This is a genomic window from Aggregatibacter sp. oral taxon 513, assembly GCF_018128305.1.
Taxonomy (GTDB): domain Bacteria; phylum Pseudomonadota; class Gammaproteobacteria; order Enterobacterales; family Pasteurellaceae; genus Aggregatibacter; species Aggregatibacter segnis_A.
In genome coordinates this window covers 401,452-459,122 of sequence record NZ_CP072381.1, presented here as the reverse complement: position 1 = coordinate 459,122, position 57,671 = coordinate 401,452, and the positions used below count along the sequence as shown (strand labels likewise).

General features: G+C 43.0%; 50 protein-coding genes, 1 tRNA gene, 3 rRNA genes, 1 pseudogene and 1 other annotated feature (2 of these 56 only partly in view). Of the genes and pseudogenes, 26 read left to right on the top strand and 29 right to left on the bottom strand.

Annotated features, from left to right (window positions below; all coding sequences use genetic code 11):
• The 13 genes from artP to gmk form a co-directional block, all read right to left on the bottom strand.
• A protein-coding gene (artP, locus tag J5A60_RS02390; protein WP_212510457.1) for an arginine ABC transporter ATP-binding protein ArtP crosses the window boundary here: on the bottom strand, positions 1-79 show its beginning. The gene continues 656 nt to the left of window position 1, outside the view; the window shows 79 of its 735 coding nt (coding positions 1-79); it begins with the start codon at positions 77-79; its stop codon lies beyond the left edge, outside the window.
• Positions 80-223: 144 nt separating this feature from the next.
• Positions 224-991, bottom strand: a complete 768-nt coding sequence (locus tag J5A60_RS02385) for a hypothetical protein (RefSeq protein ID WP_249113883.1) — start codon at positions 989-991, stop codon at positions 224-226.
• A 185-nt stretch (positions 992-1,176) separates the two neighbouring features.
• Entirely contained in the window at positions 1,177-1,761 is a 585-nt protein-coding gene (lpcA, locus tag J5A60_RS02380) for a D-sedoheptulose 7-phosphate isomerase (RefSeq protein WP_212510456.1), read from the bottom strand.
• A gap of 162 nt (positions 1,762-1,923) precedes the next feature.
• Positions 1,924-2,039, bottom strand: a 5S ribosomal RNA gene (rrf, locus tag J5A60_RS02375).
• Between the two features lie 150 nt (positions 2,040-2,189).
• A 23S ribosomal RNA gene (locus J5A60_RS02370) occupies positions 2,190-5,086 on the bottom strand.
• 200 nt (positions 5,087-5,286) lie between these two features.
• Positions 5,287-5,362 (bottom strand) — tRNA-Glu (locus J5A60_RS02365).
• A 101-nt stretch (positions 5,363-5,463) separates the two neighbouring features.
• Positions 5,464-7,003 (bottom strand): 16S ribosomal RNA (locus J5A60_RS02360).
• The 16S, 23S and 5S rRNA genes sit together here with 1 tRNA gene alongside, the layout of an rRNA operon.
• Positions 7,004-7,278: 275 nt before the next feature.
• Positions 7,279-8,115, bottom strand: a complete 837-nt coding sequence (gene murI, locus J5A60_RS02355; protein WP_212510455.1) for a glutamate racemase — start codon at positions 8,113-8,115, stop codon at positions 7,279-7,281.
• 30 nt (positions 8,116-8,145) lie between these two features.
• A complete protein-coding gene (locus J5A60_RS02350) occupies positions 8,146-8,643 on the bottom strand; it encodes a chorismate lyase (protein ID WP_212510454.1) in 498 nt (165 codons plus the stop codon).
• Positions 8,636-10,717, bottom strand: coding sequence for an ATP-dependent DNA helicase RecG (recG, locus tag J5A60_RS02345; RefSeq protein WP_212510453.1), 2,082 nt, complete (start codon positions 10,715-10,717; stop codon positions 8,636-8,638). The genes J5A60_RS02350 and recG overlap by 8 nt, the downstream gene beginning before the upstream one ends.
• Positions 10,718-12,841, bottom strand: a complete 2,124-nt coding sequence (spoT, locus tag J5A60_RS02340) for a bifunctional GTP diphosphokinase/guanosine-3',5'-bis pyrophosphate 3'-pyrophosphohydrolase (protein ID WP_212510452.1) — start codon at positions 12,839-12,841, stop codon at positions 10,718-10,720.
• Between the two features lie 46 nt (positions 12,842-12,887).
• Positions 12,888-13,154, bottom strand: coding sequence for a DNA-directed RNA polymerase subunit omega (gene rpoZ, locus J5A60_RS02335; protein ID WP_048748994.1), 267 nt, complete (start codon positions 13,152-13,154; stop codon positions 12,888-12,890).
• 64 nt (positions 13,155-13,218) lie between these two features.
• Positions 13,219-13,845, bottom strand: coding sequence for a guanylate kinase (gene gmk, locus J5A60_RS02330; RefSeq protein ID WP_212510451.1), 627 nt, complete (start codon positions 13,843-13,845; stop codon positions 13,219-13,221).
• A 236-nt stretch (positions 13,846-14,081) separates the two neighbouring features.
• Between gmk and gap the strand changes: the two genes are divergently transcribed.
• Positions 14,082-15,086: a type I glyceraldehyde-3-phosphate dehydrogenase gene (gap, locus tag J5A60_RS02325; RefSeq protein WP_006717279.1), complete on the top strand. Its 1,005-nt coding sequence runs from the start codon at positions 14,082-14,084 to the stop codon at positions 15,084-15,086.
• Between the two features lie 87 nt (positions 15,087-15,173).
• Here the strand turns inward: gap and J5A60_RS02320 are convergent, their stop codons facing one another.
• Complete coding sequence (locus J5A60_RS02320) at positions 15,174-15,590, bottom strand: EamA family transporter (protein WP_048748987.1); 417 nt, start codon at positions 15,588-15,590, stop codon at positions 15,174-15,176.
• Between the two features lie 467 nt (positions 15,591-16,057).
• Here J5A60_RS02320 and J5A60_RS02315 point away from each other — a divergent pair, with 467 nt between their 5' ends.
• The 3 genes from J5A60_RS02315 to xseA are packed head-to-tail and all read left to right on the top strand — an operon-like array spanning position 16,058 to position 18,915.
• Positions 16,058-16,351, top strand: coding sequence for an RnfH family protein (locus tag J5A60_RS02315; RefSeq protein ID WP_006717277.1), 294 nt, complete (start codon positions 16,058-16,060; stop codon positions 16,349-16,351).
• Between the two features lie 23 nt (positions 16,352-16,374).
• Positions 16,375-17,565: a cupin domain-containing protein gene (locus J5A60_RS02310; RefSeq protein WP_212510450.1), complete on the top strand. Its 1,191-nt coding sequence runs from the start codon at positions 16,375-16,377 to the stop codon at positions 17,563-17,565.
• 15 nt (positions 17,566-17,580) lie between these two features.
• Entirely contained in the window at positions 17,581-18,915 is a 1,335-nt protein-coding gene (gene xseA, locus J5A60_RS02305) for an exodeoxyribonuclease VII large subunit (protein WP_212510449.1), read from the top strand.
• A gap of 1 nt (position 18,916) precedes the next feature.
• Here the strand turns inward: xseA and rapZ are convergent, their stop codons facing one another.
• Genes rapZ through lptC form a run of 5 tightly spaced genes read right to left on the bottom strand, consistent with a single transcriptional unit; the run spans position 18,917 to position 22,157 of the window.
• Positions 18,917-19,774 carry an RNase adapter RapZ gene (rapZ, locus tag J5A60_RS02300; RefSeq protein WP_212510448.1) on the bottom strand — a complete coding sequence of 286 codons (858 nt, stop codon included), beginning with the start codon at positions 19,772-19,774 and terminating at the stop codon, positions 18,917-18,919.
• A gap of 25 nt (positions 19,775-19,799) precedes the next feature.
• On the bottom strand, positions 19,800-20,330 hold the full coding sequence (gene ptsN / locus J5A60_RS02295) for a PTS IIA-like nitrogen regulatory protein PtsN (RefSeq protein WP_212510447.1): 531 nt from the start codon (positions 20,328-20,330) through the stop codon (positions 19,800-19,802).
• A 3-nt stretch (positions 20,331-20,333) separates the two neighbouring features.
• Entirely contained in the window at positions 20,334-21,059 is a 726-nt protein-coding gene (gene lptB / locus J5A60_RS02290; protein WP_212510446.1) for an LPS export ABC transporter ATP-binding protein, read from the bottom strand.
• An 8-nt stretch (positions 21,060-21,067) separates the two neighbouring features.
• On the bottom strand, positions 21,068-21,586 hold the full coding sequence (gene lptA, locus J5A60_RS02285) for a lipopolysaccharide transport periplasmic protein LptA (RefSeq protein WP_212510445.1): 519 nt from the start codon (positions 21,584-21,586) through the stop codon (positions 21,068-21,070).
• A complete protein-coding gene (gene lptC, locus J5A60_RS02280) occupies positions 21,567-22,157 on the bottom strand; it encodes an LPS export ABC transporter periplasmic protein LptC (protein ID WP_212510444.1) in 591 nt (196 codons plus the stop codon). The genes lptA and lptC overlap by 20 nt, the downstream gene beginning before the upstream one ends.
• A 242-nt stretch (positions 22,158-22,399) precedes the next feature.
• Here lptC and mlaF point away from each other — a divergent pair, with 242 nt between their 5' ends.
• Genes mlaF through murA form a run of 7 tightly spaced genes read left to right on the top strand, consistent with a single transcriptional unit; the run spans position 22,400 to position 27,080 of the window.
• Complete coding sequence (gene mlaF, locus J5A60_RS02275) at positions 22,400-23,197, top strand: phospholipid ABC transporter ATP-binding protein MlaF (RefSeq protein WP_006717262.1); 798 nt, start codon at positions 22,400-22,402, stop codon at positions 23,195-23,197.
• On the top strand, positions 23,191-23,976 hold the full coding sequence (gene mlaE, locus J5A60_RS02270) for a lipid asymmetry maintenance ABC transporter permease subunit MlaE (RefSeq protein ID WP_109128519.1): 786 nt from the start codon (positions 23,191-23,193) through the stop codon (positions 23,974-23,976). The genes mlaF and mlaE overlap by 7 nt, the downstream gene beginning before the upstream one ends.
• A gap of 22 nt (positions 23,977-23,998) precedes the next feature.
• Positions 23,999-24,505 carry an outer membrane lipid asymmetry maintenance protein MlaD gene (gene mlaD / locus J5A60_RS02265; RefSeq protein WP_109128518.1) on the top strand — a complete coding sequence of 169 codons (507 nt, stop codon included), beginning with the start codon at positions 23,999-24,001 and terminating at the stop codon, positions 24,503-24,505.
• 20 nt (positions 24,506-24,525) lie between these two features.
• Entirely contained in the window at positions 24,526-25,164 is a 639-nt protein-coding gene (gene mlaC, locus J5A60_RS02260) for a phospholipid-binding protein MlaC (protein ID WP_212510443.1), read from the top strand.
• A gap of 3 nt (positions 25,165-25,167) precedes the next feature.
• Positions 25,168-25,527 carry a lipid asymmetry maintenance protein MlaB gene (locus J5A60_RS02255; RefSeq protein WP_212510442.1) on the top strand — a complete coding sequence of 120 codons (360 nt, stop codon included), beginning with the start codon at positions 25,168-25,170 and terminating at the stop codon, positions 25,525-25,527.
• Positions 25,527-25,784 (top strand): BolA family protein, encoded by a 258-nt coding sequence (locus J5A60_RS02250; protein ID WP_212510441.1) that lies wholly within the window; start codon positions 25,527-25,529, stop codon positions 25,782-25,784. The genes J5A60_RS02255 and J5A60_RS02250 overlap by 1 nt, the downstream gene beginning before the upstream one ends.
• 18 nt (positions 25,785-25,802) lie before the next feature.
• Positions 25,803-27,080, top strand: coding sequence for a UDP-N-acetylglucosamine 1-carboxyvinyltransferase (murA, locus tag J5A60_RS02245; protein ID WP_212510440.1), 1,278 nt, complete (start codon positions 25,803-25,805; stop codon positions 27,078-27,080).
• Between the two features lie 64 nt (positions 27,081-27,144).
• Here murA and J5A60_RS02240 read toward each other — a convergent pair whose 3' ends face one another.
• Positions 27,145-27,435 carry a YfcZ/YiiS family protein gene (locus tag J5A60_RS02240; protein WP_109860052.1) on the bottom strand — a complete coding sequence of 97 codons (291 nt, stop codon included), beginning with the start codon at positions 27,433-27,435 and terminating at the stop codon, positions 27,145-27,147.
• 230 nt (positions 27,436-27,665) lie between these two features.
• Here J5A60_RS02240 and J5A60_RS02235 point away from each other — a divergent pair, with 230 nt between their 5' ends.
• The 4 genes from J5A60_RS02235 (at position 27,666) to J5A60_RS02220 (ending at position 31,164) form a co-directional block, all read left to right on the top strand.
• Entirely contained in the window at positions 27,666-29,099 is a 1,434-nt protein-coding gene (locus J5A60_RS02235) for an outer membrane protein transport protein (protein WP_212510439.1), read from the top strand.
• A 70-nt stretch (positions 29,100-29,169) separates the two neighbouring features.
• Positions 29,170-29,709 (top strand): methylated-DNA--[protein]-cysteine S-methyltransferase, encoded by a 540-nt coding sequence (locus J5A60_RS02230; RefSeq protein ID WP_212510438.1) that lies wholly within the window; start codon positions 29,170-29,172, stop codon positions 29,707-29,709.
• Positions 29,706-30,374, top strand: a complete 669-nt coding sequence (mutH, locus tag J5A60_RS02225) for a DNA mismatch repair endonuclease MutH (RefSeq protein ID WP_212510437.1) — start codon at positions 29,706-29,708, stop codon at positions 30,372-30,374. Before J5A60_RS02230 ends, mutH begins: the two co-directional genes overlap by 4 nt.
• Positions 30,375-30,438: 64 nt before the next feature.
• A complete protein-coding gene (locus J5A60_RS02220; protein WP_212510436.1) occupies positions 30,439-31,164 on the top strand; it encodes a TerC family protein in 726 nt (241 codons plus the stop codon).
• Positions 31,165-31,262: 98 nt separating this feature from the next.
• Here J5A60_RS02220 and glnA read toward each other — a convergent pair whose 3' ends face one another.
• Positions 31,263-32,672: a glutamate--ammonia ligase gene (gene glnA / locus J5A60_RS02215; RefSeq protein WP_212510435.1), complete on the bottom strand. Its 1,410-nt coding sequence runs from the start codon at positions 32,670-32,672 to the stop codon at positions 31,263-31,265.
• 304 nt (positions 32,673-32,976) lie between these two features.
• Between glnA and typA the strand changes: the two genes are divergently transcribed.
• On the top strand, positions 32,977-34,827 hold the full coding sequence (gene typA, locus J5A60_RS02210; RefSeq protein ID WP_212510434.1) for a translational GTPase TypA: 1,851 nt from the start codon (positions 32,977-32,979) through the stop codon (positions 34,825-34,827).
• Between the two features lie 137 nt (positions 34,828-34,964).
• Positions 34,965-39,506 (top strand): S6 family peptidase, encoded by a 4,542-nt coding sequence (locus J5A60_RS02205; RefSeq protein ID WP_212510433.1) that lies wholly within the window; start codon positions 34,965-34,967, stop codon positions 39,504-39,506.
• A 59-nt stretch (positions 39,507-39,565) separates the two neighbouring features.
• Here J5A60_RS02205 and bcp read toward each other — a convergent pair whose 3' ends face one another.
• Entirely contained in the window at positions 39,566-40,030 is a 465-nt protein-coding gene (gene bcp, locus J5A60_RS02200) for a thioredoxin-dependent thiol peroxidase (protein ID WP_212510432.1), read from the bottom strand.
• Positions 40,031-40,183: 153 nt separating this feature from the next.
• Between bcp and dapA the strand changes: the two genes are divergently transcribed.
• Positions 40,184-41,077: a 4-hydroxy-tetrahydrodipicolinate synthase gene (gene dapA / locus J5A60_RS02195; RefSeq protein ID WP_212510431.1), complete on the top strand. Its 894-nt coding sequence runs from the start codon at positions 40,184-40,186 to the stop codon at positions 41,075-41,077.
• Between the two features lie 99 nt (positions 41,078-41,176).
• A complete protein-coding gene (gene bamC / locus J5A60_RS02190; protein ID WP_212510430.1) occupies positions 41,177-42,181 on the top strand; it encodes an outer membrane protein assembly factor BamC in 1,005 nt (334 codons plus the stop codon).
• Between the two features lie 106 nt (positions 42,182-42,287).
• On the opposite strand, the gene J5A60_RS02185 is transcribed toward bamC, so the two are convergent.
• Positions 42,288-42,974 carry a YggS family pyridoxal phosphate-dependent enzyme gene (locus tag J5A60_RS02185; RefSeq protein WP_212510429.1) on the bottom strand — a complete coding sequence of 229 codons (687 nt, stop codon included), beginning with the start codon at positions 42,972-42,974 and terminating at the stop codon, positions 42,288-42,290.
• Between the two features lie 155 nt (positions 42,975-43,129).
• Positions 43,130-43,250 (top strand) — a sequence feature (Thr leader region).
• 34 nt (positions 43,251-43,284) lie between these two features.
• Here J5A60_RS02185 and thrA point away from each other — a divergent pair.
• The 6 genes from thrA to hflC all read left to right on the top strand — a co-directional run bounded on the left by thrA (position 43,285) and on the right by hflC (position 51,050).
• Positions 43,285-45,732: a bifunctional aspartate kinase/homoserine dehydrogenase I gene (thrA, locus tag J5A60_RS02180; protein ID WP_212510428.1), complete on the top strand. Its 2,448-nt coding sequence runs from the start codon at positions 43,285-43,287 to the stop codon at positions 45,730-45,732.
• Positions 45,733-45,744: 12 nt separating this feature from the next.
• Complete coding sequence (thrB, locus tag J5A60_RS02175) at positions 45,745-46,689, top strand: homoserine kinase (protein ID WP_212510427.1); 945 nt, start codon at positions 45,745-45,747, stop codon at positions 46,687-46,689.
• 62 nt (positions 46,690-46,751) lie between these two features.
• Positions 46,752-48,026 (top strand): threonine synthase, encoded by a 1,275-nt coding sequence (gene thrC / locus J5A60_RS02170; RefSeq protein ID WP_212510426.1) that lies wholly within the window; start codon positions 46,752-46,754, stop codon positions 48,024-48,026.
• Between the two features lie 57 nt (positions 48,027-48,083).
• On the top strand, positions 48,084-48,803 hold the full coding sequence (locus tag J5A60_RS02165; protein WP_212510425.1) for a 4'-phosphopantetheinyl transferase superfamily protein: 720 nt from the start codon (positions 48,084-48,086) through the stop codon (positions 48,801-48,803).
• Between the two features lie 94 nt (positions 48,804-48,897).
• On the top strand, positions 48,898-50,163 hold the full coding sequence (hflK, locus tag J5A60_RS02160) for an FtsH protease activity modulator HflK (protein ID WP_212510424.1): 1,266 nt from the start codon (positions 48,898-48,900) through the stop codon (positions 50,161-50,163).
• Entirely contained in the window at positions 50,163-51,050 is an 888-nt protein-coding gene (gene hflC, locus J5A60_RS02155; RefSeq protein ID WP_006717199.1) for a protease modulator HflC, read from the top strand. Before hflK ends, hflC begins: the two co-directional genes overlap by 1 nt.
• Before the next feature lie 155 nt (positions 51,051-51,205).
• On the opposite strand, the gene tig is transcribed toward hflC, so the two are convergent.
• From tig to proC, 4 genes are all read right to left on the bottom strand, one after another.
• Positions 51,206-52,504 (bottom strand): trigger factor, encoded by a 1,299-nt coding sequence (tig, locus tag J5A60_RS02150; protein WP_212510423.1) that lies wholly within the window; start codon positions 52,502-52,504, stop codon positions 51,206-51,208.
• Positions 52,505-52,668: 164 nt separating this feature from the next.
• Positions 52,669-53,562, bottom strand: coding sequence for a site-specific tyrosine recombinase XerD (gene xerD / locus J5A60_RS02145; RefSeq protein WP_109859198.1), 894 nt, complete (start codon positions 53,560-53,562; stop codon positions 52,669-52,671).
• Positions 53,563-53,564: 2 nt separating this feature from the next.
• Positions 53,565-54,725, bottom strand: a complete 1,161-nt coding sequence (locus J5A60_RS02140; RefSeq protein ID WP_212510422.1) for a 3-phenylpropionate MFS transporter — start codon at positions 54,723-54,725, stop codon at positions 53,565-53,567.
• Entirely contained in the window at positions 54,725-55,540 is an 816-nt protein-coding gene (proC, locus tag J5A60_RS02135) for a pyrroline-5-carboxylate reductase (RefSeq protein WP_212510421.1), read from the bottom strand. The genes J5A60_RS02140 and proC overlap by 1 nt, the downstream gene beginning before the upstream one ends.
• 62 nt (positions 55,541-55,602) lie before the next feature.
• Between proC and rdgC the strand changes: the two genes are divergently transcribed.
• Positions 55,603-56,508 carry a recombination-associated protein RdgC gene (gene rdgC, locus J5A60_RS02130; RefSeq protein WP_212510420.1) on the top strand — a complete coding sequence of 302 codons (906 nt, stop codon included), beginning with the start codon at positions 55,603-55,605 and terminating at the stop codon, positions 56,506-56,508.
• Positions 56,509-56,619: 111 nt separating this feature from the next.
• On the opposite strand, the pseudogene J5A60_RS02125 reads toward rdgC, so the two are convergent.
• Together J5A60_RS02125 and J5A60_RS02120 are read right to left on the bottom strand one after the other, a co-directional pair.
• A pseudogene (locus J5A60_RS02125) lies at positions 56,620-57,019 on the bottom strand (transglutaminase family protein); the annotation flags it as partial.
• 243 nt (positions 57,020-57,262) lie between these two features.
• Positions 57,263-57,671, bottom strand: the 3' end of a protein-coding gene (locus J5A60_RS02120) for an NAD(P)/FAD-dependent oxidoreductase (protein WP_212510419.1). It continues 794 nt past the right edge of the window; only the last 409 of its 1,203 coding nucleotides appear in the window; its start codon lies off the right edge, out of view; it ends in the stop codon at positions 57,263-57,265.

The following is a 57,671-nucleotide window of genomic DNA, read 5'->3' as shown; positions in this document are numbered from 1 at the left end:
CATCAGCAACTAAATTAATATCAAACAAGGCCTGGCTTGAGCCATAAAAAAAATTTAAATTTTTAACACTAATTGTCATTGTTACTTATACTCTTACATCAAATTACGGTTAAGATGAAAATATATTATGCTTTTATGAATAATTATGCAACTCAAAGTATTAAAAAATCCCAAATAACATTGGGATTTTAAAAAACATATAAAAAAATGACCGCGCGTTAAGTTAATAATACTCATATTTATAGGTCGTCTTGGTTACCCACTCACCTTTCTCATTATACATGACACTTTCAATCACATTGCCCTGTTCATCGAATCGGTGTTTAGTCTTGTAGCTCTCATTAGACACACGACCATCCTTATCAATAAACTGACGCTTGATTTCATGATGATTTTTATCATAGGTGATTTCTACCCTAAGATCATTAAATGAACCATTTTTAACAAAAGAATCATCATCAAAATAACGATACGTCTCGCAATCTTCAATTTTCTCTTTCTCACTTATGTCGCAAACTTTGCTTAATCGCGCATCATCATAAAAATAGGTCAAAACCTGATTGGCATTATTGGTTTTAGGATAATACATTTGATCTTTCAACAAATTGCCTTTCGCATCATAAATCATTTGATGATGTCCATCTTCCCAATCCGGTAACGTCGGTTTTTTATAAACATAAACCAGCTCTTTCTGTATCCCCGTCCCATCGTCATTTTCCTGATATTGATAGAGCGCTACAAAATAAGATGGAGCAGTATCATCTTTGTTCTCGGTAGAGAGCACCACCTCTTCGCTATTCCGCTCTATCAAACGATTTTTATCATCATAGTGATACGTATGAAACCGCGTACTTTGGTTATAACTCTCTTCAGTATCCCGCTCTTCCTCTTTGACTAAAAACCCCTGCGCATTATAAAAAGACTTTTTATAATTCGTAAGCGGATCGCCTTCTTCTATGGCTTCGGGATTATCTTCCGAATAAGACTCCACCGATTTTACCTTACCCTATAAATGATTTTGCTCCCAATCTGTCAGTATCGGAAACAATGCTAATGCCGAACCGGCAAAAGAACATAACAAGACAACCAACAATAATCTACGCATAATACCCCTTTAAGAAAAAAGTGCAGTCAAAAATCCTCTTGTTTTTTGACCGCACTTTATACGTGAATACCTTATTCCGCTTTTGCCATTTCAAATTCAATTAACATCATCAAAATATGAATAACTTTAATGTGAATTTCCTGAATGCGATCTGCATAACCAAAATGAGGCACTCGAATTTCTACATCTGCAATTCCTGCCATTTTACCGCCATCCTTACCAGTCATGGCAATGACTTTCATTCCTTTCACTTTTGCTGCTTCAATAGCATTAAGCACGTTTTTGGAATTTCCAGAGGTGGATAAACCAAACAATACATCACCTTTTTGCCCTACTGCCTCTACATAACGAGAAAACACATAATCATAACCAAAATCATTACTCACACAGCTTAAATGGCTAACATCGGAAATAGCAATTGCCGGGTAACCAGGGCGATTTTCACGATAACGCCCTGTTAATTCTTCAGCAAAATGCATCGCATCACAATGAGAACCGCCATTACCACAAGACAGCACTTTACCACCTTGTTTAAAACTCTCTGAAATCAATAACGCTGCTTTTTGGATTAATTTGATATTATTCTCATCAGATAAAAATTTATTTAATACATCAGCCGCTTCAGTAAGTTCAGCTTTAATTTTATCAAAGTACATCTGCTTCTCCTTTAAAGTAAAATTCGCTAGATTGTATGAAAAAACACAAGATCTCTCAACGTAAATTAGGTTCTAATTTAAAATATTCCGCTTTACTTTCTATTTTCCAATACCCCCAAAAGCAAAAACCCCCGATGCACTCACATCAGGGGTTCGTATCAGGCTTGGCGGTGACCTACTCTCACATGGGGATGCCCCACACTACCATCGGCATTACGGCGTTTCACTTCTGAGTTCGGTATGGAATCAGGTGGGCCCACCGCACTATCGCCGCCAATATTCTTTATGATTTCTATCTCTTCTTATTCGCGTCTTCTTAATCTAAAAACAAGCCTTCTCTCAACTCTCTCTTCTACGTCCATTCTCTTAACTGTTATCCTTCCAACTCGCTCATGTCCAGGGTAACCCCAAAAACACTTGAGCGTTGTATGGCTAAGCCTCTCGGGCAATTAGTATGCGTTAGCTCAATGTATCACTACACTTATACACCGCACCTATCTACGTCTTAGTCTTAAACAACCCTTACTGTCTTAAAGACAGGGAGAACTCATCTCTTGGCAAGTTTCGTGCTTAGATGCTTTCAGCACTTATCTCTTCCGCATGTAGCTACCCAGCAATGCCTCTGGCGAGACAACTGGAACACCAGTGATGCGTCCACTCCGGTCCTCTCGTACTAGGAGCAGCCCCAATCAATTCTCCAACGCCCACGGCAGATAGGGACCGAACTGTCTCACGACGTTCTAAACCCAGCTCGCGTACCACTTTAAATGGCGAACAGCCATACCCTTGGGACCTACTTCAGCCCCAGGATGTGATGAGCCGACATCGAGGTGCCAAACACCGCCGTCGATATGAACTCTTGGGCGGTATCAGCCTGTTATCCCCGGAGTACCTTTTATCCGTTGAGCGATGGCCCTTCCATGCAGAACCACCGGATCACTATGACCTACTTTCGTACCTGCTCGACTTGTCTGTCTCGCAGTTAAGCTTGCTTATACCATTGCACTAACCTCACGATGTCCGACCGTGATTAGCAAACCTTCGTGCTCCTCCGTTACTCTTTGGGAGGAGACCGCCCCAGTCAAACTACCCACCAGACACTGTCCGAGACCACGTTTCGTAATCTTCGTTAGAACATCAAACGTTAAAGGGTGGTATTTCAAGGACGACTCCATAATCACTGGCGTGACTACTTCAAAGTCTCCCACCTATCCTACACATCAAAATTCAATGTTCAGTGTCAAGCTATAGTAAAGGTTCACGGGGTCTTTCCGTCTAGCCGCGGGTACACCGCATCTTCACGGCGATTTCAATTTCACTGAGTCTCGGGTGGAGACAGCCTGGCCATCATTATGCCATTCGTGCAGGTCGGAACTTACCCGACAAGGAATTTCGCTACCTTAGGACCGTTATAGTTACGGCCGCCGTTTACTGGGGCTTCGATCAGGAGCTTCTCTTTCGATTACACCATCAATTAACCTTCCAGCACCGGGCAGGCATCACACCCTATACGTCCACTTTCGTGTTTGCAGAGTGCTGTGTTTTTAATAAACAGTTGCAGCCAGCTGGTATCTTCGACCGGTTCAACCTTCGCCCGCGAGGGACTACAATCTACGCCGGCGCACCTTCTCCCGAAGTTACGGTGCTATTTTGCCTAGTTCCTTCACCCGAGTTCTCTCAAGCGCCTGAGTATTCTCTACCTGACCACCTGTGTCGGTTTTCAGTACGGTTTAGATAAACCTGAAGCTTAGTGGCTTTTCCTGGAAGTGTGGTATCAGTTACTTCAGCTCCGTAGAGCCTCGTCATCATCTCTCAGTGTTAAGGAAGTCCGGATTTGCCTAAACTTCCCACCTACCAACTTAAACGTGCATATCCAACAGCACGCTAACCTAACCTACTCCGTCCCCACATCGCAGTTTATCCAAGTACGGGAATATTAACCCGTTTCCCATCGACTACGCTTTTCAGCCTCGCCTTAGGGGCCGACTCACCCTGCCCCGATTAACGTTGGACAGGAACCCTTGGTCTTCCGGCGAACGGGTTTTTCACCCGTTTTATCGTTACTTATGTCAGCATTCGCACTTGTGATACGTCCAACAGCCCTCTCGAACCATCTTCATCCGCTTACACAACGCTCCCCTACCCAACAGACTTACGTCTGATGCCGCAGCTTCGGTGCTATATTTGAGCCCCGTTACATCTTCCGCGCAGGCCGACTCGACTAGTGAGCTATTACGCTTTCTTTAAATGATGGCTGCTTCTAAGCCAACATCCTAGCTGTCTAAGCCTTCCCACTTCGTTTCCCACTTAATATAGACTTTGGGACCTTAGCTGGCGGTCTGGGTTGTTTCCCTCTCCACGACGGACGTTAGCACCCGCCGTGTGTCTCCTGAGTATCACTCTTTGGTATTCGTAGTTTGCATCGGGTTGGTAATCCGGGATGGACCCCTAGCCGAAACAGTGCTCTACCCCCAAAGGTGTCCGCTCAAGGCTCTACCTAAATAGATTTCGGGGAGAACCAGCTATCTCCCGGTTTGATTGGCCTTTCACCCCCAGCCACAAGTCATCCGCTAATTTTTCAACATTAGTCGGTTCGGTCCTCCAGTTAGTGTTACCCAACCTTCAACCTGCCCATGGCTAGATCACCGGGTTTCGGGTCTATACCTTGCAACTAGCCGCCCAGTTAAGACTCGGTTTCCCTTCGGCTCCCCTATTCGGTTAACCTCGCTACAAAATATAAGTCGCTGACCCATTATACAAAAGGTACGCAGTCACCCTTTCGGGCTCCCACTGCTTGTACGTACAAGGTTTCAGGTTCTATTTCACTCCCCTCACCGGGGTTCTTTTCGCCTTTCCTTCACAGTACTGGTTCACTATCGGTCAATCAGGAGTATTTAGCCTTGGAGGATGGTCCCCCCATCTTCAAACAGGATATCACGTGTCCCGCCCTACTTGTCGTTAGCTCAGTACCACAAAAGTATTTTCGAGTACGGGATTATCACCCTCTACGATTCGGCTTCCCAGCCAATTCCTCTAATACTTCCGCTATCACTAACAGGCTCCTTCGCTTTCGCTCGCCGCTACTCACAAAATCTCGGTTGATTTCTTTTCCTCGGGGTACTTAGATGTTTCAGTTCTCCCGGTTCGCCTCATTATCCTATGGATTCAGATAATGATAGTAGGTTCTTCACCCACTGGGTTTCCCCATTCGGACATCTTGGATTAAACGCCTCTTATCGACTCATCCAAGCTTTTCGCAGATTAGCACGTCCTTCTTCGCCTCTGATTGCCAAGGCATCCACCTTGTACGCTTTGTCACTTAACCATACAACCTCAAGTATTCTTACCTTATTATTTAAATAATATTAAACAACAACTTTCAAACACTTCAGCTACGATTAATAACAGTTAATTAAGAGCAATCGCCTTTTATCAATCACTCTCACTCAGACTTTCTTGAAAGTCTCGTTTTCAGCTTGTTTCCAGATTTTTAAAGAACAGTAAAGATGAAAAATCATCTTTAAATGGCGTCCCCACGGGGATTCGAACCCCGGTTACCGCCGTGAAAGGGCGATGTCCTAGGCCTCTAGACGATGGGGACAGCATGTAAAGATGCTCTCTTCTCTTTGATATTGTTGTTCTTTCCTTGTCTACAACCATCAAACAAACTGTGTGAACACTTAAAGTCGAGTCTATCTTTGGTAAGGAGGTGATCCAACCGCAGGTTCCCCTACGGTTACCTTGTTACGACTTCACCCCAGTCATGAATCATACCGTGGTAAACGCCCCCCCGAAGGTTAAGCTATCTACTTCTGGTACAACCCACTCCCATGGTGTGACGGGCGGTGTGTACAAGGCCCGGGAACGTATTCACCGCGACATTCTGATTCGCGATTACTAGCGATTCCGACTTCATGGAGTCGAGTTGCAGACTCCAATCCGGACTTAGACGTACTTTGTGAGATTCACTCCACCTCGCGGCTTCGTCGCCCTCTGTATACGCCATTGTAGCACGTGTGTAGCCCTACTCGTAAGGGCCATGATGACTTGACGTCATCCCCACCTTCCTCCGGTTTATCACCGGCAGTCTCCTTTGAGTTCCCGACCAAATCGCTGGCAACAAAGGATAAGGGTTGCGCTCGTTGCGGGACTTAACCCAACATTTCACAACACGAGCTGACGACAGCCATGCAGCACCTGTCTCATGGTTCCCGAAGGCACTCTCATATCTCTACAAGATTCCATGGATGTCAAGAGTAGGTAAGGTTCTTCGCGTTGCATCGAATTAAACCACATGCTCCACCGCTTGTGCGGGCCCCCGTCAATTCATTTGAGTTTTAACCTTGCGGCCGTACTCCCCAGGCGGTCGATTTATCACGTTAGCTTCGGGCACCAAGCTTAAAGCCCAATCCCCAAATCGACAGCGTTTACAGCGTGGACTACCAGGGTATCTAATCCTGTTTGCTCCCCACGCTTTCGCACATGAGCGTCAGTACATTCCCAAGGGGCTGCCTTCGCCTTCGGTATTCCTCCACATCTCTACGCATTTCACCGCTACACGTGGAATTCTACCCCTCCCTAAAGTACTCTAGACTCCCAGTCTGAAATGCAATTCCCAGGTTAAGCCCGGGGATTTCACACCTCACTTAAAAGTCCGCCTGCGTGCCCTTTACGCCCAGTTATTCCGATTAACGCTCGCACCCTCCGTATTACCGCGGCTGCTGGCACGGAGTTAGCCGGTGCTTCTTCTGTATTTAACGTCAATTTGTCGTGCTATTAACACAACAACCTTCCTCAATACCGAAAGAACTTTACAACCCGAAGGCCTTCTTCATTCACGCGGCATGGCTGCGTCAGGGTTGCCCCCATTGCGCAATATTCCCCACTGCTGCCTCCCGTAGGAGTCCGGGCCGTGTCTCAGTCCCGGTGTGGCTGGTCATCCTCTCAGACCAGCTAGAGATCGTCGGCTTGGTAGGCTATTACCCCACCAACTACCTAATCCCACTTGGGCTCATCCTATGGCATGCGGCCTTGCGGTCCCGCACTTTCGTCTCTCGACTCTACGCGGTATTAGCGACAGTTTCCCGTCGTTATCCCCCTCCATAAGCCAGATTCCCAAGCATTACTCACCCGTCCGCCACTCGTCAGCAAGAAAGCAAGCTTTCTCCTGTTACCGTTCGACTTGCATGTGTTAAGCCTGCCGCCAGCGTTCAATCTGAGCCATGATCAAACTCTTCAGTTCAAAAAGTTTAATCGCTCAATACTGCTAGCCAAGTAATCTATCTATAAATAAATAAACGTTTTTCGTAGCACTATTCAGTTCAATTTTAAAATCTTTAATGATAAAAACGAATCTTCAAGTGCCCACACAGTTTGTCTGATTGATTGTTAAAGAACAAAAAACGACGCGCGGTTTTATGCTTTACAACGGCGCGTCGTTGTGGGGGCGTATTATAGGCATTTATCACGACCTTGCAACCCCTTTTTGCGATTTTTTGCAAAATATTTTTTAACTGATTATTTTTTGTTAAATTCGAACAAAATTTCGCTATCAAAATCCAATAAAGTTAATTTTTCAAAGCCCAATGAATGAATAAGCTCTAATAGGCTATCTTCTTTTACAAGCGGCTTAGTACAAAACACTTGAGAATTTATTTGATTTTTTGACCGCACTTTTACGTCTTTAAGTAAAGATTTCACCCGTTTCGCAATTGCCGCGCCGGAATCAATAAAATACTTAACTTGCGGTAAACATTGCTGAATTTCAGATTTAATCAGCGGGAAATGCGTACATCCCAGTACGACAGCATCCAAATCAGGTATATTTTCCCATTCGCTCAATTCTGCTTTTATCTCATTTAAATCAATAGGATATCCATGCAACTTGAGCTCTGCCAACTCCACTAATTTTGTACTGCCAATTTTCTCGACCTGACAAAAAGAGGCATATTTATCAATTAAATCCGATAAATATTGACGTTTTACCGTTCCCTTAGTAGCAAGCAATCCAATATGCTTGCTTTGCGTTTGTTCTGCCGCAGGTTTAATCGCCGGTACCGTACCAACAATAGGAATGGAAAAATGTTTACGCAATACCGGCAAAACCACCGTACTTGCTGTATTACAGGCGATAACAATAAGATCTAAAGGGTGCATATTGTCGATACGTTGGCAAATCTTTAGCGTACGCTCAACAATACCGTCTTCAGGCTTTTCAGAATAAGGAAAATAAGCGTTATCAAAACAATATAAATAATGATAATCTGGCAGAAGCTGTTTAACTTCCTGATATACGCTCAAGCCTCCAACGCCTGAATCAAAAAAAAGAATGGTGGGTTTGGATTGAATATTCATGGGTCATTTTATATAAAAATTTGCGTAATTTTATTCGCTTATCAAGCTGTTCTCAAGGAAAAGCTCGCTAATGAGCAACGGCATTTCTTGCACTAAGAATAGCGAACGGCGTGCATATAAACCACCTGCCGAATCTTGTGCCCATTGAGTCCCCAACCGTTGCGGCGACAATGCAAAAAGCCATTCCCCAATCGGCTTATCGCCTAATGTGGACAGTGATTGATAATGGGTAAATAACCCTTTAGAAATTAACGTACGCGCTGCCACCCAAGGTTTTCCATCACCATGCAATACCACTTCACGACACCAGTAAACTCCCTCGGACAAAAGTACGGTCTCATTTTCAAATGTTTTTTCTATCCATTTTTCCGACCGCACTTTCACCTCAAATTGATGGCAATGTTGCTTCAACTTAGCAGTCAGCGAGCCTTTTTCAAATAACCAATGCTGAACGTAAAGGGGAATGTTCTGAACCTCTGGCGCCTCTTCGGGTTGCCAAGTAAAACGAGCAAAAATCGAATCAGGCATTGCTATAAATCTCTCGATTATTAAGCCATCGGCGAATGAGCAATTCTGCTGTTTGCGGATATTTGAGTACCAATTGTTTAGCATAAAATTGGACGGTTGGGAGCATTTTACGATCACGCATAAGGTTTGCCACTTTGAATTCGGTTATGCCGGTTTGTTTCGTACCAAGCACTTCGCCCGGACCACGAATTTCGAGATCTTTTTCCGAAATAACAAAGCCATCTTGCGTATCCCGCATGACTTGCAGGCGTTTCTGCGAAATTTTGCCAAGTGGCGGTTTATACATCAAGACACAAAAAGAGGCTGTACTTCCTCGCCCCACTCGCCCGCGAAGCTGATGAAGCTGGGAGAGTCCTAAACGCTCAGCATTTTCAATGATCATTAAACTGGCATTTGGCACATCCACGCCTACTTCAATCACTGTGGTGGCAACTAACAAATCTAGCTCGGCAAGCTTGAATTGCTCCATGACGGCTTGTTTTTCACTTGGTTTCATCCGCCCATGGACTAAGCCAATACGCAAGTGCGGTAAGATTTTATGAAGATCTTCTGCTACCGCCTCCGCAGCCTGAGCTTCCAGCACTTCCGATTCATCAATCAGGGTACAAACCCAATAAGCCTGCCGCTTTTCCTGTGTGCAGGCCACATTGACCCGCTCGATAATTTCCGCACGACGCTCTTCAGAAATGGCAATGGTCGTAATCGGTGTTCGTCCGGGTGGCAGTTCATCAATAATTGAGGTGTCTAAATCAGCATACACGGTCATGGCAAGCGTGCGTGGAATCGGTGTAGCGGTCATAATAAGTTGGTGAGGATAAACGCCTGCTTGATTACCTTTTTCACGCAGCATTAAACGTTGGTGTACACCAAAACGGTGTTGCTCATCCACAATCACCAAACTCAGATTATGAAATGCGACTTCATATTGGAATAGGGCGTGTGTCCCCACCACCATTTGAACCGTACCGTTTTTTATTTTTTCCAGCTCGGCAGTGCGCTGCTTCCCTTTGACTTTTCCTGCCAACCAACCGACTTGAATACCAAGCGGCTCAAACCAACAGCGGAAATTCGTAGCATGCTGTTCCGCCAAAATCTCCGTTGGTGCCATTAACGCCACTTGTTTGCCATTATCGATTGCCGTCAACGCCGCCAGTGCCGCGACCAAAGTTTTACCGGATCCTACATCCCCCTGCACCAACCGCATCATCGGGTAAGTCTGAGCGATATCTTGCTCAATGTCTTCCGTCACCCGCAGCTGTGCCTTCGTTGGTTGGAAAGGCAACTGAGCTAAAAAACGTTGTTTTAAATTGGATCGAGGAGTTAAAGACTCGGCTAAATTTGCTTGAATTCCTGACCGCACTTTTTGCATCGCAAGATTATATGCCAACAATTCTTCAAAAATCAGGCGCTGTTGTGCTGGGTGTTTGCCTTCTTCTAAGGTGGCCAACGAAATATCCGGCGGCGGATTATGCAAAAATTGAATCGCCGATTTCAAATCAAAAGGATGGGGATTAAACCCTGCAGGCAGTAACTCAGCTAAAGGCGTTTTCTCTAATACTAACAAAGCTTGCGCAATTAATTTACGCAATGACGTTTGTTTTAATCCTTCTGTGGCAGGATAAATAGGCGTTAGCGTTTCCGCCAAAATGAGAGGCTTATTATCATGAATAATTTGATATTCAGGATGATGAATCTCTGCCATAAAACGCCCACGGCGTACTTCGCCAAAAGCTTTCACCCGAGCGCCGGGCTGTAGGCTATTTTTCATGCCGGCATTAAAGTTAAAAAAACGTAATGCTAATTTGGATGTGCCATCAGAAAGGTAAACCATAAGCATGGGGCGACGGCCAAATTGCACCTCTGCGCTTTGGACTACGCCTTCAATCGTGGCGTACTGGTCAGCCTGTAAATCGGCAATAGGCGTGATTCGGGTGCGATCTTCGTAACGAAGGGGAAGGTGAAATAGCAAATCCTGTAAATTAAAAATACCCAATTTGCCTAACTTTTCCGCTATCGCGGCACCAACACCGGAAATGGCTGTAAGCGGAATCGCGTCTAATAATTGGGTATTCATTTATTGATTAATGTTACGTTCAATGCTGATTAATTCAGGAATAGCTTTAATTTTACGAATAATTTGTTCGAGATGTTTTTTATCTTTAACCGTCAAAAGCACGACGATTTGATACAAACGCCCTTCCTGCTCTTCCGTCCAAATACTTTGAATATTACTGTCCATAGACGAAATAGCGGACATCAGATGCGGTAATGTGCCTTGTTGGTTGAGCATTTCAATACGCAGTTCCGCTTCAAATTCAAGTTGAGCGCTACTTTTTTCCCAATCAACAGACATATAATGTTTTGGATTATCTTTGCGATCTTTCAGGTTTGAGCAAGCTTCATGATGAATAACCAAGCCTTTACCCGGACTGGCGTAAGCAATAATCGGGTCACCCGGCACCGGATGACAACACTGTGCAAACGTGGTCAATAAACCGCCATTCGCATTGATTTCTAATGGACTGCTATTGTTGTCCGGATTGCCATCTGTATCAATTTCGATAGATTCCCCTAACAAGCGGTGCGCGATCACGCTGCTCATTTGGTTACCTAAACCGATTTCCATAAATAAATCATCCAAATCGGCTAATTTAAGATCGATCAATACATTTCGTACATATTCAGGGGTGAGATCATCTAATTTAATTGGACTCAAAGCATGTACGAGTTGACGTTTACCGGATTCAACGGCTTCATCATGACGTAAATTTTTCAATGCATGACGGATACTTGAACGGGCTTTGGCGGTAACCACAAAATTCAGCCATGCGGCATTCGGCTTAGCATTCGGTGAAGTGACAATATCAATGGTTTGCCCGGATTCCAGCGCTTGGGATAACGGATACGGTTTGCGATCCACATTTGCGGCCACACAGTTTTTGCCTATATCCGTATGCACCGCGTAGGCAAAATCGACCGGTGTTGCGCCTTTTGGCAATTCAACAATCCGCCCTTTCGGGGTAAAAACATAAATTTCTTTCGGGAAGAATTCGGATTTTACACTTTCAATGAATTCAAACGAGTTACCCGCACTTTGTTGTAGCTCGATTAAACTTTGTAGCCAGCGTTGCGCTTTAATTTGTGCCGTTGTGCTGTCGTTGCGTCCACCTTGTTTATAAGCCCAATGTGCCGCCACGCCCATTTCAGCCATTTGGTCCATTTCTTCGGTACGAATTTGCACTTCCACGGGTACACCGTGTGGACCAATCATTGACGTATGCAACGACTGATAGCCATTCGCTTTTGGCACAGCAATGTAATCTTTTACCCGCCCAGGACGTGGTTTATAAAGACTGTGCATTTGCCCCAAGACGCGATAGCAAGTATCCAAATTATCTACGACGGTACGGAACGCATAAATATCCATAATGGAATGAAACTGCTGATCTTTTAAGCGCATTTTTTGGTAAATGGCATAGAGATGTTTCTCACGTCCAAACACGCGTGCTTGAATGCCCACATCGTCTAATCGGCCTTTAATTTCTGCCGAAATACGCTCAATCATATCTTTGCGATTACCGCGTGCGATTTGCACAACTTTTTGCAGAACGGCATAACGCTGCGGATGCATGGCTTCAAAGCCAAGATCTTCCAGTTCATTTTTGATGTGTTCGATACCCAAACGATGCGCTAGAGGGGCGTAAATTTCTAACGTTTCTTTAGCGATACGACGACGTTTATCAGGACGCAATGCGCCAAGCGTGCGCATATTATGGGTACGGTCGGCAAGTTTGATAAGAACAACGCGAATATCCTTGGTCATTGCCAGGATCATTTTGCGGAAGTTCGCCACTTCCGCTTCTTGACGCGTTCTGAATTTGAGTTTGTCGAGCTTTGATACACCTTCAACAATTTCGGCCACACTAGCGCCGAATTCATCTTTCAACTGTTCTTCGGTATAAGGCGTATCTTCAATGACATCATGTAACAAAGCCGCCATAACAGCTTCATGATCTAATCGCATTTCAGCAATGATAGACGCCACGGCGACAGGATGGGTGATATAGGGCTCACCGCTAGAGCGTGCTTGTCCTTCGTGTGCATCGCGAGCAATCACAAATGCACGTTTAACCAATTCAATTTGCTCAGGTGGCAAATACCCCTGAATAATATGATGTAAACCTTCGAATAAATACAAAACACACCCGCCTAATTAAAAAAACGTGGTTAATTTTGACCGCACTTTATTCGGATAATAAAGAAACGGCGTTCACTTCAGCTCTTTCCATCGCCAAATGTTCTTGGCGTTCTTGAGCATCTAAAATTTCGTTATTAATCAAGCCTTTTTCAATTTCACGCAACGCAATTACGGTTGGTTTGTCGTTATCTTCCGGCACCAACGGTTCGCGCGCATGTAGCTGTAATTGTCTTGCACGACGAGCAGCGGTTAAAATTAAATCAAAACGGTTACCAATTTTTTCTACTGCATCTTGCACGGTTACACGAGCCATAAATTACTCCAGTTTGCTAAATCTAATATGAATCTAAAGGGCGGACATGATACTAAAACATGCCTTATTTTTCCAGCAATTGTTCGATCAAGCCTTGATTTTCTTGCTGCTGATGCGTCAAGGTTAATCGCTCTGCGCGCAAGATTGCCTGTAAGTCAGCCAGCGCCTGCTCAAAACTATCGTTCACGATGACGTAATCGAATTCATTGTAGTGGGAAATTTCACTGATGGCTTTTGCCATTCTGTCAGCAATCACTTCCGCACTGTCTTGTCCGCGCCCAATTAAACGTTTTTCTAGTTCGTTTAATGATGGAGGCAAAATAAAAATACTTTTTACATTAGGAACTTTTTCACGGATTTGTTGAGCCCCTTGCCAATCGATGTCAAGAAACACATCAATCCCTTTGGCTAAATTTTCTTCAATCGCAAACAAAGAAGTGCCGTAATAATTGCCACCAAAAACTTTGGCATATTCTAAGAATGCATTTTGTTCGATTAAATTTTCGAACTCATCATGAGAAACAAAATAATAGTGTACGCCCTCCTCCTCACCCGGACGGGGTTGTCTGGTAGTATGAGAAACGGACACCATCATTTGATGCAGATTGTTTTGTTTCAATAGCGCTGCGATTAACGATGATTTTCCGGCACCACTCGGCGCGGAGATAATATATAAATTGCCTTGTAACATAATGATTCTCTCGTCAATAATTTTGTTTATTATGCCTCTAACCCAATAAAAAATCAGCAAAAGTGCGGTCATTTTTTACAGAATTTTTGAGCGTGTTTTTCTATTTATCTGAGAACAGATACTTTCTCAAGGTTGGGAAAGCGTGCTATAATCTCACACAAAATTGGTAGGCGGATATTTTCATTTCTACCGAATTTAACCTTTTCGTTTAACTTAAAAATATAAGGTGAAATCTTATGGCTATTAAAATTGGTATCAATGGTTTCGGTCGTATCGGCCGTATCGTATTCCGCGCAGCACAACATCGTGATGACATCGAAGTTGTAGGTATCAACGACTTAATCGACGTTGAATACATGGCTTACATGTTGAAATACGATTCAACTCATGGTCGTTTCGATGGCACTGTCGAAGTGAAAGACGGCAACCTAGTGGTAAACGGCAAAACTATCCGTGTCACAGCTGAACGTGATCCGGCAAACCTTAACTGGGGCGCAATCGGTGTTGATGTTGCAGTTGAAGCAACCGGTTTATTCTTAACAGATGAAACTGCTCGTAAACATATCACTGCAGGTGCGAAAAAAGTGGTGTTAACCGGTCCATCCAAAGACAGCACACCAATGTTCGTACGTGGTGTAAACTTTGATGCTTATAAAGGCCAAGACATCGTTTCTAACGCGTCTTGTACAACGAACTGTTTAGCGCCATTAGCAAAAGTTATCAACGACAAATTCGGTATCAAAGACGGTTTAATGACCACTGTTCACGCAACCACAGCAACACAAAAAACTGTTGACGGTCCGTCTGCAAAAGACTGGCGCGGTGGTCGTGGTGCGGCACAAAACATCATCCCATCTTCTACCGGTGCAGCAAAAGCTGTAGGTAAAGTTATTCCTGCATTAAACGGCAAATTAACCGGTATGGCGTTCCGTGTTCCAACTCCAAACGTATCTGTTGTTGACTTAACCGTTAACCTTGAAAAACCGGCAACTTACGCAGAAATCTGCGCAGAGTTAAAACGTGCTTCTGAAAACGAAATGAAAGGCGTTTTAGGCTACACGGAAGATGCGGTTGTTTCTACCGACTTCAACGGTTGTTCATTCACTTCTGTGTTTGACGCCGCTGCAGGTATCGCATTAACCGACACTTTCGTAAAACTTGTCTCTTGGTACGATAACGAAACCGGTTATTCACACAAAGTATTAGACTTAGTTGCCCACATTTACAACTACAAAGGCTAATCCTTTACACTCAACATAAAAATAGCTCCCAATGGGAGCTATTTTTTTATGAATCATGCTAAAAGTGCGGTCGTTTTTCAGGGCGTTTTACAATGCTAACACCAACACACCGGAAAGAATTAACCCTGCGCCAACAAGCAATTTCATACTAAGTGGTTCACCTAAAAGAGTTACCCCTAATATAATCGCAATTACCACGCTTAATTTATCAATAGGCGCAACCCAAGAAGCCGGCGCAAGTTGTAAAGCTCGATAATATAGAAGCCAAGAAAGCCCGGTAGCAACACCGGACAACACGAGAAAAATTACCGGTTTAGTAGCAATATGTTGAGGTAATTGCCATTCATTTCGTATTGAAATAATTGTTATGACAACAAATAAAATTACTACGGTACGAATAAATGTGGCTAAATTACTGTTTAATCCTTCAACACCTAACTTTCCTAAAATCGCGGTTAATCCTGCAAAAAATGCGGAGCCTATCGCAAACCAAATCCAATTCATTTCAATCTCCTCATGTTTTCTCAACACTCTGCCTATAATATAGTGTCTTTTTTTATATACCAATTTTCCTAATAATTCTTGTTAATTTCTAGGCATTCATAACACAAGAAATTTATTGAGTTATAGACAATTGATATCTTCTCAAATTATTGCTTCAATAACATCAACGAACACATGTCATATTAAAGTGCGGTGAAATTTGGCAGTGAATTGGAAATAGACACCGTAGACATTCGACAAAAGTTTACGACCTGTAATACAATGGGGGGAAATCAATCAATAAAATGCAGTGAATTGACCATCATTTGAATTTGCCATAAAGCAAAAAGCCCCAGCAACATAGAATGAAAAAATTAATTTCCACATGATCGAATTTTCAACTCCATCAGTAACATTTTCTTTCGGTCAAATTTTCACCCATTTATCTATAATGATTGATATCTTAAAACCAAGAGCAAAATAAATTTATGGCTAATAAAATTAATATTCAAATTACCTATGCCTTCCCCGATCATCATTATCTAAAAACCTTTAGCGTCGATGAGGGCACAATGGTACAAACAGCAATTGTGCAATCCGGCATTTTGCAGCAATTCAATGACATTGATTTACGCACCAATAAAATTGGTATTTTTAGCCGACCTGTAAAACTAAACGATCAATTAAAAGAGGGCGATCGCATTGAAATCTATCGTCCGCTTTTAGCTGATCCAAAAGAAATTCGGCGCAAACGTGCAGAAGAACAGGCCAAGAAAAAATAGCACAACACAAAGAAGGAATGTATATGAGCAAATTCTGCTTACCCCAAGATATTACCCCAGAAATTTTCTTACGTGATTACTGGCAAAAAAAACCACTCTTAATTCGTGGCGGATTGCCAGAAATTGTCGGTCAATTAGAACCTGATGACATTTTAGAACTCGCCCAAACAGAAGAGGTCGTTGCTCGTTTAATCAAGCAACATAGCGAAGATAATTGGGAACTGTTTACCAGTCCGTTATCCGATGAAGACTTTAAAAACATGCCGGAGAAATGGTCCGTTTTAGTCCAAAACTTGGAGCAATGGTCACCGCAACTTGGCAATTTATGGAATAAATTCGGTTTTATCCCACAATGGCAGCGCGATGACATTATGGTTTCCTTTGCGCCGCAAGGCGGATCCGTTGGGAAACATTACGATGAATACGATGTTTTCCTTGTGCAGGCTTACGGGCATCGCCGCTGGCAATTAGGTAAATGGTGCGAACCAACAACTGAATTTAAACCTAATCAACCTATTCGTATTTTTGATGATATGGGTGAATTAATTTTAGATGAAGTAATGGCGCCGGGAGATGTACTTTATGTGCCTTCCAGACTCTCCCATTACGGTGTGGCACAAGATGATTGTTTAACGGTTTCTTTCGGTTTACGTTACCCAAACACGAGCGAATTAATTGACAACTTAGAACGTAACCTTTGTCATCCAAATCTAGACGTGAGTGAGCTGAATATCCCATTCCGTTTAACACCTGAAATCCAAAATACCGGTAAACTCGACACAGCAACAGTGCAGGAATTAAAACACCAATTCTTGCAACAACTGTCTCAATCGAAACAATTTGATCAACTGTTCCAGCATGCTTTGGCAACCACAGTAAGTCAAAGACGTTATGAATTACTGGATGTAGGTGAATTCACCGATCTTGATGATGTGGCTGAAATCTTTAAACTCGGCGGCAAATTGCAACAAGATAACAACTGCAAATTAGTTTATACGGAAAACCCGTTGCGTATTTACGCCAATGGCGAATGGCTTGATGAGTTAAATCAGGCTGAGGCTGAAATACTGAAAAAATTAGCCGATGGCGAAAACGTTGATTACACTTTCTTAACTCAATTGATTGAAAAAGACGGAGAGCTTTCTCTTCATGCGCTCTTTGACAGCATTTGTAACTGGCTGGATGATGGCTGGGCACTATTGCACGAGCACTAAAAAACGATAAAGAGAATGAGCGATAATATTTATTCCGTCAGTCAGCTAAACCAATCCGTTCGCTTGATGTTAGAAAATCAACTTGGGCAGGTTTGGCTTACCGGGGAAATTTCTAATTTTACCCAGCCGGTTTCCGGTCATTGGTATTTGAGTTTAAAAGACGAAAATGCCCAAGTGCGTTGCGCCATGTTCCGCATGAAAAATCTTCGCGTGAGCTTTCGTCCAACCAATGGCATGCAAGTGTTGGTTCGTGCTTCCGTCAGTTTGTATGAGCCACGCGGTGATTATCAACTGATTATCGAAAGCATGCACCTCGCCGGCGATGGCCTGCTTATGCAGCAGTTTGAAGCCTTGAAAGTAAAGCTGGCGGCAGAAGGATTATTCGCTCAAAATCACAAAAAAAACCTACCGCACTTTAGTAAAGCGGTAGGTATTATTACCTCTCAAACCGGTGCGGCGCTGCAAGATATCTTACATATTTTGCAACGTCGCGACCCAAGCTTGAAAGTCATCATTTACCCAACGGCGGTACAAGGTAAAGGTGCAGCAACTGAAATTACGCAGATGATTCAACTTGCTAATCAACGGCAAGAAGTCGATGTACTCATTGTTGGGCGTGGTGGTGGCTCCTTAGAGGATTTATGGTGTTTCAACGAAGAAAAAGTGGCGCGCGCCATTTTCCATTCTGCCATTCCCATCATCAGTGCAGTAGGGCATGAAACTGATGTGACTATCGCTGATTTTGTTGCCGATTTACGCGCGCCAACCCCTTCTGCAGCGGCAGAACTCGTCAGTCGCAACCAAACCGAATTGATGCAACAATTACAATATCGTCAGCAACGAATTGAAATTGCTTTAGATCGAATCTTTGCCGAGAAGAAGCAACAATTACAACACCTCTCCTTGCGTTTACAGCATCGTCATCCGCAATCACAGCTCCGTATTCAACAACAATTAATCACACAATTACGCCATCGTTTACAACAAAGTTTGTACCATCGTTGGCAAAAAACGGCGGAAAATCTGACCGCACTTTCTACCAGATTATATAAAAATCCGCTGCCACTACGGATACAACAGCACGAACAACAATTGGCACAACTCAAAGTGCGGTTAAATTCTGAAATGAATTTGAAGCTGGGACTTCAGCAAAAACAACTGGCACATTTATGCGGCAAGCTAGATAGTTTAAGTCCGTTAAAAGTATTGGCGCGTGGCTACTCGATCACGCAAAACGCTAAGTATGGCACAGTTAAATCGATTAATGAGGTCAAGATTGGGGAGCAAATAAGAACACGTTTGACTGATGGTGAAATCATCAGTCAAATCAGCCAAATCGAAAAAAAATAATTTATTGTTTTTTATGTTTTTCCAAAGAGCGGTGCAAAATACTGACGTTTTTGCCTTTATCTTGGAAATACTTACCTAATTGCTCGGCAACATAAACAGAACGATGTTTACCGCCGGTGCAACCAATTGCAATGGTCAAATAACTGCGGTTATTTTGCTCCAACATCGGCAACCAAGTTTCAATATAAGAACGGGTTAAATAGATAAATTGATGCACTTCATTGTGTTTTTCGAGAAATTCCGCCACCGGCTGATCCAAACCTGTCATTGGTCTTAGTGCATGATTCCAATGGGGATTAGGTAAAAAACGGACATCAAAAACATAATCCGCATCCAACGGAATGCCGTATTTAAAACCAAAGGACTCCACTACAATTTTCAATTCGGTATCGGAATGCCCACGCAAAAATTCGCGTAAACGCTCGGCCAATTCATGTGTGGACAATGATCCTGTATCAATGATGATATTTGCCTGTTGAATCAGTGGTTCAAGATGTTTACTTTCTTCGTCGATAGCGGCTTCCAGAGAAAGATCTTGCGTGGATAAGGGGTGTAAACGGCGAGAATCGCTATAACGGCGAACCAATGTCGTTTTATCGGAATCCAAAAAAATGATTTTAACGTTATGTTCTTGTTGAATATGCGCAATCGTCTTTTCCAATACTGCAGGTGACGTTGGCAAATTACGAATATCCAAACTAATCGCAACAGCGTGTTGATTAACAGAAAGAATATTGATTAATTGCGGAACCAAATCTAATGGTAAATTATCTACGCAATAATACCCCATGTCCTCTAAGGCTCTTAATGCAACGGATTTTCCACCACCGGAACGACCGCTAATAATGATAATTTCCATAATTTCCTCGTTAAACCATTTTTCTTTATTCTTCAGAACCGGATTCCGGTGCTAATGAAGCAGAATCTTCCTCATCAGCCTCTATTTCTTCCGACTCGCATTGATCATAATGTGAAAAAACGCCCCAAATTTCATCCGCACTTTTAGCAGCCCGAAGCTGTTTACATAAGGATTTGTCCACTAAATTCTCGGCCAATGTCGGCAAATGCTGAATGTAATCGCCACACATATTTTCAGGGACCAACACTGCGAAAATTAAATCCACTTCACGTTTGTCTGCAGCGTCATAGTCAACGGGACTTTCTAATTGAATAAATACACCTATGGGTTTGCCACTATTAGGGAGTCTCCCTTTCGGCATGGCAACCCCACCACCTAAACCGGAATTACCTAATTTCTCACGGGTAAACAAACAATCAAAACAGCATTGCTCGCCATTTTCCATGTGTAATTGTTCTTCCACGATACGCGCAATAGACTCAAAAACCCGTTTTTTGCTGGAAGAAATCATTCCTTGACGAATGGTTTCTGGCGTTAATAACTCAGTAAATTTCATAGGTTACAGCTGGAAATCGGCGCCTAAATAAACGTCTTTCACCAATTTGTTATTCATAATTTCAGTTGGTGTGCCGGTTGCAATCATCTTGCCAGCACTCACAATATAAGCACGTTCGCACACATCTAAGGTTTCACGTACGTTATGATCGGTAATCAACACGCCAAGACCACGATCGCGTAAATCTTTAATAATTTTCTTAATATCAATCACGGAAATTGGATCGACGCCGGCAAAAGGCTCATCTAACAAAATGAATTTAGGATTGGCGGCTAAAGCACGTGCGATTTCTACGCGGCGACGTTCACCACCGGATAAAGATTGCCCCAAACTATCGCGAATATGTCCGATGTTAAATTCTTCAATCAGCTCATCTGCTTTTTCTTGGCGTTGAAGTGCGGTCAAATCTTTACGTATTTCCAATACCGCCATCAAATTTTCATACACGCTTAAACGGCGAAAAATAGAGGCTTCTTGCGGCAAGTAACCAACACCTTTTTGTGCGCGGTTATGCATTGGCAACAGACTGATATCCTCATCATCAATGCGAATCTTGCCTTGATCATGATTCACCAATCCCACCACCATATAGAAAGTTGTGGTTTTACCGGCACCATTCGGACCTAATAAGCCAACGATTTCGCCTGAATGCACCGTTAAACTGACATCAGAAACCACTTGGCGGTTTTTATAGCTTTTCGCTAAATTTTCAGCATACAGAATCGGCATCTTTTATCCTATTTGCCACTGGCACGATTTAATTGGGTGGGAATTAATACGGTTTTTACGCGCGCACCGGAATTGGCATTCGCTTTCAGCTGCTGTTTGGCTACATCATAAGTAATAACACTGCCGTTAATTTTGCTATCTAATTGTTTTAATTCTGCATCACCGCTCAACGTTAAAAATTCAGTGCCGAGGTCATAAACCACTTTATTTGCTTTACCATCCACCGGTTTGCCGTCATCCATGACTTGATGAAAGGTCACCGGGTTGCCAAACGCCTCTACTTTATCTTTTTGTTTAGAATTCTCGTCCGGGCGGGTAATCACCACTTTGCTTGCTTTGACAATGATTGAACCCTGAGTGATCACCACGTTACCCGTGAAAGTAACGACACGATTATTCATATCCAAAGATTGATTATCGGACACGATGTTAATCGGTTGATTGGTATCTTCTTTTAACGCCAAGGCGGAAAAAGACATCAAAACCAATGTGGAAGCAAGCACAATTTTACTGCTTATTAATTTCATAATGTGTTTTTACCTGTTCTTTTAAAGTAGCCACTTGTTGTTGTAAGTTGCCTGTCAATTTTAAACCTGTCGAACTAAAATCTTGTCCGTTTAATTTCACCATGTTATCGGAAGTAATGTCTTGCGTGGTTAGATTCACTAGCGCACTCTCGGTTTCAATACGTTGTAAACGAGATTGTGCAGAAAGGCTTTGTGCCACGACATTGCCCTCTAAATACAACATGTTGTTCTTCGTTAAGGTGGCCTTATTCGCACTTAACTCCCAACTTTCCGTACCAGCATTATCCGTACCAGAACCCGGAATTTCGAGCTCCAATAAACGCACCGTCGGATTCATAAAATTCGTATGCCCGTCTGAGGTGTAATACTCTACTTTGTCGGATGTGGCCAAATACTGTTTTTTGCCGGTCGGTGCGTACACCACCGTATTCATTTTCTGCCCGACATATTCCGGCGCGTCTGCCACCTTAACAAGCGCATTCAGCCCGTCATCTTCTTGATTCAAGCTATAAAACCAAGCTAATAATCCCAATGCGATTACCGCCAACACAATATTCCAACGAATATTCATAACTCTATTTTAAGCCATAACAATTAATAATAAGGTGCAATAATAGCACAACTTTATTGAAAAAATCTAAAAGTGCGGTCAGATTTCAGCACGTTTTAATGGGAACATTTTTGCTAAAACGGAGTCCAAGGCGGGGCATGAATGCTACGTAATTCTATTTGACATTCACGTGGATTTCATAGACTATCGCAACTCATTTTTATTCACTCAAGGCGCTCAAGCCTTCTCATAATTAAGGTTTTATGAACGACGCTTTAATTGAAGTTAAACACCTGACGTTTAAACGTGGCGAACGTGTGATTTATCGCGATCTCAATTTACGTGTACCACGCGGTAAAATCACAGCCATTATGGGCCCTTCCGGCATTGGTAAAACCACGTTATTAAAACTGATTGGTGGACAACTCATCCCTGATGAAGGGGAAATCCTGTTTGACGGGCAAGATATTTGCAAACTGTCTAACAGCGAACTTTATGAAGTGCGTAAACGCATGGGCATGCTATTCCAATCCGGTGCGTTATTCACAGATATTTCCACCTTCGATAATGTGGCCTTTGCCATTCGTGAACACACGAATCTGCCGCCCTCATTAATTCGTCAAATAGTATTAATGAAATTAGAAGCGGTGGGATTACGCGGTGCAGCCGATTTAATGCCGTCCGAACTTTCCGGAGGGATGGCTCGCCGAGCCGCACTTGCCCGCGCGATTGCATTAGATCCGGATTTAATCATGTTTGATGAACCGTTTACCGGACAAGACCCAATTAGCATGGGCGTCATTATTAGTTTAATCAAACGCTTGAACGAGGCCTTAAATCTCACGTCTATCGTGGTTTCTCATGATGTGCAAGAGCTTTTGAGCATTGCGGATTATGCCTACATCATTGCGGATAAACATGTGATTGCCGAAGGAACATCTGCCCAATTACTGGCAAGCCAAGATCCGCAAGTTACCCAATTCTTGCAAGGACATGCTGATGGCCCGGTGCATTTTCATTATCCGGCACCGAATTACCTTGAGGAGCTGTTCAAATGTTAGGAAATTTAATTTCAACGTTTGGCCGTCATGCCATTAATTTTGGACGAGCACTTGGACGTGCCGGTTTTTTACTGTTCGGCGCATTAATTGGCAAACCGCAAGTTCGCAAGCATTTTCCTTTGTTTATTAAACAATTACATGTGCTTGGCGTACAGTCTTTATTAATCATCATGCTTTCCGGTTTATTTATCGGTATGGTCCTTGGTTTACAAGGGTATGTGGTATTAGTGGATTTCTCCGCGGAAACCAGTTTAGGGCAATTGGTCGCCTTATCCCTGCTTCGAGAATTAGGCCCGGTTGTGACCGCACTTTTATTCGCCGGACGCGCAGGCTCAGCATTAACCGCTGAAATTGGTTTAATGAAAGCCACGGAACAATTATCTAGCTTGGAAATGATGGCGGTCGATCCGTTGCGTCGCGTCATTGCACCACGTTTTTGGGCGGGAATTATTGCCATGCCGATTCTTTCTATCATTTTTATCGCCATCGGTATTTGGGGCGGTTCTTTAGTCGGTGTTGATTGGAAAGGCGTGGATGCCGGTAGCTTCTGGTCCGTGATGCAAAGCTCCGTAACCTGGAGCCATGATATTTTAAACGGTACGATCAAAAGTGTATTTTTCGCCATTGCGGTCGTTTGGATTGCGTTATTTAACGGCTACGATTGTATTCCAACCTCCGAAGGCATCAGCAAAGCCACCACCAGAACGGTAGTGCATGCTTCATTAGTCGTCCTCGGTTTAGACTTTGTGCTGACCGCCATTATGTTCGGCGCAAATTAATCTCTGTTTGTAAGGAAATCTTATGCGACAAACTATTAAATATGAATTCTGGGTGGGTTTATTTTTACTGCTCGGTATCGGTTCACTGATTTTTTTAGGCTTAAAAGTAGCCAATGTGCAAGGGTTTAGCGAAACCAAATCGTATCGTATATATGCGACTTTTGATAATATCGGTGGTCTTAAAGTCCGCGCTCCGCTTAAAGTAGGTGGTGTTGTTGTGGGGCGTGTTTCCGAAATTGAATTAGATCCGCAAAGCTATTTGCCCAAAGTGACCATTGCTATTAACCAAGAATACAATAAGATCCCAGAAACCAGCTCGTTATCCATTAAAACAGCCGGCTTATTGGGTGAGCAATATATTGCCCTCAGCATTGGCTTTGATGATGGGGAAATTGCAATGTTGAAAGACGGCGATAAAATTGTCGATACGAAGTCTGCCATGGTATTAGAAGATTTGATTGGTCAATTCTTATATGGCGATAAAGAGAAAAAAGAAGCAGCCGAAACCTCGGAAGCGACGAATAAATAACGTGATAGGAGAAACTCTCAATGTTGAAAAATGTAAAATACTGGTTAGCAAAAACGCTAGTCATTTTCACCGCACTTTTTGCTGTACAACAAGCCATCGCGGAAGATACGCCCTATGATTTAACACAGAAAGTGTCCGACAAGCTGTTTAACGACATCAAAAGCAATCAAAACAAAATTAAACAAGATCCGAACTATTTAAAAACCATCGTACGTCAAGACTTAATGCCTTACGTTCATGTAAAATATGCCGGATCTAAAATTTTGGGACAAAACTATCAAACCGTTACGCAAGAACAGCGTGATCGTTATTTCGCCGTATTAGACAAATACATTGAACAGGTTTATGCGCAAGTATTAACCCTGTATAGCGATCAAAGTATTCAAATCGGCAAAATGAAAGAAGAATCCGGTAGCCTTGCGATTGTGAATGTCAAAGTAGCACAGCCGAATAATCAACCACCGTTAAATGTTGATTTCTATTGGTATAAAAACAGCAAAACAGGACAATGGCAGGTGTATGACATGACCGCAGGCGGTGCGAGCATGGTAAATACTAAGCAACAAGAATGGAGCCCGATCATTCGTAAACAAGGATTGGATGCCCTCAGCGCACAACTACAAAAAGCTGCTGATACGCCAATTACACTGAGCAAATAAGCCATGCAACAGACACAAAGTTTACGTTGGGCATCACAAGTAAATAATGATAGAATGACGCTCCAATTATCAGGAGAGTTATCTCGTAACACGTTGTTGCCATTATGGCAGCAACGTGCTTCTTTTTTATTGGGAAAACCATCGGCAGAGCAAGACATCTATTGGGACTTAAGCCAGGTTACTCGCATAGATTCTGCCGGTTTTGCTTTATTGTGTGACTTTTTACAACACAACCAAACCCGATTGCTTAAAGGTCGTGTACAAGTTTTACAGTGCCCACCTTTGGAATTACTGACATTGGCAGATCTTTTCGGCCTATCCGATTGGCTTACTCAATTTATCCCACAAGATGGAAATATTTAATGGAAACTCAAGAAATTGAAAGAATTTTAAAAGAAGCGCTTAATCTTGACGAAGTCTATGTGCAAGGTGAAAACGCACATTATGGTGTCATCGCAGTCAGCGATCAATTTGAAGGGCTCTCCAAAGTCAAACAGCAACAAATGATTTACGCACCACTTATAAATCACATTTCTAGCAATGAAATTCACGCGCTTTCTATCCGCACTTATACTGTTGAAAAATGGAAACGTGAACGCTTACTTAATCAACCGGCTTAATTTCCACAGGATATTCTCATGCAAAAATTTCGTGTTTATGGACAATCATGTTTGAAAGGCACCGTTGATATTTCTGGTGCTAAAAATGCTGCATTACCTATTCTTTTTGCTGCAATTCTGGCTACCGAGCCTGTGACGTTAACCAACGTACCGGATCTTAAAGACATTGAAACAACACTAAAAATATTACGCCAATTAGGTGTAGAGGTTGAGCGTAACGCACAAGGTGTCGTACATTTAGATGCCTCCAAAATCAATCATTTCATTGCGCCATACGAATTGGTAAAAACTATGCGTGCCTCAATTTGGGCGTTAGCGCCATTAGTTGCACGTTTCAATCAAGGCCAAGTGTCTTTGCCGGGTGGCTGTTCCATTGGCGCTCGTCCGGTAGATTTACACATCAGTGGCTTGGAACGCCTTGGCGCCAAAATTGTGCTTGAAGACGGCTATGTAAAAGCCTATGTCGATAGCCGTTTAATCGGGACTCATATCGTTATGGAAAAAGTCAGCGTGGGTGCAACTCTTTCCATCATGATTGCCGCGACCTTAGCTAAAGGTACAACCGTTATTGAAAATGCTGCACGTGAGCCTGAAATTGCGGATACGGCAGAATTCCTAAATAAAATGGGTGCAAAAATCAGCGGTGCAGGTTCAGACGCCATTACTATCGAAGGTGTAGATCGCTTAACCGGTTGTGAGCACAGTGTTGTGCCGGATCGTATTGAAACCGGAACATTCTTAGTCGCTGCAGCTATTTCCGGTGGACGTATCGTTTGTAAAAACACCAAAGCCAACACCTTAGATGCTGTGATCGATAAATTACGTGAAGCCGGTGCCCAAGTTGATGTCACTGAAGACACAATCACCCTAGATATGCTTGGTAATCGTCCAAAAGCGGTCAATATTCGCACCGCACCTTATCCTGGTTTTCCAACGGATATGCAAGCACAGTTCACCTTATTAAACATGGTGGCAAACGGTACGAGCATCATCACCGAAACTATTTTTGAAAATCGTTTCATGCACATCCCTGAATTGATTCGTATGGGAGGAAAAGCAGAAATTGAAGGCAATACGGCGATTTGCCACGGTGTTGCTCACTTGTCCGGTGCCGAAGTCATGGCAACCGATTTACGTGCCTCCATTAGCCTTGTTCTTGCTGGTTGTATCGCCACAGGTGAAACAATCGTGGATCGTATCTATCACATCGATCGTGGTTATGAACGTATTGAGGAAAAACTGCGCGGCTTAGGCGCACGAATTGAGCGTTTCTCAGAACAAAGCGAAGAAGCGTAATTAAGACTCCAAGTAAAAAGGCTTAAGTTTGTGAACTTAAGCCTTTTTATTTTTATACGATAGATTAACGAGTAGAAAGTTGGAAAATCATCGATTCTGCTTGGCAGCTAAATTCAAATGTTGCTTTTAATTTAAAGCCATTTTCGACCGCACTTATTTCACTGTTAATATTGCACGGTTCGCTTTCAGCAGCTCTCGCTTTTTCAGTTAAATACACTAATGCTTCTTTTGCCTGCGCTTCCGTTGCATAAACCTGTTCAAAATCAATGGTGCAATCGGAGCCGTCAATGACTGTGCCGACATCAACACAACAACACACTTTAGCTTCTTCAGCTTGGCATTTTAACGAACTCATATTCTCTCCTTTATAAAATCAGTTGAAACTTTCAATTATTTTAGCATTATTAAAATACAATACAAAATTTGACCGCACTTTTCCTGTCTGACTGGTCTGAACACTTTACAAAAACCGAAAAGAACGTTGCTCCGCCTCCCTGCCTTTCTTAGAATGACCAACTTTTGAATAACAATCAATAAACTTTGACCAGACGTCACCTTCGGGCTGGCGCAGAAAAAGGTAACAAAATGACAACGAGCAAATTGACAAAAACACTCCTCTCGACTCTTCTTCTTGGTGCTGCAACCGGTGCATCCGCTGCCGCATTCCAATTAGCGGAGGTTTCTACCTCCGGTTTAGGCCGCGCTTATGCAGGTGAAGCGGCGATCGCTGATAACGCCTCTGTGGTCGCCACCAACCCGGCATTAATGAGCCTCTTCAAACAAAAAGAATTTTCTGCAGGCGGTGTTTATGTAGACTCACGCATTCATATGTATGGCCCGGTAACGGCTACCACCGCAAGCGGATTAAAGCTTGCGACCGGAAACGCAAATGCAAATAGCGTTGTTCCAGGTGCCTTTATCCCTAATATGTATTTTGTTTCTCCGATCAATGACAAATTTGCTTTAGGCGCGGGAATGAATGTTAACTTTGGTTTAAAAAGTGAATATTCTCGTGACTACGATGCCGGCATTTTCGGTGGCGTAACCGATTTAACAACAATTAACTTAAACCTAAGCGGTTCATATAAAATCACCGATAATTTAACTGCCGGTCTAGGAATTAATAGTGTTTATGCCAAAGCTGAAGTTGAACGTACCGCAGGGATTGCCATTACCGGTGTTAAAAATATGCTCGCAGTCATGGGCGAAAGCAATGTAAGAAGCCGATTAAGTGGGGCAATTCGAGCTAAAAATCCAACTGTTCCACAAGCAGTAGCCGATGCTTTAGCCCAAAAAACCATCAATAACTTAAAAAGCTTAGATAAACAGGACTCCCTCGTACATTTAAAAGATAATGCTTGGGGATTTGGTTGGAATGCCGGTTTAATGTATGAATTTAACCAAGATAACCGCCTTGGTTTAGCTTATCATTCCAAAATCGATATTGACTTTACCGATCGCAATGCGCTTAGCTTACAACAGCATCAAGGTGCATTAACGCCTTATGTCGCTGAAGGTAGCTTAACCTTGAAATTACCAGCCTACTGGGAATTCTCCGGTTTCCATCAACTAACCGATCACTGGGCGGTTCACTATAGCTATAAATATACGGAATGGAGCCGTTTCAAAGAATTACGTGGTACATACCAAGATGGTTCCGGTTATGAAGCTTTTGCGAAGAAAGAAGAATACAAAAACAATTCTCGCTTTGCTGTTGGTACAACCTATAACTTCAGTGATGCGCTCACCTTACGTGCCGGTTTAGCATACGATCAAGCAGCAAGCAAAAAACATTTATCTGCGTCAATTCCTGACACGGATCGTATGTGGTATAGCTTAGGTGCAACCTATAAATTCACACCGGATTTATCTGTTGATGTAGGTTTTTCTCATTTACGAGGCAAGAAAAAACACTTTGTTGAAACACAAAATATTAAAGGCTTGCTCGTTGTTGAAGCCGATTACACAACAAAAGCATCAGCCAACCTTTACGGTTTAAACCTTAATTACCGTTTCTAATCAGAATAAAAATTCCGCATAATATAAGCGTACTTCGGTACGCTTTTATTTTTGTGAAACAGAGAAAAATATGACCGCACTTTTTTACCGTTATTATCCCTCGCCTATCGGCAAATTGCTGATGCTATCCGATGGCAAGTATTTGACGCATTTGGATTTTGAGCAGGAACAATTTGCGCCCAATCCAAAATGGCAGGAAAACAATGATTTACCCCTGTTTACGCAGGTGTGTTCCGCTCTTGAGCGGTATTTCAACGGAGAAGCGGAACGTTTTGATGACATTCCGCTAGCACCGCAAGGCACGCCGTTTCAGCAACGCATTTGGCAAGCGCTACGCCAAATCGACTATGGCGAAACGACAAGTTATGGCGAGTTGGCCAAACGCATTGAGAACCCCAATGCGGTGCGTGCGGTGGGTGGTGCAGTCGGGAGCAACCCGATCAGTATTATCATTCCTTGCCACCGCATTCTAGGCAAAGACGGAACACTGACCGGATTCGGTGGCGGCTTAGTCGCTAAACGTTTTCTGCTCCAGCTGGAAAATATCCCTTATATTGATAAAGGCAAAGAAACGGTTAAACCTCGTTTTTTCAAGAAATATCACCAATGACCCCAAAAACGACTGAAGAACTTCTTTCCCGTGCGCAAGCCATTGCCGGACTGAGTTTTGGCGACTTAGCGACACAACTTGGCACTCCCGTGCCACCGGATTTAAAACGTGATAAAGGCTGGGTGGGTATGCTACTTGAAACAGCACTGGGGGCAACGGCAGGCAGCAAAGCTGAACAGGACTTCCACCATTTAGGTATTGAGTTAAAAACGATCCCCATTAACGCGCAAGGCTATCCTTTGGAAACTACGTTCGTGAGCCTTGCCCCTCTCATTCAAAATAGTGGCGTAAATTGGCAAAATTCCCATGTGCGCCATAAGTTGTCCCGCGTGCTTTGGATTCCTATTGAGGGAAGCCGTTCTATTCCCTTGGCAGAACGACACATCGGTACGCCGATTCTCTGGCAACCTAGCGAACAGCAAGAACGCCAACTGCAACGAGACTGGGAAGAACTCATGGATTACATCGTGCTAGGTCAACTGGATAAAATCAATGCACGATTAGGCGAAGTCTTGCAACTCCGCCCGAAAGGCGCGAATAGTAAGTCCTTAACCAAAGGCATCGGCAAAAATGGCGAAATTATCGATACCCTTCCTCTCGGTTTTTACTTGCGTAAAGCATTTACCCACGAAATTCTGCAACAATTTGTGCAGCAGAGCATTTAGCCTCTTTTCATTTCATCGTCAAAGCTATATGATCGCGCACCCATTTGTACTTTAAGGAAACATTATGTTTGAATGGCTATTAAGCCCTGAGGCGTTAGTCGCCTTATTTACCCTCACTGCTCTGGAAATTGTGTTGGGTATCGACAATATTATTTTAATCAGCATTCTCGTTGCCAAGTTGCCTCACAAACAACGACAACCGGGACGTATTATCGGCTTAAGCCTTGCCATGGGGACTCGAATTTTACTTCTATTGACCCTTTCTTGGATGATGCACCTGACAGAGCCTCTGTTTGAGCTCTTTGGTAAAGGTGTTTCCGGCCGAGATTTAATTCTGTTTTTTGGCGGTTTGTTCTTAATTGTTAAAAGCACCAATGAAATTCGTGAAGCCATGACACCGCATACAGAAGAAGAACACCATGAAATCAGCAAAAAAGTGAGTTTTATCGGTGTGCTAATTCAAATTGCCTTGCTTGATATCGTGTTCTCACTGGATTCTGTGATTACGGCGGTGGGCATGGTCAATCAAATTGAAATTATGGTCACAGCAATTATTATTGCCGTCGGCATGATGATGTTCGCTGCGAAACCGATTGGCGATTTTGTAGAAAGCCACCCGATGTTCAAAATTCTAGCACTCGCCTTTTTGATTCTTATCGGTATCACGTTGATTATCGAAAGCTTCGGTTTCCATGTACCGAAAGCTTATATTTACTTCGCTATGGGCTTCTCTGTCTTTGTGGAAGTGCTGAATACAAAAATGCGTAAACGATTAGGCATGAAACTCTAAATAACCTAAGTGCGGTCAAAAATTCATTCGTTTTTTTGACCGCACTTTTTAAGTAAAAATAAAGGCGGTATCAAACCGCCTTTTCTTTGCTCTCGCTATTAGTAATACATTTCAAATTCCACCGGATGCGGTGTCATGTTTAAACGTGTCACTTCTTTTCGTTTTACGCTAATAAATGCCTGTACAAATTCTTTGGTAAACACATTGCCTTGTGTTAAGAATTCAAAATCGTTTTCTAAGGCGTTTAACGCTTCTTCTAAAGAACCGGCGACAGAAGGAATATCTTTCAATTCTTCCGGTGGTAAATCATAGAGGTTTTTGTCCATCGCATCGCCCGGATGAATTTTATTCACCACACCATCCAAGCCCGCCATTAATAACGCTGCAAACGCTAAATACGGGTTAGCTAACGGATCCGGGAAACGGGCTTCCACACGAATGGCTTTCGGACTGGTCACGGCAGGAATACGAATGGACGCCGAACGATTGCTTGCGGAATATGCCAATAATACCGGCGCTTCAAAGCCCGGTACCAAACGTTTATAAGAGTTAGTACTCGGGTTGGTAAAGGCGTTTAACGCTTTCGCATGTTTGATGATACCGCCGATGTAATAAAGTGCGGTCTCTGAAAGGCCCGCATATTTATCCCCTTGAAAAATATTTTTGCCGTCTTTGCTCAAGGACATATTACAGTGCATACCCGAACCGTTATCACCGGTAATCGGTTTCGGCATGAAACAGGCGGTTTTGCCGTATTCTTTTGCCACGTTATGCACGATATATTTATAAATTTGGGTTTCATCCGCTTTCAACGTTAACGTATTGAACTTAGTGGCAATTTCATTTTGTCCGGCAGTAGCGACTTCGTGGTGGTGCGCTTCAATCACCAAGCCCATTTCTTCCATTAACAAACACATCTCGGAACGAATATCATGTGCCGTATCAATCGGTGCCACCGCACAATAGCCGCCTTTTTTCAGCGGGCGATAGGCATTATTGCCGTTTTCATAACGCTTGTTGGTGTTCCACGCCGCTTCAACGTCATCCACTTGGTAAGTGTTGCCATTCATCGATACGTCAAAACGCACATCATCAAAGAGGAAAAATTCCGGTTCCGGTCCGAAGAAAGCTTCATCTGCCACACCGGTGGAACGCATATAATTTTCTGCGCGAAGTGCGATTGAACGCGGGTCACGATCATAGCTTTGCATGGTGGTCGGTTCAAAAATGCTACAACGCAAAGAAAGGGTTGGGATTTGTGCAAAAGGATCTACTACGGCAGTTTCGGCAATCGGCATTAAAAGCATATCTGCTTTATTGACCGCTTTCCAACCTTCCACGGAAGAACCGTCAAACATTTTGCCGTCTTCAAATAAATCCTCGTCAACCAAACTCACCGGTAAAGAAACACCATGCTCTTTTCCTTGAATATCGGTAAAACGAAGTAACACAAATTTGATGTCATTTTCTTCAATGAGTTTAAACACATTGTCAATCGCGTTAGACATACTAGTAAATCCTCTAAAACGTGGGTTAATTAAGATAAAATGGGGAAAAAGAATGCGTATAAAAATAACATATTCTAGCCTGATTTCATAAAAGTATTTCATTTATTCACTTGAATTTCCTTCATCAAACGCCTTTTTTATTTTTCATTAAACCACCGTTTTTATTGTTCAAATTTTCTCCCATTTATTCATAGCAGACCCTCATAAAAAGTTGTATAATCTGCGCCTTTCGCATTTTTGGCACTAAAAGTGCGGTCAGAAAATCACCTATTTTTTATTATTAGTTTAGGCTTAAGAATTCTCAATGACAGATCAAATAGACATTAACAAATTGCGTAATATCGCAATCATTGCCCACGTTGACCATGGCAAAACCACATTAGTCGATAAATTATTACAACAATCCGGTACTTTCGATGCCACCCGCGGTGATGCGGATGAACGCGTTATGGACTCTAACGATATCGAAAAAGAACGCGGCATTACCATTTTGGCAAAAAATACCGCCATCAATTGGAACGGCTACCGTATTAACATTGTAGACACCCCGGGACACGCGGACTTCGGCGGCGAAGTAGAACGCGTCTTATCCATGGTGGACTGCGTATTATTAGTAGTGGATGCCTTTGACGGCCCGATGCCACAAACCCGTTTCGTAACGCAAAAAGCGTTTGCCCACGGCTTAAAACCGATCGTGGTCATCAACAAAGTTGACCGCCCGGGCGCACGCCCTGACTGGGTCGTGGATCAAGTGTTCGATTTATTCGTAAACCTTGGTGCCACTGATGAACAATTAGACTTCCCGATTATTTACGCCTCCGCCTTAAATGGAGTTGCCGGCTTGGAACACGACGATTTAGCTGCTGATATGACCCCATTATTTGAAGCCATCGTTAAACACGTTGAACCACCAAAAGTGGAACTTAACGCACCGTTCCAAATGCAAATTTCCCAATTAGACTACAACAGCTATGTGGGTGTTATCGGTGTTGGCCGTATTAAACGTGGTACGGTAAAACCAAACCAAAGCGTGACTATCATCGACAGTTTCGGAAAAGCCCGCAACGGTAAAATCGGGCAAGTGTTAGGTCACCTTGGATTACAACGCTACGAAGAAGACATTGCCAGCGCAGGCGACATCGTGGCGATTACCGGCCTTGGCGAACTCAACATTTCTGATACCATTTGCGACATCAACAACGTAGAAGCCTTGCCGGCATTAAGCGTTGATGAACCAACCGTGACGATGTTCTTCTGTGTTAACACCTCACCATTCTGCGGTAAAGAAGGCAAATATGTAACATCCCGTCAGATTTTGGAACGCTTAAACAAAGAGCTTGTACATAACGTGGCATTACGTGTGGAAGAAACCCCAAACCCGGATGAATTCCGCGTTTCAGGCCGTGGTGAATTGCATTTATCCGTGTTAATCGAAAATATGCGCCGCGAAGGCTACGAATTAGCCGTCTCCCGCCCAAAAGTCATCTTTAAAGAAGTGGATGGACACAAACAAGAACCGTTTGAACAAGTCACCATCGACATTGAAGAACAACACCAAGGCGCGGTAATGGAAGCCTTAGGTATCCGCAAAGGTGAAGTGAAAGACATGGTGCCGGATGGTAAAGGACGTACACGTTTAGAATATGTGATCCCAAGCCGTGGCTTAATCGGTTTCCGTAATGAATTCATGACCATGACTTCCGGTACCGGATTGCTCTACTCCAGTTTCAGTCATTACGATGATGTGAAACCGGGTGAAATCGGTCAGCGTAAAAATGGCGTATTGATTTCCAATGCCACCGGTAAAGCCTTGGCTTATGCCTTATGGGGCTTGCAAGAGCGTGGTAAACTGATGATCGATCACGGTGCCGAAGTGTACGAAGGGCAAATTATCGGTATTCACAGCCGTTCCAACGACTTAACCGTGAACTGTTTACAAGGGAAAAAACTCACCAATATGCGTGCTTCCGGTAAGGATGACGCCATTGCGTTAACCACACCAATTAAATTCAGCCTTGAACAAGCCATTGAATTTATTGATGATGACGAATTGGTGGAAATTACTCCGCAATCTATCCGCATCCGTAAAAAATTATTAACGGAAACGGATCGTAAACGTGCTAACAGAACAACAACCAGTACGAGCACACATTAATTCGTTTAAAATCTAAAAAGTGCGGTGCGTTTTTCAAAAGTTTTGTAAAACGCACCGCACTTTTATATGTAACTCCCTAAATTTTTCTCATATAAAAACGTATAACGACCATTATTAAACTTATATCTAAGGCTTTTATGAAAAAATTATTAAAACCGCTTTGTCGCACTCTTACTGCATCATCTATTGCTCTGGCATTACACCCATCCGCCTTTGCTGCCATTGTACGCAGCGATGTGGATTACCAAATCTTTCGTGATTTTGCCGAAAATAAAGGTAAATTCCATGTCGGCGCAACGAATGTGGAAATCCGGGATAAAAACGGCAATGCGTTGGGTACCCTTTTACCGAATTTACCGATGATCGACTTTAGCCCTGTTGATGTACAAATGCGTGTCGCAACTCTCGTTGATCCGCAGTATGTCGTAAGCGTAAAACATAACAGCGGTTACAAAAATGTTCGCTTTGGTATAAAAACCGGTCATAGCGACATTCCAGATGACACTTACAGATTAGTGGACAGAAATAATGACGGTCCTCCAGATATTTGGTGGAAATACGATCGTCGTCATGAAGACTACCATTCGCCTCGCTTACACCGTTTTGTCACTGAAGTTGTTCCAATGCCTACGACAACAGCAGGAACAGATCCGAATACCTACATGGATACAGCACGTTTCCCTTATATTCTTCGTGTCGGTGCAGGAACACAATTCCGTGAAAGCGCCAATAAAGACCGTGAAGAATTACAAGGCGCTTATAACTACGCCATCGGTGGACAATCCTATGACTTACAACCTAAAAAACAAGGTTTCCTCGATTTATACGGCAACTTATTTGATAAACCACTAACAAACTATGCTGTTCCAGGAGACAGCGGCTCACCGATTTTTACCTTTGATAAGCAACAAAATAAATGGGTCTTTTTAGGCACTTATACCTATTGGGGCGGGTATACAAACACCACTTGGCAAGAATACATTATTTATCGCAATGATTTTAACCAACAGCGATATGCTGAAGATATTGCGGGTCAAATTACTGCTGATGACAATGAAGAGTTCATTTGGGAAGCAACAGATAAAACCAGTACGATTCGTAGTACAAGAAATAACAATAAAACCTTAGTCGTTGATTTAATTGATGCTTCTTTAAAAACAGCAGAAGAACAACTTAACTATGGTAAAACCGCTTATTTAAACGGAAATAATGGTTTATTAAAACTCCAAGGCGACATCAATCAAGGCGCTGGTGGGCTTTATTTTAACGGAAATTATACCGTCAGCGGAAAAAATGCAAACACCACATGGACTGGTGCAGGAATATCCGTTGCTGAGGAAAAACAAGTTAATTGGCAAATTCGCAATAACGACATTTTATCTAAAATTGGCAGCGGTACATTGCATGTTAATGGAACCGGGAAAAATGACGGTAAAATCAGCGTTGGTGACGGCACCGTGATTTTAAACCAAACAGCAGACGAAAATGGCAATAAACAGGCATTTAAAGAAGTCGGTATTGTGAGTGGTCGCCCAACGGTTATTTTAAATGATGCCGAACAAGTCAATCCGGATCGTATCTATTTTGGTTTCCGCGGTGGTCGTTTAGATCTTAACGGCAATAACTTAACGTTTAAGCGCATTCGTAATGTTGATGAAGGTGCAATGATTGTCAATCATAATGCGAATCAAGCATCAACGCTTACACTAACAGGTCAAAACTTATTTTTACCGGAACAAGTTACGATCCGTGAAGTTCATAATTCAAATCGCCCCGCAGGATATCACTTATATCATTGGCAAAATGGATGTGAAAATCGTTACTTTGTCTCTAAGCACGACAATATGAAAGCTTCATTCCCTTGTAAACCTGGACAAGGTAGTACAGACGATTGGGAAATCGTAGCAACGGATCGTGAAGAAGCAATCAATATTGTTACCCAACGTGAAATACAACGAAAAGATGTGACGATTAATGCTTTCGATGGTTATTTAGGCGAAACAAATGCCGCTCTCCATAACGGGAAATTGAACGTTAATATCAATGCCGTAAACAACCAATCAACTTTCCTGTTTACCGGTGGTAGTCAACTTAATGGTGACGTCACATTAAATCAGGGGATCGCGATGTTCTCCGGCAGACCTGTTCCTCACGCCAATGATTATTTAAATGGTAACAAAGGAAAAGATGTCGTCTTTGATGATGAATGGATTAACCGCACTTTTAATGCCAACAACATTAATGTAAACAATAATTCTGTCTTTTATAGTAGCCGTAACGTTGCACAAGTTAATGCCAACTTCAATGCAAGTCAGAATGGTCAAATACATTTAGGCTATAAAAGCGGTGATCCTGTTTGTATTCGCTCTGATTACACAGGAAAAGTCACTTGTAGCAATGAGGTTATTTCAGCCAAAGCGTTAAATAGCTTTACGGCAACTGAAATCCGTGGCAATACCCAACTCACTGACCATGCCCAACTGATCTTAGGTAAAGCACATTTATTCGGTACAATTAACGGTACAGGCAATAGCCTAGTAAGATTGACAGAAAATGCGAATTGGACACTGACAGGTGATAGCCAAACTGCCCGCTTAAATTTAGAGAAAAGCCATATTTTCTTAAATAGCCAAGAAAACCCTACAGTCTATAATCACTTAACAATTAATGCGTTAAACGGAGAAGGAACATTTCATTATGCTTCTGCACTTACCAATCAACGCGGCGATAAAGTGACTGTAACAAATCAGGCAAGCGGCAATTTTGTGCTAGATGTTAAAGACAGTGGTGGCGAAGCTAAATATGAAAAACTTGATTTACTGGATGCATCTAAAGCAACCAGAGATCCGGCATTAAAAGTATCATTAGCTAGAAATCATGTAGATCTTGGTGCCTACGTTTATAGTTTGATTGAACAAGATGGTATTTTCCGTCTTTACAATGCCAAGTTAGAAAACGAAAAAATTGAAGCAGAACGTATCGCGAAAGAAAAAGAAGAGGCTCGTTTAGCGGAAGAAGCTCGTCAACGTGAATTGGCACGTTTAGAAGCAGAGCGTATTGCCAAAGAGAAAGCAGAACAAGCTCGTCTCGAAGCAGAACGTATCGCGAAAGAAAAAGAGGAAGCCCGTTTAGCGGAAGAAGCTCGCCAACGTGAATTAGCGCGTCTTGAAGCGGAGCGTATTGCGAAAGAGAAAGCAGAACAAGCTCGTCTCGAAGCAGAACGGATTGCGAAAGCAAAAGAAGAAGTTCGTTTAGCCGAAGAAGCTCGTCAACGTGAATTGGCACGTTTAGAAGCGGAGCGCATTGCTAAAGAGAAAGCAGAACAAGCACGCCTTGAAGCGGAACGTATCGCGAAAGAAAAAGAGGAAGCTCGTTTAGCGGAAGAAGCTCGCCAACGTGAATTAGCGTGTCTTGAAGCGGAGCGTATTGCGAAAGAGAAAGAAGAGCAAGCTCGTCTCGAAGCAGAACGCATCGCCAAAGAAAAAGCAGAACAAGCGCGCCTTGAAGCGGAACGTATTGCGAAAGAAAAAGCAGAGCAAGCCCGTCTCGAAGCGGAACGCATTGCTAAAGAGAAAGAAGAGCAAGCGCGCCTTGAAGAAGAACGTATTGCGAAAGAAAAAGAAGAGCAAGCTCGTCTCGAAGCGGAACGCATTGCGAAAGAGAAAGAAGAACAAGCTCGTCTCGAAGCAGAACGTATTGCTAAAGAGAAAGAGGAACAAGCTCGTCTTGAAGCAGAACGTATCGCAAAAGAAAAAGAGGATGCTCGTTTAGCGGAAGAAGCTCGCCAACGTAATGCAACAACAAAACCGGTAACATACAAACAAAAAGAGATCATTAGTGCAAATACCAATGCTGTGCTATCTGATACAGCGATGTTGACCGCACTTAATCTTGAGTTAGCCTCACGTTTAGATCGTACAATTCTGACTCAACGTTCCGGTATGTGGCTTTCTCATAACAATAGCGAGCATAAATATCATTCTGATGATTACAAAAACTTCCACAGTAAAAGTAATCAAGTTGCGTTAGGGGCTGAAACACCAGAAATGGCAAATGGTGTTGTATTAGGTGCGATGGTAACTCACGCTCAAACTAATAATGAGTTTTCATCATTAAGTGGTAAAAACACCCTCTCCTTAGCAACCCTATACGCTAAACAACAAATTGATCAATTTAGTTGGGCTATTGATACAAGCTATGGTTGGTCGCGCAGTAAAATTGATGGAGAGCACAAATTTGATCGCAATATCGTAAATGTTGGTCTTAATATGGCTTATGATGTCATGATAAATGGTCTGCAAATTACACCAATGCTCGGCGTTCGTTATCATCAAATCAGTTCAAGCGAAGGCGAGTTAAATGGCGTTATTGTGAAAAACCCAGTAATCAAGTTGCCGACCTACCACACAGGTGTAAAAGTAGGCTATCACTTTAACGTCAACGGTTGGGAAATTACGCCGGAGATCTCAACTTACTACGTTTCTACAGGAAATAAATCTTATAGCCAACGTATTAATGAGCAAGAATTTGAGCAAACATTTGGTCATTATACTTACCATGAGGCAAACCTCAGCTTTGGTTATAAACCTTGGAAAGTCTCGATGTATGCTGGCAATACCCGAGGTAAAAACAAAGAGAAACAAAACCAATTTGGGGTAAAACTCAACTATAGTTGGTAAAACACTTAAAAAAACGACCGCACTTTTATGCGGTCGTTTTATTTTAACGTTATGAAAAATCACTTTTTCAAATAATCCAACACCACCTGATGATGATCTGTGGTTTTAAATTTATCAAAAACCTGTTCAATTTTACCCTGTTCATCAACAAGAAAACTGATACGGTGAATACCATCAAAAGTACGCCCCATAAATTTCTTTTCTCCCCACACGCCAAATTGCTCAGCCACTTGATGCTCTTCATCGGATAACAATGTGAAATTTAGCGCTTTCTTTTCAATAAACTGTGCCAATTTTTTCGGGCTATCCGGACTGATTCCTAAAATCACTACGCCCAGGTTTTCCAATTCTGATTTACTATCCCGTAAACCGCAGGCTTGTGTCGAGCAGCCAGGGGTTAACGCTTTTGGGTAAAAATAAACCAACACTTTTTTACCTTTAAACTGTTCCAAAGAAACTAATTCGCCATTTTGATTCAGTAAAGAAAAGTGCGGTGCGTTTTCGCCGACTTTTAATGTATTCATTTAAAAAATCCTCTTAAAAAAATAAAAAATTTCTTGCAAATTCAGGGTATTTTAGCGATCTTAAACAACTATTAGCAAGCAAACACAACTCTTTTTCCGGCAATGTAATTTCTTATTTAAACCGGAATCCAATAACAAAAAATGGAGGCTTTTATGTCAAATCATCCTTTATTTCAGGGAAGCATCGTTGCATTAGTGACACCAATGGATAGCCATGGCGAAGTGGATTTTGAAAATTTGAAAAAGCTGGTTGAATTTCACATTAATGCCGGCACGGATGCGATTGTTTCCGTTGGGACAACCGGTGAATCCGCCACCCTCAGCATTGATGAAAATGTAAAAGCCATCTTAAAGACCGTTGAGTTTGCCGCCGGCAGAATCCCGGTTATTGCCGGTACCGGCGCCAATGCCACCAGCGAAGCCATTACCATGACAAAATTATTAAATAATAGTGGTATTTCCGGTTGTTTATCTGTTGTACCTTATTACAACAAACCTACGCAAGAAGGCATGTATCAACACTTTAAAGCCATTGCTGAATGTACCGATATTCCGCAAATCCTGTATAACGTACCAGGACGTACCGGAAGCGATTTACAACCGGAAACTGTTGGCCGTTTAGCTAAAATCAAAAATATCGTGGGTATTAAAGAAGCCACCGGTGATGTTTCCCGAGTGCAAAAAATCAAACAACTTGCCGGGAATGATTTCATTGTATTAAGTGGCGATGATGCGACCAGTTTGGAAGCAATGAAACTGGGTGCGGAAGGAGTCATTTCAGTCACAAATAACATCGCACCTGCAGAGATGGCGAAAATGTGTCATTTAGCTCGTGAAGGTAAATTTGAAGAGGCCGAAAAAATTAACCAACGTTTAATGCCGTTACACAAAAATCTCTTTATCGAATCTAACCCAATCCCCGTGAAATGGGCCTGCTATAAGCTCAGACTTATTCAAGAACCTACTCTTCGTTTGCCTCTTACAGTACTCAGTGAAAAAGCCCAACCGGCTGTATTAGAAGCCTTAAAATTTGCCGGGCTACTTTAAATTGATATCGGGATCTACACATAGATCCCGAACTTTTCTCTTTCTCTTCTGTCGAAAGCAGACTTTCTCACTCTTGATTACACGCCAAAAGGATATGTTATGAAAAAATGGTTACTAACTGCAGCAATGGTTGCCCTATTAAGTGCCTGTTCTGCCAGCAATGAAAGTAAGCAACAAGCGGGCGATAACTACCAAAAATCAAATCCCGAATTGCCATTTTTCGCTCCACTCGCCAGTGGCGGTGTCAATTTACCGACACAAAGCGTAGAATATCAATTACCTCAAGTCAAAATTGCGAAAACAGAAAACGTGGATATTCGCCCACCATCAATTCCATTAGCCATTATCAACGGTTCTATCACCCAATTTGACGGTGAACGTGCATTAATTGTTTATGAATCCAATAAAAAACAGGTGTATAACTTAAAACAAATTGAACGTTTACTGAAAGAACAAGAGATCGGTTATCACTTAGAAGGTAAGAAATTAGTGACTGATTGGACAGAGACCGGGCGCGTGGATGACTTAAAAAATACCCAAATACGCTATCAAATTGAAGAAGTGAATGCCCGACAAGCCAATGCATTAATGGTTTCAGTGCTGCAAATGAAACGCGATGGCACGGTTTTCACACCAAGCCTTGCGGATAAACAACGTTATGCTTCTGACCGATTAAATCAATTCGTTGGAGAGCTTAACAGCACATATCAAAAACAACAGCAAGAACTAAGAGGGGTACAATCCTCACCAATTCAATCCGCCATTGCAACGGATTCTAATGGTCGTATCGCTTTGGTTTTAAATGCACCGTTTGAAAAAGCATGGCACCGTTTAGCTTCTGCATTACCAACCTTAGGATTTGAAATCAGCGAAGAACAAGGCGCGCGTGGCATTCGGGAATTGGCTTATAAACCGTTATCTCAGGAAGAATGGTTGCGAATCGGTACACAACTTCCTGAATTAGAAAAAGGGGATTACCAAATGCAACTTGCCGCCGCCGGCAAACAAAGTGCGGTAGTTATTTCTGATGAAAAGAAAACCGCACTTTCCGGAAAACAAGCGCAGATTATTTATCAAGCGTTACAAAACGTCTTAGCAAAATAATTAACTACCCCATACAAAACGCCACTTTCTATTGAAAGTGGCGTTTTTCTAGCCCTAAACATTGGTATAAAAAACGCGATCAAAAACGACCGCACTTTTATGCAAATTACACTCGCTTGCCAAAAATCGCCGTGCCTACGCGCACCATCGTAGAACCGCATTTAATGGCGCTTTGCATATCATCGGTCATGCCCATAGATAAAGTATCAATTTGGGCATGAGGCAGTGCCTGTTGCAAGCTTTCAAACAAGGTACGCATTTGACGAAACGTTTGTTCCTGTTGTGCCACATCGTTTGTGGGTTCAGGAATCGTCATTAACCCACGCAGACGTAAGTGCGGTAGATTTTCCACATGTTTTGCTAAAGGTAAAATATCATCGGGTTGTATGCCGGATTTACTGGCTTCATTGCTGATATTAACTTGAATTAACACATTTAATGGTGCCTTGTGCGGTGGGCGTTGCTCATTTAAACGGTCAGCGATTTTTGCACGCTCAAGAGTTTGCATCCAGTCAAAGTATTCCGCCACTAAGCGGGTTTTGTTAGATTGTAATGGTCCAATAAAATGCCATTCCAATTCAATCTGCTGTTGTTGGCAAAATTGAATTTTTTCAACGCCCTCTTGCACATAGTTTTCGCCGAATGCCGTTTGCCCCGCTTCGTACGCGGTTAAAACATCCTCAATTGGTTTCGTTTTAGAAACGGCAAGCAATTTGACCGCACTTTGAGTCTCAGAATGGCATTCGCATTGTGTAATTTGTTCCCGAATATAAGCAAGATTTTGCGCAATCATAAGGCGTCCTTGTAATAAAAGTGGTGATTTATTTTACACCAACTAAAAAAGTTAGAAAATAATGCAAAATTCTCCGATTTCCGTTTGACAAGAATATGAAATTTCGGTATTTCTATATCCAATTTTTCACCATGTAAAATAAATTATGCGTCAACTTAACCGCACTATTATTATGTCAACCACCATGATTACCATTACGATGATTAATGGGGCGGGCTAGTGCGTTAAGAATAAGATGAATGAACCCGCTTCCTCTATAAAGCGGGTTTTTTTATGCAACTATTTTAAAGATCATACTCAGGAGAATATCATGCGCGTATTAAAATTTGGCGGCACATCATTAGCCAACCCGGAACGTTTTTTACGAGCGGCTGGGCTTATCGAAAAAGCTCATTTGGAAGAACAAGCCGCAGGTGTTTTATCCGCACCAGCTAAAATCACCAATCACCTTGTCGCCCTTTCTGAAAAAGCCAGTTTAAACCAACCTACCGATTCCCATTTCAACGAAGCATTAGATATTTTCTATACCATCATTAACGGCTTACATGCCAAAAACAATAAGTTTGATCTTGCCGGCACCAAACAACTTATCGATCAAGAATTCCAACAAATTGCCTCTTTATTGGAACAAATTCGTCAAGCTGGTAAAGTAGAAGATGCGGTAAAAGCCACCATTGATTGCCGAGGTGAAAAACTCTCTATTGCGATGATGAAAGCCTGGTTTGAAGCCAACGGTTATCGCGTACATGTGATCGATCCGGTGAAACAATTATTAGCGCAAGGCAGTTATTTAGAATCCTCCGTAGATATTGAAGAATCCACCAAACGTGTGAATGCCAAAGCTATTGAAAAAGATTGTGTAGTGTTAATGGCAGGCTTTACAGCTTGTAATAGTAAAGGCGAATTGGTTTTATTGGGCCGTAATGGTTCTGACTACTCCGCCGCTTGTTTAGCCGCCTGTTTAGGTGCCAGCGTCTGCGAAATTTGGACAGACGTTGACGGCGTTTATACCTGTGACCCACGTTTAGTGCCGGATGCTCGTTTATTGCCAAGCCTGTCTTATCGTGAAGCCATGGAGCTTTCTTATTTTGGTGCTAAAGTAATTCACCCACGCACGATTGGCCCGTTGATGCGTCCGAACATTCCATGCTTAATAAAAAATACCGGCAATCCAACTGCGCCGGGTTCCATTATTGCCGGCAATATCAAATCCGAAGAGTTGCAAGTTAAAGGTATCACTAATTTAGATAATGTTGCTATGTTCAACATCTCCGGCCCGGGCATGCAAGGCATGGTTGGTATGGCGGCGCGTGTCTTTTCTGCGATGTCACAAGCCAATGTGTCAGTGATCTTAATTACCCAATCCTCTTCCGAATACAGCATCAGTTTCTGTGTACCGATTAAATCGGTGGATGTGGCATTAAAAGTATTAGAAAACGAATTTGCACAAGAATTAGCTACACACCAATTAGATAAAATTGATGTGATTAAAGATCTCTCCATTATTTCTGTGGTTGGGGACGGTATGCGAAAAGCCAAAGGCATTGCCGCGCGTTTCTTCTCAGCTTTAGCTCAAGCGAATATCAGTATTAATGCCATTGCGCAAGGCTCTTCCGAGCGTTCCATCTCCGCTGTGGTACCACAAAATAAAGCCATTGAAGCCGTAAAAGCGACCCACCAAGCGTTATTTAATAATAAAAAAATCGTGGAAGTATTTCTCGTTGGCGTCGGCGGTGTCGGCGGCGAATTAATCGAGCAAATCAAACACCAAAAAGAGTATTTAGCAAAGAAGGACATTGAAATCCGTGTCTGTGCATTAGCCAACTCCAATAAAATGTTGCTGAATGAAAACGGCTTAAACTTAGACCATTGGAAAACCAATTTGGAAAATGCCACTCAGCCATCTGATTTTGACGTGTTGTTATCTTTCATTAAATTACATCACGTTGTGAACCCGGTATTTGTAGATTGTACATCGGCAGAATCTTTAGCCAGCTTGTATGAACGCGCATTGGCAGAAGGTTTCCATGTGGTTACTCCGAATAAAAAAGCCAATACCCGTGACTTAACTTACTACCACAAACTGCGCGAACTGGCCCATAAAAACCAACGTAAATTCTTATACGAAACCAACGTAGGTGCAGGCTTACCGGTCATTGAAAACTTACAAAACTTATTAGCCGCCGGCGATGAAGTGGAACGTTTTGACGGAATTTTATCCGGTTCCCTTTCTTTTATTTTCGGTAAATTGGAAGAAGATTTGAGCCTTTCCCAAGCAACCGCACTTGCCCGCGAAAAAGGCTTCACCGAACCGGATCCGCGCGATGACTTATCCGGTCAGGACGTTGCCCGCAAATTGTTAATTCTTGCTCGAGAAAGCGGCTTAGAACTAGAGTTGTCAGATGTCGAAGTCGAAGGCGTTCTTCCAAAAGGTTTTGCCGAGGGAAAATCTACTGAAGAATTTATGGCGATGTTGCCACAATTAGATGCCGAATTTGCTGCACGTGTCGAAAAAGCCGAAGTGGAAGAAAAAGTTTTACGTTATGTTGGACAAATTGAAAACGGCAAATGCAAAGTGTCTATCATTGCCGTAGGCAAAGATGACCCGCTATACAAAGTAAAAAACGGTGAGAATGCGCTGGCATTTTACACTCGTTATTACCAGCCGATTCCGCTATTATTACGCGGTTACGGTGCAGGCAATGCTGTCACTGCTGCCGGCATTTTTGCCGATATTTTAAGAACCTTAAAGCACTAAACGGAGAATGTTATGCTAAGAGTCTATGCGCCGGCCTCCAGTGCCAATATCAGCGTCGGTTTTGATACCTTAGGTGCGGCAATTTCCCCGATTAACGGTTCATTATTAGGCGATGTGGTACAAATCGAACCTATCGCCGCCGGCTTTGAGTTAGAAAGTGCGGGTTATTTTGTGCGTAAATTACCAAAGGAGCCGCAAAAGAACATCGTTTATCAAGCCTATGTGTTATTTAGCGAACAGCTCAAACTACGTAACACAAAAGTCAAACCGCTACGCTTAACCTTAGAGAAAAATATGCCTATCGGTTCAGGCTTGGGTTCTAGCGCCTGCTCTATTGTTGCCGCCTTGGTCGCGCTGAATAAATTCCATGACGAACCTTTTTCTAAAATGGAATTGTTAGAAATGATGGGCGAATTGGAAGGACGCATTTCCGGCTCCATTCATTACGACAATGTGGCACCTTGCTACTTGGGCGGCGTGCAATTTATGGTGCAGTCTCTCGGCAACATTTGCCAAACCTTGCCGTTTTTTGACCATTGGTATTGGGTCTTGGCGTACCCGGGGATTGAAGTGTCCACTGCGGAAGCCCGAGCAATTTTACCGAAAAGCTATACACGTCAAGATGTTATCGCACATGGTCGTCATCTCGGCGGTTTTGTACACGCTTGTCATACCCAGCAGGAAAATTTAGCCGCCATGATGATGAAAGACGTCATTGCCGAACCTTATCGGGAGGCGTTGCTACCAAATTACGCCGAAGTAAAACAAGCAACCCGTGATTTAGGCGCGTTAGCTACCGGGATTTCAGGCTCCGGTCCGACAATCTTTTCCATCGCACCGGATTTACATATTGCCGGCAAACTTGCCACTTACCTTGAAAACCATTATTTACAAAACAACGAAGGCTTTGTGCACATTTGCAAAGTCGATAATGCCGGTGCAAGAGAGCTTGATTAAAACACCGGAAAAAATCACCGCACTTTTGTCTTAAAGGTGCCAAACAAAAGAACAGGTTTCACATGAATTTATACAACATCAAACACCCCGAAGAACAGGTCAATTTTGCCCAAGCCGTACGCCAAGGGTTAGGCAAAGATCAGGGCTTATTTTTCCCTGAAAACATACCGCACTTAAACAATATCGATGAGCTATTGGCATTGCCACTAGTTGAGCGCAGCCAAAAAATTCTTGGTGCCTTAATCGGTGAGGAAATCCCTCAAGCACAGCTTGAGCAAATGGTACGCAACGCCTTCACCTTCCCTGCACCAGTTGCCAACGTGGAAGACAATATTTATGCATTGGAATTGTTCCATGGTCCAACCCTTGCCTTTAAAGACTTCGGCGGACGTTTCATGGCACAAGCACTTGCGACTGTACGCGGTGACGGCAAAATCACGATTCTCACTGCGACCTCCGGTGACACCGGTGCAGCGGTCGCCCATGCATTCTATGGTTTAGAAAATATCGAGGTGGTGATTTTATACCCGAAAGATAAAATCAGCCCGTTACAGGAAAAACTCTTCTGCACCCTCGGCGGCAATATTCGCACCATCGCGATCAATGCCGATTTCGATGCCTGCCAAGCTTTAGTCAAACAAGCCTTTGATGATGCAGAACTACGCCAAGCCATCGGCTTAAACTCGGCAAACTCCATCAATATCAGCCGTTTATTGGCGCAAGTGTGCTATTACTTTGAAGCGGCGGCACAATTACCAAAAGAACAACGTGAAAACTTGGTGGTTTCCGTGCCAAGCGGCAACTTCGGCAACCTCACAGCCGGATTAATCGCCAAAACCCTCGGCTTACCGATTAAACGTTTTATCGCTGCCACCAACGCCAACGACACTGTGCCGCGTTATTTACACAGCGGAAACTGGTCACCAAATGCAACCGTGGCCACCCTTTCCAACGCCATGGACGTTTCTCGCCCGAACAACTGGCCTCGCGTGGAAGAATTGTTCAAACGTAACGGTTGGGCATTGACTGAGTTACATTCTGCGGCGATTTCCGATGCACAAACAGAAGATACCTTACGCGCCATGAATCAACTGGGTTATTTATGCGAACCGCATGGCGCTGTGGCCTATGAAGTGTTAAAACAGGATTTACAACCAGGCGAAACCGGCTTATTCCTGTGCACTGCGCATCCGGCAAAATTTAAAGAATCCGTCGAACGTATTCTGGATTTAACGCTGCCGTTGCCGGAAGCGTTAGATAAACACAACAAACTGCCGTTGTTATCCGATGAAATGGAAAACGATTTTGCGCAGTTAAGAGCTTACTTATTGAAATAAGGCGAAAAAGTGCGGTGACAAAATTCAACGGATTTTGACCGCACTTTTCTTATCACGATGACAACGCTAATCGCTTGGGGAAATATTCACACCCCCTTCGCTTTTCATGACATCCCAGCCGACCTGATTCCGGCTAATTTGCTGACGTTAAGCCACGGCAACCCGCGTATGGAACAACGTTGGCAATGTCGTCGTTTAGCGCATTTCTTGCTGTGGCAATTACTCAAAACAGCAGAAAAACCAACCGCACTTTTAGGGCAAATTTCGCGAACAGAAACTGACCGACCGCAATTTCCCTTTTCTGAGCTCGATTTCAATATCAGCCATTCCAGTGATTGGGTGGCAGTGATTTTGCACACCAGCCAACCAGGCGAAAAAAGTGCGGTAGGAATTGATATTGAATCGCCTAGCAAAGAACGTCCTTATTTAGCCCTGTTGGAACACTTTGCAAGCGCAGAAGAAATCGACTGGTTTCAACAACAAACTGAATCCCAATCCGCTTTTTATCGTATTTGGTGTTTACGCGAAGCCGTGTTGAAATCCCAAGGCGTAGGTATCGCAAAATTATCAGAAGTGACACATCATCCCGAAACCTTACACATTTTCTCGGCCCACTGCCCCCGTGGACAGCTGTGTTTTACCGATGAACTGCCTTTTTATCTCGCCTATTTTGTTAACCAAACACCTATAAAATCGCCCTGTTTTTGGGCGTGGAACGGCGACCATCTTCAACCTCAAAGGCTTGTGCATAAAATTCACTACGACGTGAATAACTAACCCTTTAAAATCGATAGACTTTCCCATTAATCGTTAGACTTAACACGCGATTTTGTTTAGACTTGCAACAATTTTTTGACAAATGGAGAAAGCAATGTCTTTAAATGGTTCAGATCAAGATCCTTGGGGCAAACCAAAGCAAAACGGACAATCCTCGGGCAATCAGGATTCCGGTAAAAACGAAGGTCAGTCTAACTGGGATCGTTCTTCCAACTCACAAAAAAAGAACGAACAATCACCACCGGATTTAGAAGAGATTTTCAATAACTTATTGAAAAAAATGGGCGGTAAGGGGACTAAAAACAATCATTCCGATGGGTCTAACCTACCTTCCGGCTTAGGGAAATTATTACCGATTGCAATTGCAGCCGGCATGATTATATGGGGCGCCAGCGGTTTCTATACCATCAAAGAAGCAGAACGTGGCGTCGTGCTACGTTTAGGGCAATTCCACTCCATTCAGCAACCTGGTTTAAACTGGAAACCGACTTTTATTGATCGAGTGATTCCGGTCAACGTAGAACGTGTGCTTGAATTAAGAACACAAGGTTCCATGCTCACCCAAGATGAAAACATGGTGAAAGTGGAAATGACAGTGCAGTATCGCATCCAAAATCCTGAAAAATACCTGTTCAGTGCAATCAATGCCAACGACAGTTTGAATCAGGCAACCGACAGTGCATTACGCTATGTTATCGGCCATATGACAATGAACGATATTTTGACAACAGGTCGTTCCGTCGTACGTGAAAATACTTGGAAAGCGTTAAATCAAATTATTGAACCATATGATATGGGTTTAGAAGTGATTGATGTGAACTTCCAATCTGCACGTCCACCGGAAGAAGTGAAAGAAGCCTTTGATGATGCGATTAAAGCACAAGAAGACGAACAACGTTATATTCGTGAAGCAGAAGCCTATGCGCGTGAGAAAGAGCCAATTGCTCGTGGTAATGCACAACGCATTTTAGAAGAAGCGACAGCCTATAAAGACCGCGTGGTGCTAGATGCTAAAGGGGAAGTGGAACGTTTCCAACCGCTCTTACCTGAGTTTAAAGCGGCACCAACCGTCTTCCGCGAACGCTTATATATTCAATCCATGGAAAAAGTCATGGCAAATACACCAAAAGTCATGTTGGATTCCGGCAATGGAGATAACTTAACCGTATTACCTTTAGAACAATTGTTAAAAGGTAAAAAGTCCACTGGCTCGAACGGTAGTGCTAATGTAAGTGAATCCAATGAAACACAACAAAGTGCGGTAACTTCTGTACCTGTTTCACGCACGCATGAGCAAACAGCACCACTTAGACCAATGGAATCGCGTACCGACAATGGTCGCCAAGGGAGAATTAACTAATGCGTAAATTTTTATTACCTGTCATTTTCGTGCTTATCGCGGTGCTTTATTCCAGCATTGTGGTTGTCAGTGAAGGTACGCGTGGCATTATGTTACGCTTTGGCAAAGTGCAACGCGATGCCGATAATAAAGTGGCTATTTATACACCGGGATTACATTTCAAAATCCCTTTTATTGATAATTTGAAAGCGCTAGATGCCCGTATTCAAACCCTAGACGGACAAGCGGATCGTTTTGTCACCGTAGAGAAAAAAGACCTTTTGGTGGATTCCTACGTGAAATGGCGTATTAACGATTTCGGTCGTTTCTTTACCACCACCGGTGGTGGCGACTACGCACAAGCAGCCAATTTATTACGCCGTAAAGTTAACGATCGTTTGCGTTCTGAAATCGGTTCCCGCACCATTAAAGACATCGTTTCAGGTACACGTGGTGAACTCATGGCGGGAGCTAAAAATGCGCTCAATAGTGGACAAGACAGCACTGCTGAATTGGGAATTGAAGTACTAGACGTACGTATCAAGCAAATTAACTTGCCGGATGAAGTGTCTTCTTCTATTTACCAACGTATGCGTGCAGAACGTGATGCAGTTGCTCGCGAACACCGTTCACAAGGTAAAGAAAAAGCAGCCTTTATCCAAGCTGATGTAGATCGTAAAGTCACATTGATCATTGCCAACGCAGAAAAAACAGCGCAAGAATTACGCGGTGAGGGCGATGCTACTGCAGCCAAAATCTTTGCAGATGCCTTTGGTAAAGAACCGGAATTTTATAGCTTCATTCGTAGTCTTAAAGCCTATGAAAGCAGCTTCTCTAATTCTGATAACTTGTTGATTTTAAAACCGGACAGTGATTTCTTCCGTTTCATGCAATCACCAAGTAAGTAACGTTCTAATAGAAAAAAGGGTATCTGAAGATACCCTTTTTTATTGCCTCGCAAAGCCTCATGCTAATATTCACAAGGCAAAAAAATACCCCGATTTTCATCGAGGTATTCAGATAAAAAACACTTAAAAGATTAACCGCACTTTGCGGAGAATCATTAAGCTTGTGGATTCATGATCTCATCGAAAGTCGCCGCTTTTTCGGTCACTTGTGCTTTCGCTAACACGGCATCAACCGCTTGCTCTTCTAATACTACGTTACGAATGTTATTCATTAATTCGTTGTTTTTACTGTAGTATTCAACCACTTCCTCCGGTTGTTCATAAGCAGACGCGATTTCTTCGATCATCGCTTTAGCGCGTTCTTCATCTGCTTTTAATTCGTTAGAAGAGATAACTTGCGCTAACAATAGACCTACTAATACGCGACGTTTAGCTTGTTCTTCAAACAATTCGCGTGGCAATTGTGCTGCTTGTTGCGCATTGCCACCAAAACGTTGTGCTGCTTGTTGACGCAATACATCAATTTCTTGTTCAACCGCAGAACTTGGTACATCAATTTGGTTTTGTTCTACTAAACCGTCAATCACTTGAGTTTTCACACGAGTGGTTAATGCGTTTTTCAATTCACGTTGCATGTTTTTACGAATTTCATTGCGTAAATCTGCAACAGATTTTGTGTTCGGACCAAATTTCGCAACAAATTCATCGGTTAATTCCGGTAATACCATCACTTCGACTTTCTTCAACGTAATGTCAAATTTCGCTGCTTTACCTTTTAAGTTCTCAGCGTGATATTCTTCCGGGAAAGTCACATCAATAGTGAATTTGTCGCCCGCTTTGTGGCCAACGATGCCCTCTTCAAAGCCTGGGATCATACGACCTTGACCCATGAATAAAACGAAATCGGATGCTTTGCCGCCTTCAAATTCTTCGCCGTCAACAGAACCGACGAAGTCAATAGTTACGCGATCTTCAGCTTTCGCTGCGTCTTGACTTTCAGTCCAAGTTGCTTGTTGTTTACGTAACACCTCAACCATCTTGTCAACATCTGCTTCAGAGATTTCAACAACCGGTTTTTCCACTTTGATATTTTCTAAGCCTTTTAACTCAACTTCAGGGTACACTTCAAAAGTTGCGCTGAATTTTAATTCTTTGCCTTCTTCAAATTGTTCCACAGTAAAACTTGGACGACCTGCTAGGTTAATTTTGTTTTCGATAACCGCTTGGAAGAAGTGGTTTTGTAATAAATCGCCTAAAATGTCTTGACGAACAGAGGCGCCGAAACGTTTTTCAATAATGTGTGGAGGGACTTTGCCTTTACGGAAGCCGTCAACACGTGCGTTTTTAGCAACGCGTTTTAATTCTTCGCGGATAGCCTGAACAACGGTTTCAGCCGGAACGGTGATGGTTACACGACGCTCTAAACCTTGAGTCGTTTCAATATTTAATGACATTATGATGTTACCTCAAATTGATGCACTCGGCGAATGCTCACACCGAACACGTTATTAATAGAAAATAAGATGATGAATTATAACGAGACAAAGGCTTTCCGTCGAGGAAATGCACGATAAAAGCGCATAATTGATTAAAAAACACTCGATTTATCTGAGCAAAATTAACCGCGTGGATGATAACGTTCGTGCAAACGTTTTAAGCGTTCTTTCGCCACATGGGTATAAATTTGCGTTGTCGATAAATCACTGTGTCCTAACAACATTTGCACCACCCGTAAATCCGCACCATGATTTACCAAATGTGTCGCAAAAGCGTGACGCAAAACGTGTGGTGACAACATATTGCTATCAATTTCCGCCAGCACCGCATAATGTTTAATCCGATGCCAAAATGTTTGGCGTGTCATTTGCGTACCCCGACGGCTCGGAAATAGCACATCAGAACTTTGTCCATCCAATAAAATCGGGCGGGCAAACAGCATAAATTGTTTCACCCAATGGGTGGCCTCCTCTCCCATCGGCACAATACGTTCTTTATTGCCTTTGCCGATGACCCGCACCACGCCTTGATTCAAACTAATGCTGTCGGTATGCAGTGAAACCAATTCCGTCACCCGCAATCCCGTGGCATACAACAACTCCAACATCGCTTTGTCGCGCAGTTCAATCGGCTGTTCCAAACTTTGCACATTGAGCAAATCCGTGACTTGCTGTTCGGTTAAATACTTCGGCAAACGGCTGGGTAATTTAGGCGAACTTAACACCGCACTTGGATCGTCGGTGCGGTATTTTTCTTGATATAAATATTGGAAAAGCTTTCGAATAGCACTCAATAATCTTGCCGTACTGGTGGCTTTATACCCTTGCTCTACCCGCTCACCAAGAAAAGTTTGAAGATCGACCGAGTCCAAATCGAGCAATGACAGTTTGCGCTCACCAAGCCAATCGCAAAGTGCGGTGAGATCCAAACGATAAGATTGCACGGTATTGGGTGACAAACCTTTGCCTATCCATAATTCATTTAGAAATAAATCGAGCAAAGTAAGATCATTCATGTTTAGCCTCGATGAAGTAAAAAGGCTTCAACTTTACGTGGCGTCACCACGAACGCCAACGCCGCAATGATGGCCATTAAGACGAACGTCATTGATGGTGAATACGGGTAAATCACACCACCAAGTGCGGTCAAAATTGCCACCATCGCGCTGTTTGATATGCCGTTATACAAAGCTTGTAGTTTGGAAATATGGGACTGCGGTTGGGTTGTGATATAGCGCACCATGCCGTAATGCGCCACCGCATACGTTAGACTGTGAAGTAATTGCAAAAGCGCAATAAGCCAAACCTCGCTTGTGGCAGCAAGCCCGCCCCAACGCACAATACACGCCAACGTTGCCAAATGAAAAATCGTGCTGACCTTCCAGTTTTGCAGTAAACGGCGAGAAAAGAAAAACAGCAAAATTTCGGCAATCACACCTAAGCCCCATAGCAAGCTGGCCTGCGAAACGGAAATTCCCAGACTTGTCCAATATAACACGCTATAAACATAATAGGCGGCATGTGAGCCCTGAATTAAAGACGAAGCCAACAAAATTCGCAAGGTTGTGTTGTTTTTTAATAAATCCCAATAACCTACATTCGTGGTTGCCTGTTCCGAGAGTTCATCTTGCGGGGGAATTGTGGGTGTGACGCACTGCATCACCGAATACGCTAATAAAAGTGCGGTCAAAATCCAAACGATATTTTGCTCACCGAAAAAGCCAATCACATTGCCAAATAAGGTTACGCCAACCACAAAGGCAAGGGATCCAATGAGCCGAGCCTTACCGTAATCCAACTGAATTTGCCGCTGCCAAGTGCTTGCCAAAGAATCCGTAATCGGCATGCCTGCCGCATTGACCATGGCAAATAAGCCGATAGCAGAAAACAGCAACCAAAAATTCTCCGCGACAACACTTAGACCGGCCATAATCAATGCACTGGCAGGCGCCAAGGCACGCAAAGAATTGATCAACTGTGAAGCACGTTTAATTAAACCGGAAAAAAACAAACCGCCTACAAAACGAAAGACATAAGCACTTGCCAACACCATGCCGATCAGCTCTTCGCCATAATGTTGCGACTTCAACCAAACCGGGAAAAACGGCACGAATACACCATAGGCGCAGTAGTAGCCAAAAAAGCTCAACGCGAGCCAAGTAAAAGGACGAACAAGCATTAAAATAACGTTTCCATTTCTTTTGAACGTGCCACGCAAGCTTCCATGGCTTGTTGCACGATGTCATTAAATTGATGTTGATTCAACACATTTAGCGCAGCTGCCGTTGTACCGCCTTTGGACGTTACATTTTGGCGCAATGTCGATAAATCTACCTGCGGATTTTCCACCACCATTTTAGCCGAACCTAACATTGCCTGTTGCACCAATTCTCGCGCGTTTTCAGCGGATAACCCCATTTCAATTAAGCCTTGTTGCATGGCTTCTAAAAATTGGAAGAAATACGCCGGGCTACTGCCAGACGCGGCTGTGACGGCATGCATCTGTTCTTCTGAGGCTACCCAAAGGGTTTTGCCTACGGCGGACAATAAATCCTGAGCAAAAGTGCGGTCGTTTTCTGAAGTGTTTTTAGCGGCAAATAGCCCCGCCATGCCCTCGCCCACTAAGGCCGGCGTATTTGGCATCACACGCACAACAGCTTGAGCGGTCGGTAAAAGCGCAATTAATCTTGCCACGGAAATGCCCGCAGCAATCGAAATGAGTAATTTATCGGAAAAATCCACCGCACTTAAAGGCGCACAAACGTCGGCTAATACTTGCGGTTTGACGGCCAACAATACGACCTCTGCTTGCGCGACGGCTGCGACATTATCCATTGAAGTGCGTACCCCTTTTTGCGCAAATAAAGCACGTTTTTCTTCATTGGGATCGCACACAATGATTTTATCGGCAGGATAAGCTTGTTTTAATAAGCCGAACACGATGGCTTGCGCCATATTGCCGCCACCGATAAAGCACACCAATTTATGTTGCATATTTCACCTTTAAGTAAGTTACAATAGCGCACATTTTACCTGATTAAGCATAAGGATCTACCATGTTTTGGTTCAAAAACGCCATGATTTACCGCCTGACTAAATCCCTTGATTGGTCGGCACAGTCACTCTCCACTGCCCTTGGAAACAATCAATATCACCCTTGCCACCAATCGGAACAAAGCAAATTTGGTTGGTCTGAACCACTCAAAGGCAGCGAGCTTTTATATTTTGCTGTCGGGAAGCAGATTTTATTGCTCGCCCAAAAAGAAGAGAAAATTTTACCCTCTCATGTGGTAAAACGTGAATTAGACGCACGTGTAGAAAAACTCGAACAGGCGGAAAATCGCAAGCTGAAAAAAGTAGAAAAACAAACCTTAAAAGACGATGTGATTGCAACCTTATTACCTCGCGCATTCAGTAAATATCAACAAACCGCGATTTGGATTGATACAGAAAATAATTTGATTTATGTGGACGCTGCCTCAGCAAAACGTGCAGAAGAGGTGCTGGCGCTGTTACGTAAATCATTGGGTTCGCTGCCTGTGGTGCCACTGACTTTTGCCAATGAGCCGGCACTTATCATGCAAAACTGGATCGCCCAAGAAAATACGCCGGAATGGCTTGTGCCATTGGAAGAAGCCGAATTACGCGATAGCCAAACGAACGGTGTCATTCGTTGCAAACAGCAAGCGTTAGATAGTGAAGAGATTCTCTCTTTAGTCCATTCGAAGTTCGTCACCAAACTAGCACTGGAATGGGAAGCGCGTCTGTCATTTGTATTAAACGAAGATTGCAGCCTGAAACGCTTAAAATTTGCCGATCAGATTCGAGAGAAAAATAACGATATTTTGAAAGAAGACTATGCCCAACGTTTCGATGCGGATTTTGTATTAATGACCGGCATTTTAAGTCAACTTACAGAAAATCTATTGCACGATTTCGGTAGAGAAAAAGAGCGGTTGTAATTCACAGTGAATTAACTCGCGGCTTATAGAAATAACAAGAACAAAAAGGGCTATTTAAAATAGCCCTTTATTTTTATCGAACGACTTCTGCCGTGTAATTTAATTTATGTGTACATCGACGGAATACTGAATGTCTTTCGGTGGCATGTAGTTATCCAATGCACCTTTTGCCATCGGTTCGCGATCTTTGGTTTCAATCACCATGGTGACTTTCAAATCACGTTTTTGCGCGTCTTTATCCCATGTAGCAAACAAGGTTTTTGCACCGTATTTGTTGTTTTCCGTCACATAGGCATCCAACAAAGCGAATAGATTTAACTTGTTGATATTCCCCGTTAAACGGCAACGGCACCCATAAATTAGCCTGACCTTGCGAACCTTTCAGCGCAATTAAGTCGTAAGTTTGGGTAAATTCATACAGATGGGAATCGGTATTGTAATTAGGTAAAGAGGTGTTGGCATAAGTCATTGCGCTGCAAGAAAGCACCGCAGTTGCGATAAGATGCTTCATCCAGAAGACTCTCTAAATTAGATTGGAAGTTAAACTTAACATAAATCTACCGAAGTGAACGAAAGCTATACTAATGAATTTCAGGAAGAAGCTCAATGCAATCTAAGATTATTTTTGATGAGAGAAACTGAGGTGAAAATTTATCCGTAAATAAACATTCAAACCTATTCAGAAACGCTGATGATGAATGTTGCGAAATTCAAAAACATTATTTTTTGTGACCGCACTTGAAATGGCACAAGCTTATTCTGTTAATTTTGCCGCAATCCCCTGCGCACAAGCATAAGCGGAACTCCATGCCCACTGGAAGTTGTAGCCGCCAAGCCAGCCGGCAACGTCTAACACTTCCCCGATAAAATACAAGCCTTGTACTTTATTGCTTTCCATGGTTTTGGAGGAAATTTCATGGGTATCCACGCCGCCCATGGTCACTTCTGCGGTGCGATAGCCTTCCGTGCCATTCGGTACAAACTGCCAGTTGTGGATTAAATTCACCAAATTTTCTAACCGCACTTTGCTTAATTGGGCAATGGCTTCGTCTTGTATAAACCCCTGAGCAAGCCATAATTCCACCAATTTTTTGGGTAATAAACGGCTTAATACAGTTTTTAACTGTAATTTCGGTGAAGATTGGCGCAGTTCGTTTAAATGA

Excerpts from the sequence above, each read along its gene's own strand:
- thrA (WP_212510428.1), top strand. The coding sequence starts at position 43,285 with ATGCGCGTATTAAAATTTGGCGGCACATCATTAGCCAACCCGGAACGT.
- hflK (WP_212510424.1), top strand. The coding sequence starts at position 48,898 with ATGTCTTTAAATGGTTCAGATCAAGATCCTTGGGGCAAACCAAAGCAA.
- proC (WP_212510421.1), bottom strand. The coding sequence starts at position 55,540 with ATGCAACATAAATTGGTGTGCTTTATCGGTGGCGGCAATATGGCGCAA.
- hflC (WP_006717199.1), top strand. The coding sequence starts at position 50,163 with ATGCGTAAATTTTTATTACCTGTCATTTTCGTGCTTATCGCGGTGCTT.
- mlaC (WP_212510443.1), top strand. The coding sequence starts at position 24,526 with ATGTTGAAAAATGTAAAATACTGGTTAGCAAAAACGCTAGTCATTTTC.
- J5A60_RS02350 (WP_212510454.1), bottom strand. The coding sequence starts at position 8,643 with ATGCCTGATTCGATTTTTGCTCGTTTTACTTGGCAACCCGAAGAGGCG.
- lptA (WP_212510445.1), bottom strand. The coding sequence starts at position 21,586 with ATGAAATTAATAAGCAGTAAAATTGTGCTTGCTTCCACATTGGTTTTG.
- thrC (WP_212510426.1), top strand. The coding sequence starts at position 46,752 with ATGAATTTATACAACATCAAACACCCCGAAGAACAGGTCAATTTTGCC.
- mlaF (WP_006717262.1), top strand. The coding sequence starts at position 22,400 with ATGAACGACGCTTTAATTGAAGTTAAACACCTGACGTTTAAACGTGGC.
- recG (WP_212510453.1), bottom strand. The coding sequence starts at position 10,717 with ATGAATACCCAATTATTAGACGCGATTCCGCTTACAGCCATTTCCGGT.
- murI (WP_212510455.1), bottom strand. The coding sequence starts at position 8,115 with ATGAATATTCAATCCAAACCCACCATTCTTTTTTTTGATTCAGGCGTT.
- J5A60_RS02205 (WP_212510433.1), top strand. The coding sequence starts at position 34,965 with ATGAAAAAATTATTAAAACCGCTTTGTCGCACTCTTACTGCATCATCT.
- bcp (WP_212510432.1), bottom strand. The coding sequence starts at position 40,030 with ATGAATACATTAAAAGTCGGCGAAAACGCACCGCACTTTTCTTTACTG.
- xerD (WP_109859198.1), bottom strand. The coding sequence starts at position 53,562 with ATGAATGATCTTACTTTGCTCGATTTATTTCTAAATGAATTATGGATA.
- rapZ (WP_212510448.1), bottom strand. The coding sequence starts at position 19,774 with ATGGAAATTATCATTATTAGCGGTCGTTCCGGTGGTGGAAAATCCGTT.
- J5A60_RS02320 (WP_048748987.1), bottom strand. The coding sequence starts at position 15,590 with ATGAATTGGATTTGGTTTGCGATAGGCTCCGCATTTTTTGCAGGATTA.
- J5A60_RS02310 (WP_212510450.1), top strand. The coding sequence starts at position 16,375 with ATGAGCAAATTCTGCTTACCCCAAGATATTACCCCAGAAATTTTCTTA.
- J5A60_RS02250 (WP_212510441.1), top strand. The coding sequence starts at position 25,527 with ATGGAAACTCAAGAAATTGAAAGAATTTTAAAAGAAGCGCTTAATCTT.
- xseA (WP_212510449.1), top strand. The coding sequence starts at position 17,581 with ATGAGCGATAATATTTATTCCGTCAGTCAGCTAAACCAATCCGTTCGC.
- glnA (WP_212510435.1), bottom strand. The coding sequence starts at position 32,672 with ATGTCTAACGCGATTGACAATGTGTTTAAACTCATTGAAGAAAATGAC.
- tig (WP_212510423.1), bottom strand. The coding sequence starts at position 52,504 with ATGTCATTAAATATTGAAACGACTCAAGGTTTAGAGCGTCGTGTAACC.
- thrB (WP_212510427.1), top strand. The coding sequence starts at position 45,745 with ATGCTAAGAGTCTATGCGCCGGCCTCCAGTGCCAATATCAGCGTCGGT.
- lpcA (WP_212510456.1), bottom strand. The coding sequence starts at position 1,761 with ATGTACTTTGATAAAATTAAAGCTGAACTTACTGAAGCGGCTGATGTA.
- J5A60_RS02235 (WP_212510439.1), top strand. The coding sequence starts at position 27,666 with ATGACAACGAGCAAATTGACAAAAACACTCCTCTCGACTCTTCTTCTT.
- rdgC (WP_212510420.1), top strand. The coding sequence starts at position 55,603 with ATGTTTTGGTTCAAAAACGCCATGATTTACCGCCTGACTAAATCCCTT.
- J5A60_RS02230 (WP_212510438.1), top strand. The coding sequence starts at position 29,170 with ATGACCGCACTTTTTTACCGTTATTATCCCTCGCCTATCGGCAAATTG.
- J5A60_RS02185 (WP_212510429.1), bottom strand. The coding sequence starts at position 42,974 with ATGATTGCGCAAAATCTTGCTTATATTCGGGAACAAATTACACAATGC.
- typA (WP_212510434.1), top strand. The coding sequence starts at position 32,977 with ATGACAGATCAAATAGACATTAACAAATTGCGTAATATCGCAATCATT.
- lptB (WP_212510446.1), bottom strand. The coding sequence starts at position 21,059 with ATGCCGATTCTGTATGCTGAAAATTTAGCGAAAAGCTATAAAAACCGC.
- rpoZ (WP_048748994.1), bottom strand. The coding sequence starts at position 13,154 with ATGGCTCGTGTAACCGTGCAAGATGCAGTAGAAAAAATTGGTAACCGT.
- J5A60_RS02140 (WP_212510422.1), bottom strand. The coding sequence starts at position 54,725 with ATGCTTGTTCGTCCTTTTACTTGGCTCGCGTTGAGCTTTTTTGGCTAC.
- gmk (WP_212510451.1), bottom strand. The coding sequence starts at position 13,845 with ATGTTACAAGGCAATTTATATATTATCTCCGCGCCGAGTGGTGCCGGA.
- gap (WP_006717279.1), top strand. The coding sequence starts at position 14,082 with ATGGCTATTAAAATTGGTATCAATGGTTTCGGTCGTATCGGCCGTATC.
- J5A60_RS02240 (WP_109860052.1), bottom strand. The coding sequence starts at position 27,435 with ATGAGTTCGTTAAAATGCCAAGCTGAAGAAGCTAAAGTGTGTTGTTGT.
- J5A60_RS02315 (WP_006717277.1), top strand. The coding sequence starts at position 16,058 with ATGGCTAATAAAATTAATATTCAAATTACCTATGCCTTCCCCGATCAT.
- mlaE (WP_109128519.1), top strand. The coding sequence starts at position 23,191 with ATGTTAGGAAATTTAATTTCAACGTTTGGCCGTCATGCCATTAATTTT.
- J5A60_RS02220 (WP_212510436.1), top strand. The coding sequence starts at position 30,439 with ATGTTTGAATGGCTATTAAGCCCTGAGGCGTTAGTCGCCTTATTTACC.
- bamC (WP_212510430.1), top strand. The coding sequence starts at position 41,177 with ATGAAAAAATGGTTACTAACTGCAGCAATGGTTGCCCTATTAAGTGCC.
- mlaD (WP_109128518.1), top strand. The coding sequence starts at position 23,999 with ATGCGACAAACTATTAAATATGAATTCTGGGTGGGTTTATTTTTACTG.
- J5A60_RS02255 (WP_212510442.1), top strand. The coding sequence starts at position 25,168 with ATGCAACAGACACAAAGTTTACGTTGGGCATCACAAGTAAATAATGAT.
- mutH (WP_212510437.1), top strand. The coding sequence starts at position 29,706 with ATGACCCCAAAAACGACTGAAGAACTTCTTTCCCGTGCGCAAGCCATT.
- J5A60_RS02165 (WP_212510425.1), top strand. The coding sequence starts at position 48,084 with ATGACAACGCTAATCGCTTGGGGAAATATTCACACCCCCTTCGCTTTT.
- lptC (WP_212510444.1), bottom strand. The coding sequence starts at position 22,157 with ATGAATATTCGTTGGAATATTGTGTTGGCGGTAATCGCATTGGGATTA.
- murA (WP_212510440.1), top strand. The coding sequence starts at position 25,803 with ATGCAAAAATTTCGTGTTTATGGACAATCATGTTTGAAAGGCACCGTT.
- dapA (WP_212510431.1), top strand. The coding sequence starts at position 40,184 with ATGTCAAATCATCCTTTATTTCAGGGAAGCATCGTTGCATTAGTGACA.
- ptsN (WP_212510447.1), bottom strand. The coding sequence starts at position 20,330 with ATGAAATTTACTGAGTTATTAACGCCAGAAACCATTCGTCAAGGAATG.